Raw genomic sequence first — 44,514 nt, forward strand, 5'->3', positions numbered from 1 at the left:
GTATCCGATTGCCCCAACTGACAAGCCTTCGACCGTGGACTGCAGCCGAAGTTGCTGTCTCGTACGCTCGTTGATCGAGTGCAACAGATCGCGATTCTGTTGCTCGATTTCGACGTCGACGCGCGTTCGCAACAGATCGGCGGCGCGAGCTAGCTTGTCCGATAGATTGGCCTGACGCTCCTCCATGGTCGCACAGGTTCGTATCGCAGGCGCCATACGACGTGCCAGGAAGGACGACCATGTCGGATAGTCCGCGACGTCCTTGCCTTCAACAATCGACAGGCGCGATTGTACCAGCTCATTATATGCTCTGCTGGCACCGAAACGGGTCAGACTTCCGGCGACGTCCCGTTCGAAGGATACGGCTAACGCCGTCAGTTCCTCAAGTAGATGGTTGTTGACTTTTAGCCCTTCGGCACCCTGCATCTCCTCGAGCACTTCGACGAGACGGCGATCGATCCGATCGACCGAAGGCGCCAGCTCGAGCGCGGTCGACAGACCAAGCAGCGCCAGCGAGCGGTAGGTTTCGATTTCTAGAAGACGTTGCACCAGCGCGCCGAGATCGTGCGGCGTCAAGCCTAGATCGTAGACTAGAATTCTCGTGAAACCTTTGTCGTCAGCGCGAAAGTCCGAGGCCACAACGCCTGCTCCGCCTTTGACGCTCACCATCGCCAGGCTACTTTTGTCAAAAATCTGCTCGGCGCGCTCGGTCGGACAAGTCCCCCGCTCTGCCTCTAACTTGATCGCGGCGAGCAATTCTCCAGTCTGCGATAGTGCGCGGATTAGTGATTGAACGCTTCTACGGATGTCACCAAATTGACGAACGGCTGAACTGTTCGCGGTACTCCATATCCATGTGAAAGTCGCAAATTCCGAATGCTGCTCCCACCTTAGCACCACTGGCCCGAACCCGATCTGATGATGTTTCGCGGACGGCTCCGGCGGGGGTACCTTGTGCTCCCGACAGAAATCGACAAACCGGCGGCGATCACCTGCGGCATCGTCCCCCTTTGCTAGAAACACGAAGCGGACCATGCCGAGAGACGAAACGAGACCCGTAAACGGGCGCGCATGCACTTCGCCGAGCACAGCCTCCCGCTCAGGGTGCAGCTTGAACGACGCCAAATCCAATTGATTGACCATCGAGATCTCCAGAGTCCGTATCACCGCGGTCGGCACGACCGGCGCCAAAAACCGGGTGCGCCCGCGCGCAAGCGCCACCGGTGTTCGCCAGCAGTGAAGCCGTCACCACACGGTCGTTTTGGCAGATCGAGACTCAAATGCGCCTCCGTTGCGTAAGCCGCGGCATTTCGCATTTGTGCAGTGCAGGATTTGGGCCAGTGGAATACAGACGAACACGCGTGTGGCCTTTGCGGGCCAACGCAACGTCTGGCGACCGTGAATTACTGAGATCGCACGTTCAGCGTCGGGCAGCCACACGCGGGATGTTTTGGAGCTGTGTCACCCAAGCAATCGGTCGAAGAGCTGAACACGGTCACGACCATCTTGATGTCTTAAAGGTCACGCGGAATATGAGCGCCGTGCACCTACGCCGACCTAAGTATCTCTTCCATATGATGTTCGCAGAATTGCGTCAACCAGCGAGTTAGCGGCTTCGCCGACGACCATCGGCAAGCGCACTGCATCACCAGCAGAAACGCACAAATCCTGTGGTGTGCCAGCAGTCAACACCGGGATTACCAGGTGCCTCACTCACATCGCTCAACGCGCTGCGCTTCACGCGGATTTGTCGTATGGCGATACAGGACCGTAAACCTTGTCGACAAGCCTACCTCACCAGGAGGATAAAGTCAGCGAGATCTTGCTAAAGCCCGATTTCGGAGCGAGGCGATAGCTTCACTTGCCGAGAAACTCTGTGAACTTCAGCTCAAATCGACCCACTCCGGTAGGCTTTGTTGTGAACTTGACGGTCTTTTCCGCAAGACTCTCCAAGGTACCGGATGCGAACTTAAATGTCGTTTTACCGTACGCTTCGAGCCCCACGACTTTGCCGTCCTCCATGACAATGTCGCCGATGCCGTCCAGGAGCTGCTCAGCTGCAAAGCCGTCGGGCGAGCGATGAAGTCCGAAAGACGCCAAATAGGTTCCCTCCTCATTATCAGACTCAGCGACGGATATCATGGTCGCGATGGCGTCCTTGAATAGCCCATCCACACCGCGACACGTATACTGAAAGCTGACGATGTCGTGTTCATTGCGATCACCCACCGGCTCTCGAGCTGTGGCGACGATATTGCAGTCGTAGCGGCCGATTGTGTCCGCGAGCGCAGCTCCGCTCATCCCAATCAAGCCGAATGCGGAACATAGTATGGTGACAAGAAAGCGCTGTGTCATCTGGTTACCGCTTCTGGAACGAATTTTTACCGCTACGTACAACCTGACGCAACGTCCGATTCAAGCCCTCTTCGTGGAGGCTCATCCCCCTCGCATTCGCGCGTTGACGACCCGGCGGCTCGCATCTGGAGGTTATCGCGAACACGTCGATGGTCTCGACGCAAGATGGCTCGGACGCTAGATCCTCTTAGACCGGTCCTCGGACGGGGGTGCCAGAAGTCGCTTCAACCCCAGTTCGGCATACTGCTTGCTTCGTGAGGCACACAATCACCTGATCATAAGCAAGGAGGCGGCGTGAAACCGCGTATTCGGGCGGCTGCAGCAGCTGTCGCGCTGGCTCATAGTCTCGGACGCCTTGTCACCAGGGTGTACGAATACGAGACCAACGCCTACAGGATCAGCGTCTCCGTAAAGGACAATAGGGTTTGCGGTTATGACTACATCGGGCATTGTTATGTCAGTGGCGAGTTAGCGAACGTACACCACCACGGTGAGGGGTCGCATTTCACGCTCATGCCGAACGGCTCCGGCGCGTACAGCGGCTTTGATCACGACACGTCATCCTGCTTTTCGGTAAAAGTTATGCGTCGCGAAGCTCGCATATTCGACTACAAGGAAGATTCGTACTTCGCATACAGCGTTTGACGATGTGGGGCGGCACGCCTGATTTTTCTTGCGCCGGACATATGCCACATGGTCGTACGCTTGGTACTCAGTGCCAGATGGGTAGCCTACTGCGTGGCGCCTTCCTCGAAAAGGCGGCAGCTAACGAACGCGAACGCCACAACGGCATGGCTTGCAGCATATGCGCGCGCTGGCATGGCGAACGCCATCTCGAGGGCGTTGAGGAGCCCAGAAATCAGGGGCCCTGGTCACAGGGTAGCGCTCTTTGATGTGGCTGAAACGGACGGCTCCGGACCAACCACGTGCGAGGTCCTAAGAATGAGAGGAAAGCTAGCCGCCACTAAGGCATCGAAAGCAGAACACTCCTCGGACAAACGTTGTTCGAGATATTGTCGCTCACGCTCGCCTGGCCGATTTTCAAGTAGACGGCGATAGCGGTGAATGCGGTTACGATGACTGCGCATGGCGGCAAACTCCTCCTCGATCATCGTCGTCACACCTTTATCCTTGCGTACTTCGTTCGATGAAAAGAGAAAGGCTACTCGCGAGATACGTAGCGCCTGCGTTCGTTGCGCGTCGCTCGTCCGCTCGACGCAGGTAAGAACAGCTCAGCTGTACCTATCGTCACCCGCTGCCGAACAATCGCGGAACCAGCTTGAGCCGATAAAGCAGCAGACCTAAGCTTCACCGCTTTCGGCCCCAGGCGTGGAAAATGCGCGGCAACCCGACGGTTGTGTCGGGCCGAACGAGAAACGCTTCGAGTTCACTCTCGATGGCGCCGATCTCCTGGATGCTGGTGAGCCCCAGCTGCATCAGCGCATCGCGAATTGCCACGAAAGTCAGCAATGGGACTCGTTTGACGTCACCATTGCGCCCGCATGGCTGAGTCATTGAGGAGTGAACGTCAGAGAAGCCAGCCGCTTCCAAGAGACGGACGAGACTGCGGCCGATCAAGGGATCTCCGCCCCGCCTCCGCACCGCCGCAATGAAGAGTTCGCCCTTGCGCCGAAATGCAGCTGACGGTGGATCGCAGAACTCGCCGTCACAATCGATATCCTGTACGACGATCATGCCTCCAGGTCGGAGTGCCGCGTAAGCTTGTTTCAGCGCCTCTCCAGGATCGACGAGATGGGTGAGCACGAACCGCACGCTCACCAGGGACACGCCGCGTACTGGCCAATGACGTGCGACGTTTGAGCAGCAGAATTCGACATTGGGGATCCCGCGCCGCCTCGCCTCCCCCCGCGCCATGACGATTTTGTCCTCGTCGAAGTCCAAACCGATGACATGACCGGCTCGGCCAACCCTCTTTGCCAATTCGAAAGCTACATCGCCGCCGCCGCAGCCTGCATCGACGGCTATGCACCCCTCGAGCGGTTCAGATTGATCGAGCAGTAACCGTGTTGGCTCAGCCAGCACGCGGGCGATCACTGCAAGTCGCGCCCGCCCCGCTTCTCCACCCTTCAGCACGTAGGGGGCGAGATGTTCGGTCTTCATCTAGGTCCTATGCGGTTGAAATGGGTCTACTCTGATCGTGCGCGGATTCCCTCGGCCCTTCCCATTCGTCCGGAGGCCCGATCATTCTCTCGTCATAGCCGCCAGTCCCCGGAAGCACCTCGAGAGTGCGGGGAACTTCGCTTGCGGGAAATCGCCAAGCACGCCTCGGCGTTTTGACCTAGCCAAATTTGAACAGCACGCCGTAGCCACCTCGCGGATAGCTCCATTCAATATCGCCGTTCTCCTCGCAGATTATGCGGCAAGTTCCGCACTCGATGCAGCCATCGACGGTAATCTCAACTTGGCGCTGTTCGTTAAGGTCGTAGCAGCGTGCTGGGCAGGCCTTGAGCATTGACAAGAGCTGCGGCGATGGCTTGGTATGCGGCCGCACCTTGATGTGGGGTCGGCCGGTATCAACGAGATATCGGTTGTAGAATAGTTTGTCCTCGACACGCATGGATAGCTCGATCGACATCATTTGGTCTCCGTCGTTGGCATTGTCGTTTTCGTTCACCGCCACGCGCGCACGAGGTGAAAGGCGTCGCCGAACAGACCTCTCCGCGAACGCGCCTTGGTGAACGATTTGACTGCAAGTTTCTCTTTTTCGACCTTAGGCGTACCGTCGACACGCAGAAAGTTTTGCATAGCCTTGGAGACGAGCTGCGGATACGTCAGGAAGAAGTTTTGCGATCGGGTGTGCATCAACGCTGGCATATCCTTGTACTTTCTTAGATCCTTGATCACGAAGGATTCATCGAGCATCGTCTTGTATAGCCCTAGGTTCTGCGGGATCATCGGTTGATTCCGCGACTTGATCTGAAGGATGGCTTCCGCCGCAATCCGGCCGGAGGTCATCGCAAGATTAGATCCTTCGCGATGAATTGTGTTGTTAAGCTGCGCGGCGTCGCCGACCACGACCCACCCCTTGCCGTAGAGTTGCGGGATCGCCTTGAAGCCGCCCTCGGGGATCAGATGGGCGGAATATTCCTTCACCTCGGAACTTTCTATCAGCGGCGCGACTGAAGGATGCCGCTTAAAATGATCGAGCAGGCCATAGGGCGTCTCGCCGGTGCGCTGGAAGTCGGCGACCAGGCAGCCGATACCCAGCGAGATACACTCCTTGTTGGCATAGATGAATCCCATGCCGGTCATGCCACGAGAAATCGTGCCAACGGCTTCGATCACCGCGCCTTCGTCGCCCTTGAGATTGAAGCGCGCCTCAATTGTCTCTCGCGGCAGGAAGTGCATTTCTTTGACCGCGAGCGCGACCTTTTCGGGCTTCGGCCGCTCGCGCAGGCCCGCGCGTGTACCGAGCATGCCGTTGACGCCCTCCGCCAGCACGACGACGTCGGCATGGATCTCGCCGTCGCGACGATCGGTCCGCACGCCAATGACCTTGCCATGTGCATCTTGAGCAAGCTCCGTGACCGTCGTTTCGCATAGTACCGTGGCGCCCGCTTCGCGAACCTTTTGCGAGAACCATTTGTCGAACTGAGCGCGGATGATGGTGTAGCGATTCGGCTTCTCCTCGTTGAAGTCCTCGGAGCGGTAGTGCAAACCAGTGTGAGAGCGGTCGTCCATCATCCAGAAGCGCTGTTCGACCAAGTGTCGCTCAAGCGGAGCATCATCCCGGAAATCGGGGATCAGCTTTTCCAGCATGTCGGCATACAGAATCGCACCTTGCACGTTCTTCGAGCCAGAATACTCGCCGCGTTCGAGTTGCAGCACCTTCATGCCACGCTGCGCCATGGTAAGCGCTGCCGCATTGCCGGCCATGCCCGCGCCGACGACGATGGCATCGAATTTTTCTTCGATCATGATCGTGCTCCTTTAACCTGCAATCCGGCCGCGGGAATGCGGCGACAACCGTGCGCGGAAGGCGGCGGTGAGCGGCGGCAACAGATCGATGGCATCGGTAACTATCCCTATATGCGCAAAGTCGAAGATCGGAGCATTCTTGTCGGTGTTGATAGCGACGATAAGGTCGGAACCCTCGACGCCGACACGGTGCTGGATCGCGCCCGAAATGCCGGCCGCAACATAGAGTTTCGGCCGAATCGTCTTGCCGGTCTGGCCGATCTGGCGATCGGAGGTGACCCAGCCCTTCTGCACCAGCGGTCGCGAACTGCCGTATTCGGCCCCAAGTACTGTCGCGAGCTGGTGCACCAGTTGAAAATTCTCCGGTGATCCGAGCCCAAGGCCCCCCGCAACGACCACGTCGGCATAAGCGAGGTTCGATTTTGCTGAGTTGCGGTCCGGCAGGAAGGAGAGAACCTTTGTGACGATGTCGTGTTCGACGAGGCCGAGTGAATGGGTGATGATCCGGCCGACGGGGCGCGCGACGCGCTTTGGCATCGGCATTACACGGGGGCGGACCGTTGCCATCTGTGGGCGGTAGTTCAGCGTATAGATCGTGCAGAGCAAAGAGCCGCCGAAGGTCGGTCGCGTCGCAGCGAGCGATCCGTCGGCATCGACATCCAGCTCTGTGCAATCGGCGGTAAGTCCCGTAAGCAGCGTGGTTGCAACCGAGCCCGCGAGATCGCGGCCGAGCGTAGTGGCCCCTAAGAGCAGGATCTCCGGCTTGTAGGTGTTAACGACATCGGTCAGCGCCTTGGTGTAAGATTCGTTGCGGTAGTCGGCCAAAAGATTGTGTGCAACCATGTACACGAGGTTGGCGCCATAGCAGAAGGACTGAGCAGCCGCCTGCTGCGTCGCCTCGCCTTCCGGACCGATGATGACTGCGGCGAGATCGACCTTGAGCTTGTCGGCGAGCTTGCGGCCGGCCCCCATGAGCTCCCAGGACACGGGGTGCACAACTCCGCGTTCCTGCTCGACGAAGACCCAGACGTGCTTGTAGGCCTTAAAGCGCTCAGGCAACTCCTTCTTGGTCGCGGCGCGGCCAGAGGCGGCGGCCGGAGCGCGAGTTTTTGGCGTAGTGCTCATGGTATTGATTTCCTTGCTTTGCTAGCCGTGCGCCAGCGTCGCGAGATCGGCTTCCAGGTTCTGCTCGCGCTCGAAGGTCGCCGCTCTAATCGCTTCGGCCGGTGCTCGCCGAACTTCGATTAGTCCTACCTTGTTGCGCTGGGCCGGCCCAACGAGGCGTTTGGCGCAGGCTGCGAGCCGCGGAGGCCGCATTCCAGAGGCACAAATAGGTCTAGGCGGTTGGTCGTTCTCCTTCGAGGGATTATGGCGTTGCTCACAGGGTGCACTTGAATCTGCGCGGAAACGGGAACTTGCTCGATGCAGTCGACGATGTGCATGCGCTTCTCCAAGGCTTGGCTGCGAAATGGAGACAGCAAGTGTCGTACCAACTGTGCTCGCGATCGAATTTTAGCGTCAGTACAGAGGCTTACGGCAACTGCGGCATGACCTTCGTCTGACTGCGACAGCGCAGTCGACATGGCTGCCGCGACACGCGTCGGAATTCGAACAGAGGTGCTAGGTCCACCCTTTTGGTCGTCCCACAGGCCGACATCTGTCACGGGAAGGAATGTTAGCCCGACGTCGTAAATCGCATCTTCATGACCACAAAGCTCTCCGAGTAAATCCCGAATCTACGCTTCGTGGCTGGACGAGGACGAACAGGACCGAACCTTTAAAGCCGGGTAAAGTGAAGTGCTGTCACTTCAAGTCAAGTTGCACGAACGTTGGCGCCTTCTTCGACTGTGGTGCGACGGCGTCCTTCAGGACCTTGAATACGCGTTGATCGATAGGAGAGGAAGCAACGAAGTCCGCATATGCTCGTTCCAGCACCGACCTACACCGTTCCGCGACCGCTACATCGGTTGCAGCGCTCAAGTCTTCGCCGGCGAGATACTGTCCCATGCGCCGCAGGATGTGAAGCCTGGCCACGTTGAGGATTTTGGAATCGTACTTGACGCCGAGCAGGTCGAAGAACTCCTCGGCCGCGGCTGCCTTCTTTAATTGCGAAAGGATTCCGTCGGTCATTCGTCGTCTCCATCTGCCATGGTGCAATGTTGGGCACGGCCGGCCTGCTTCTCGTCCCGGTGAGGTTCGCATGCCGCCTTAACGACCCGTTCGATGCAGAGATGGCGGCTGTTCGGGACATGCTGGCCTCACATTCCGTCAAGCCGGGAGTGTTCACGGACCTCGCGCCAGATCGCCATCACAGTCTCGCGCGCGACCCCGCCCTTGTGCTCGACGGCATGCTTGCGAACGCGGGCAAGGATCGCCCGGCTCTCCTCGGCGCTGACCGAAAGCTGCAATTCCGACAGCAGCGCGGTGATAGCGGCGAGCCCTGAATGCTTACCAATCACAAAGCGATTAGAGCGCCCAAGCAGCCGCGGGTCGAGCGCTTGATAGCTGCGCTGGTCCTTCAAGAGGCCATCGACATGAATACCGGATTCGTGGGTAAAGACGTGCTCGCCGACGATCGCCTTGTTGAGCGGAACGACGCGGACGGCGGCGGCCGCGACAACAGCCGCGACATTTTTGAGTTCTGGTAACACGACGCCCGTGTCGCACCCATAGAGCTGCTTGAGCGCGACAGCGATCTCCTCTAGCGGCGCGTTGCCTGCGCGCTCGCCGAGGCCAATCACGGTGACAGAGGCGTGCGTTGCGCCGGCCTTGATTGCAGCGAGCGTGTTAGCGGTCGCGAGGCCCAGATCGTCGTGACCGTGGAATTCGATCTCGAGGTCGGTGGTGGCACGCAGCGCCGCCACCAACGCAAAGGCTGCATCGGGATCCAGCACGCTGAGCGTATCGGCGACGCGAAAGCGCCGGGCGCCGGCGCCTTTTGCGGTGGTGATCAGCTCAACCAGGAAGTTGACGTCGGCGCGCGAGGAGTCTTCCCCTCCAACCGTGACATCGAGCCCCCTATCTCGAGCATAGCCGACGACCCGCTTCACCTGCTCGAGCGCGGCGACCCGGCCGCCGCCGAGCTTGGCAGCTATCTGCACGTCGGAGCATGGGATCGAAACATTGACCATTGAGACGCCGGATTCGATTGCCGCATCGACATCGGAAGATTTCATCCGGCACCAGCCAATGATCGTGGCTGCCAGGCCGGCTTCGACAATAGCGCGGATCGCGCTAACTTCTTCATGGCCCATCGCCGGCGTACCGGCTTCGATCTCCGTGATCCCGGCCTTTGAGAGCGCGGACGCAATTGATACCTTTTCCGCTGTTGTAAAGGCCACGCCGGGAGCTTGCTCGCCGTCGCGTAACGTGGTGTCGTTCAGGACTATCTGCCTCATATGCGACTTGCCAGACAGATCTGTTCCACCGAAGGTCATGCGCGCGTTCCGCCTTTCCAGCTAAATCTGAGCAACAGTTATGCCAGCGCGATAAATGACGCAGACTGCTTAGATTAAGGCGCTTCTGCGCCGCGACTGAAATTGTCGCAAATACGACGATGCCGCAGATCTGACGTGTCAGGTGTCGACTAACCTACGGCGGATGTGGACGATGATGTCGATCCGGGAAATCTCGTGGTCCGGCACGGTCTCTGGCATCTGCGGGAGCACGAGCTTTTCGGGGATATCCATCAAAATGTCTTCGCCGACGAGATAGAAATGCGGATGTGTCCTGGTATCCGTGTCAAAGAATGTCCTTGAGCTGTCGGGCTTGATCCGGCGCAACAAGCCAACTTGCGTGAACCGGTTGAGCGTGTTGTATACGGTCGCAATCGAGAGTTTAATGTTGGCTGCGATCGCCTCGTTGAAGAGTATCTCGGCGGTGACGTGCCGGTCGCTCCTTGCGAAGAGTAACTGAGCCAACAGCACGCGCCGGCGCGTCGCGCACAGGCCTGCGTCACGCAAGCGTCGCATGCACACTGTAGCGGAATTTTCGGCAAAGCCGTCGCACGAGGCTTCGGAGAGCGCTGCTTCTGGGGCATCTGTGAGACAGTTGGCGGAGCGCGCGAGCATTGTCGATTACTCACGCCTGCGGATTATAAACGGCTTCGACATGACCGCCGCCCCCGCGCAAATGGTCGCGGCGGCGGCTCGCCATTCGGCTCTCGCCGCTCTCCTCACCGAAACAGAGGTAGAAGTCGTTGCATTGCGTACACACAGGCGTCGTGCACATCAAGAATCCTTCGTTTTCGCACAACGTGCGATAGAAGAAGCGCTTCCAGCGCATATTCTTGGTGTTCCGAATCGCCAGCGGCGCGAAATGGCGCGTCAGCAAGCGCGTCAACTCAGTCCGTTCACGTAATCCGAGGTCCTCCCATAAATGGTTCGGCTCCATCACACGCCGCGCGATCATGGCCGCCAACCAGCGACTGATCTTACCCTCGGTCGATCGCTGTCCGAGCAGGAGATCGCGGACCAAGATCTCCTCATCACAGGTCGAACCGGACTTTTCCATCGAGATGATGGCCCGCGCGGGCACGGATGGGAAACATTGCATCAGGAGTTCATTGAGCTCCTCCGCGGTCAGGCCCGTACGCTCGGAAAGCGGGCCGCCATCCATCACGGCGGCACAAAGAACTGAGGCGAGCACATGCCGGTCAAAATTGTCGTTATCCTTTATGTCGGCGTCTGCTGGATCGCAGCCAGTTAGGAGGCGGTAGAATTCAATTCCGGCATGCCGCCTGTCAGCAGGGGTCTTCCCCGACAGAGATGACATCGCATCGATTGGATCGGCTCGCGCTGCAATCACGGACAACTCCATCGGTTGGATCTTGTCAATTCTGATGCCGGCCCTTTGAAGGCCGGTACGACGGGCTATGCCGACAGCGCGGCGAGCTCGGAAGCAGTCTTGCCGACCTGACTTTCGTCGATCGGCTTCATGATGCCGTGCTCCATCAGCATGTCCTCAAGCTCGTCCATGCTGATTGGGGTTGGCATAATGCCATTGCCACGGTTGTTGTGGACCTTGGTCGCGAGATTGCGATAGTGGTCCGCCTGTTTGGACTCCGGCGCATATTCCAGCACCGTCATGCGGCGTAGCTCGGCGTGCTGGACGACATTGTCACGAGGCACAAAGTGGATCAGCTGGGTGCCGAGCTTCTTGGCGAGTGCTTCCGCCAGCTCTAGCTCCTTATCGGTCTGCCGCTCGTTGCAGATCAAGCCGCCGAGCCGCACGCCGCCTGAATTGGCATACTTCAGAATGCCCTTGGAGATGTTGTTGGCGGCGTACATCGCCATCATCTCGCCGGACATGACGATGTAGATCTCCTGCGCTTTGTTCTCGCGTATCGGCATCGCAAAGCCGCCGCAGACGACGTCGCCGAGCACATCGTATGACACGTAATCGATGTCCTCGTAGGCGCCGTTCTCTTCGAGGAAGTTGATCGAGGTAATGACGCCACGGCCGGCGCACCCGACACCCGGCTCCGGACCACCGGATTCGACGCAGCGAATATCCTTGTAGCCGACCTTCAAGACATCCTCGATCTCGAGGTCCTCGACGCTGCCGGCGCTCGCCGCGAGACTCAAGATCGTATCCTGTGCCTTGGCGTGCAGGATCAGACGGGTTGAGTCCGCCTTCGGGTCGCAGCCAACGATCAGGATCTTGTGACCCATCTCGGCCAGTGCCGCGAGCGTATTTTGCGACGTCGTCGACTTGCCGATACCACCCTTGCCGTAAAACGCAATTTGTCTCAGTGAAGACATGTTGCTCTCCATCAACCGATTGCCAATTTGTCGCGCGGGACCTACGCGAGTTTGTTTCTTTCTCAGAAACGTGGGCACACGGGCGTCGGGAAGGAGAACATCGCTCGCCATAAGCGCCGGCGTGGCCTCAGCCCTCACTCGCAGTTGCTGCATTTAAGTAGCAACTGGCGTGCCATTCGCCCCGCGTGCGTTAAGCGTTTGCCGATGCTTGGAAATAATCGACAGACCTCCGACCGGCACGGTGCTTTTGTTGTTCTGTCAGAAACAGGACAAGGATCCCAGCGGGCCGATGCTTATGGCGTACAAGCTATGCCCGACACCCGCGGGAAATCAGGTTCTTTGGGCCAGACTGGGATGCCCCGAATGATAGCGTCGCCATTGGCTTACCGCGGCCGGCGTCAGAAGCATCGGATCAAGGCGCCGTGCACGCCCGCTGTTCGAGCGAAAGCAGAGCAGCTCGGACGAGCCAGGCCTGACCTGCGCCCGAACTTCTCGCGTCGAGAGCGGACGGCTAGGTCCGCGATTGAAAGCGTTCGCTTCTCTCACTGATCGGTAAGTTACGCTCCGAGATCCGCACGACCTACCGATTCCGCTGAATGATTCACGCCTACAAAGCGACGAAAATCACAGATCCCCGGCATAGGCTTCAAAGCTGTGTGTATGGACAGCTGCCGCACAACCGCACAATACCGCAAGTACTTGGCAACTGCTGCTGATCAGTATCAGAAGTACACTCCATTCACGTAATTCTGTCCACCTCTATCGCAAGACAACCGGGTGGGATGAGTGCAGATTCGTTCATTCAGCGCCTGAACTTCTTCCGCGCGAGTGCAACGAGACATCCTTATCCGCGCCATCGCCGATGCTATGCATCGGCGTCCCTGTGGCCCGAGACGGCCGATGGCACCTTCTCCCGCAAGCGGAACGCAAGGAGCCGCTAACTCCGCGTGAGCACGATGACGAGCCGGTCGACGCGGCGGCCGTTCTTGAGGTGCGACTCGACGATCTCGTCAATATCTTCAGGAGTCTTCGGACGATACCAGATGCCGTCAGGATAGACGACCATCAGAGGACCGGAGCTGCAAAAGCCGAGACAGTCAGCTGCGGTGAAGCCGATATCGGTCAGCCCTCTCGCCTCGATCGCTTTGCTGAGTCGTTCCCACAACGGTCGAGCGCCCGCCGTCCCGCAGCTGCCGTGCGGATGGTCAGGTGGGCGCTGAGTGTGGCAGGCAAAAACGTGATGCCGGTAGAGCTGCGGGACTTCGAACTCGTTCATGCTGTCGCTCATGTTTATGTTACCGCAATGCGTTGATCGTCAAGAGTGGTGAGCTCACCCGCGCTGGAACTCTCGGCAGCGATGTCCCAATCTCGGGAAATCGTGCTTTGATACAAAGCTGCAGGATGATCGGCCATTCGAAATATGGCTTGATGCCACCTCCAGAACTGAAGTGCTTAATGCCTTGTTCGGTTAGATCGCTCATTGTGTCTTTCTTATAATTGGCTCATTTCGGCGCGGCGATTTGGAGCACGAGTGTGTCGATCAATGTTCAGGCTAACGCGGCATAGATCATCCGATACTGTTGGATGCGGCTCTTGCCTGCACAAGCTTTAGACGATCGGTGCCCACAGTCGTGTCCGGCGCCGCGCAGATTGGTCACGATCACATGCGACCCTCGGAAGCACTTCGCAGATCAAGGCCTCAATTGCCGGTCCGGCCATCACCATATCGCTCACTCCGCTGTTCACGAACACTTTCATGCAAGCACTAAACCAACTGTGGTGAGGGGCCATTGGAGGGGTTTCTCGACGCGCGATGCCAATCTGATGTCTGCCCTTGGACAATGCTGCGAAGGAACTGTCGCGGAGACAACAAGAGCATGTCGATTGCCGACATCATCTTCCGTTACGGCGTCGACCAATCCCTGGCCGCAGCCATCGTGGGCAACGAAGGCGATCGATTCTCCAGCCTGGATCTCAAAGATCACGTCATAGCGGCCACACCGCCGGCACGCGGACAGCGTTGATTACTTGATCTACGCGTCTTCGAGTACCACGGTCACGACGATCGTAAATGGCGGCCTTTCACCGGCCGCATCGCCATTTGCACGTCTTTTCTGCTGCATCTCCGCTGTTCAGTAGATCGCCGCGCCCGCGCCTATATTGATTGAGGCATCTTTCATGGTCTCGACAATGAATTCGATCTGGCTATCAGTGAGATGCGTGTGAAATGGCAGTGTCACAGCGCGATCGGCACTCTTTTCCGTCACCGGCAGATCGCCGCGGCGATAGCCGAGATCGAAATAGTGCCGTTGCAGGTGCAGGGGACAGCTGTAGGCCGCAGCTTCGACCTGCTCCACGCATAGATCCTCGACGATAGCGTCGCGGCTGGAGCGCGTGAAACGCGTCCCGAGATGGACAACGTAGAGAAACCAGTTCACTTCGGTCACATCGGGCTCGACATAGGGCGGCTTGATGCCTTCAAACGACTGCATGTGTGTCGTGTAAAGCTGTTCGATCAAGCGGCGCCGCTCCAGGATCTCATCGATACGACTTAGCTGCGTAAGCCCCACCGCAGCGGAGAGATCGCTCATCCCGGCCTGATATGGTGCAGCCGAGCCGACGGTAACGGACGCACGCTCATCCATCCGATGCGAACGGTGACGACGTAGCGCCACTGCAAGGTCGATATCATTGGTCACCACCATGCCGCCCTCGCCGCAGGTCAGAAGCGAGGGCTGGGCGAAGTCAAACACGGCGACATCGCCAAAGGTGCCGACCAGTTGGCCTTTATAACGAGAGCCGATGGCCTCAGTGGACTCTTCTAGCAGCAGCAGATTGTGCCTTCTCGCGATAGCGCGCAGCTCCGACCAGGCTGCAGGATGGCCATTAATGTTGCCGGCGAGAATGGCGCGGGTTTTTGGCGTGATGCGCTCCTCGACTTTGTTCGGTGCGAGCGTCCCGGACCAATAGTCGATGTCGGCAAATACCGGCCGCGCACCCGCCAGGCTGATGGCGTGGGCAGCTTCACGATAGGAATAGGACGAGGCGATCACTTCGTCGCCAGCGGCAATGCCGCAGGCCTTCAGAGAAAGTAGAAGGCCGATGGTGCCGCTTGCTACCGCAACAGCATAATTCCGCCCGAGATAGGCGGCAAATGCCGCCTCGAATTGTTCGGTGAGCGGGCCGTTAGAGAGCCGCGGCGAGCGCAACACGCGATCTACTGCCGCGATTTCGGCCGGGGTAATGTCAGGGTCCGACAATGGAATCAAGGATACCAATCTTGTTGGCCCCAGCTCTTCGTCGGCCTTTGCAACCCAGCCATTGGCTAGGGTTGGTCGGGTCACGGCTCGACCGTCCGCTTGGCCAGCACAATGCCGGTCGCTCGTGTCGGATCGTCCGTGATCCGCGCACAACGATCAGCGCTATCGAGCAAATGCAGGTCGAATAGCCCGGCACTGCGAAAGGGTTTTTCGGTGAAGTCGGAGGAGTCGCAGCGGACCCAATCGAGATGCGGGTACCTCTTTCGCAACGTCGCAGAGGCTCGAGCAGCATCATCGAATGACGCGAGCGTCTGCTCGATGTCCGCAATTTCGTCTGCTCCCAACGCCATCGAACGGGTCCTTATTGCCAAAACACGCGTTCCGGATCGGCGTTCAAGAGATCGGTAAGCGATGCCAGGCGCTGGTGCGTCGAGTGCAGTTTCCAGACGCAATGCTTGTGATCCTTTCGGAACAGCTGCCAGCTGGCGCTTGCCCCGTCGTGGTGCAGCATGGCCACGTCAATTATGCCGCCCTGAATGTCGATGTTGCGTGAGCAGCATGGACTTTCAATCAAGTAGCCGCCGGCAACGCCGATGATGTTCGCCGAGACATAACGATAGCGTTCTCTCGACTTAAGCGCGCGCTCGATTCGCCTGCGATCGATGTCGTTAGGGTGCGTGGGTCGCTCTGGATTTATGCCTAAGGCGGCGTGCATCGCGTCGATTTCCTAGATCAGCCCGATTTCTTTTTCGAGGCAGCCGACCACCAACCGCTCACCGAACTCAACGAGATAGATCGGCAGGTTTGCTTCCGTGTGCCGCCCGACTTGGACAATCTCGCCGATGTCACCGAGGCTGACCAGGACTCCTTGCGCTGGAGCATTGGGGAAGGACCCATCATTGATCAGGTCGAACATCGCCTTGACGCGTTGGCCGCGCTGATATTTTGCCGGGCTGGCTTCAATCATCGTGATTTTGCCTCCCGCAACGGCGGGTCCTCGACTTCGTCGCGTGGGATGACAGGATCGAGCTCCTTGCGCTTCATGCCGACCCGGTTTCCACTTTCGATGAATTCGACGCCGTAAATGTAAAACCGTTGCAGGAAAGTGCCGATCGATACGACGTAGCCGACCTCGTCCTTTTTGGCCAGGATGTCGCCGATCTCTTTGCCGGCATAGGTGCCGTCATTGCGGATGGTGCGGTTGGCCCGCACCTTCTCTCCAAAGTCGAAGAAAGGTGGCGCAGTCAGCTCGATGATGTCATCGTCAGAAACAATATTGTTCATGCCGGAGTTCCCTTGTTCTTGTCCCGGCTACAGGGCAAGTCGCGAGCGCGCGACCTCGCGCACCAGGCTATATGGATCATCGACAAGGCCTATGAGTTCGGAAGGCAGAATCCGGCTTGCTACTTCATGCCGGATACGCCAATCCGGGTCGTGGCGCAGAAGCGACAATAACTGCGCCGACAGGCGTTGAGCGACCTCCAACCGCACCAATGCGTCACGGTCATCGACCATGCTGAGCAACCATTCCTCTGGGAGGCGTCGCGCCACGGCACGACGGACCTCTGCTTCATCGTCGTGGGTCATTCCGCGGAGTAGCAAGGGCGTGATCCGCCGCGCAACGACAAGGCGCACGTAGTAATATTCATCCGAGGCCATCGGCAGCAGTTCGTCACCTTCAAGCAGTGTCGCGACCCACATCCTAACTTCGTGATGAGGGTCGTTGCGCACTTGCAGAGCGAAGCGCTTGGGCAGACGACGGACGGCGCTCCAACGCACGGTTTCATCGTGATCGTGGAGCAACGGCGGCAGCAGAAAGACGCTGGCGTATCTCGCCGCGATCGCGCGTACCTCAAAATGCGGGTGAGCGAGGTAGGCGTCGGCGAGACTCGGATTCCGATCGAAGAAACGGTCGATACGTCGGGCATAGCGGTCGTTGACGCAAGCATGCTTGAGTTGACAGCAGCCAGTGCGATTCAGAGCGATATGCCCGCAGCCGGCGCAATCGATCTGATCGCCCTGCCAATTTCTTGCCACGTCGATGTCGTCACTCATCTTCCTGCCCCATACGTTCGAGCACACGCTGGAGAACCTTGGCGCCGATCTTGTCGGTGGGATCGAGCTCCAGAAGCTTTTGAACGGCTATCCGCCCTTCCTCGGTTTGACCGAGGCGCATCTGCAAATAAGCGTATCCTTTCAGCGAAAATAGAAAGAAGCGCGGAAGAATATCGTCATATCGACCGAACTGCGCATCATGGGCGTGGACAAGGCGCCAGTCGGACGAGAGATTGTTCATCTCGGCCGCCTTGATTATGCACCGCTTGGCGACCTGGAGCGCCTCGGCGAGCTGCGCCTTGTAGAAATGGAAGCGAAAGAGCCCGATCAACACTGCCGCGTGGCCCGGGGCGAGCGCCTCGGCCTCTCGCAGATGGCCTTCGGCGACTTCATCAACGTGATAGGAGAGGCTCGCTTGCCATAGGTGGTGCTCGGCCTCGCTGGGCAGCCCATGTCCAAGCAAGGTGCTGGTGAGGAGCGCCTCGTTGATCTCGGATTGTGGGCTGAACAGAGCATCTGGCATCGCGGGTCGCCTATTGCAATCAATGGTGCGGGCGGGAGACCTGCTTACGATCTTCCAACACGAGACCTATACGCTTCGGCATATCGACGAAATCGATGGTCACACCGTCGTTCGGCAGCGGACCCTCCGTGCGCTCGACCGGGCCATCCGGGACCCGCGGCTTTTCGGGCGGGCTGACACCGCAGGCAATCCCGGAACATCCGCTCGGGCTAATCGCAAGGCAAAGGTCGCAGCCGGCGGACCCGCCGGCTTGGAGCATCATTCGGATGGCTCGCCGCACCACTCGTATATTCCCAAAGTTCATGTCCTGTCTTTCGCTCAAGCGCGCGCCTGGTAGCGCGCAAGTGAGGTGTCGACGACGCAGGTGTCGTCGACGGGGCAGACCGCCACGCATTGCGGTTCGTCAAAATGGCCGATGCATTCGGTACATTTTTTGGGATCAATCATGAATGTTCCATTCTTCTCCGCGATCGCGACGTTCGGACATTCCGGCTCGCACGCCGAACAGCTCGTGCACTGAGAGGCGATGATCTTGAACGGCATTGCTTCTGCCCTCTCTCATGCCGCGGAAATCAATGCGCCCTGGCGGATCGCAGCATCGCCGCGTTCCACATGTTTGATGGCACCACTGTTAACCCTGCCGAGATAGGCCTTGAACCAGGACAGCGTCGACCTATCGATAAGCTCATGCGCGTATTGATCGACTGGCTCAACGCCGGCCTTGATCAGGCCGGCTCTGGGACAGCCGCCAATCTTGGCGATGAACACCGCGTGGCAATCATTAATGGCGCGTATGATGGTCTCGAGCTTTCCATCCTCGGCATAGCCACCCTGACAATACAGATCAACGCGGCGATGGCCTATGAATTTGGTGCCGCCGCTAGAGAGCTCGTAGATCTGAAATTCCTTAGCGTGACCAAAGTGCTCGTTTATCAGGCCCGAGCCTTTGCTTGCGACCGCCACCAACATCTTAATGTCGCCGAATCGATCTTGGATCTGCGCAACGTCCGCGCGCATGACTTCTGCTCTGGCTGCGCGAACTTTCTCAACTTTGTCTTGATAAGCGTTGCGACTCTCGACATCGTATTTGACATTCATAGCCATGATCTTTTCGGTGGTGAACTCGGTACTGCGGTCTTCGCCGAGAAGCCCGACAGCATCAGCACGGCACTGTCGGCAGTGGCGCATCATGCGCATCTCACCCTCGCAGCTATCTTGCAGCGCCTTCAATTCGAGCGCCGTCGGGCTGCGCTGGCCGTTTAGACCGAACACGGTTCCGTGCTTGGGAGAAGAGATCAACGGCATGATGTTGTGCAGGAAGGCACCGCGCGACTTCACGGCCTTATTGACCTCGACGAGGTGTTGATCGTTGATCCCAGGGATCATGACCGAGTTGATCTTGCAGAGGATGCCGCGCCCAGTGAGCATCTCCAGGCCCTGGAGCTGGCGATCGGTGAGGATCTCTGCCGCTTCGACGCCGGTGTAGCGTTTGTGCTTGTAGAAGATCCAGGAATAGATCTTTGCGCCGATCTCGGGGGCAATCATATTGATTGTGATCGTGACGTGGTCGACATTGAGTCCGGCGATGGTGTCGATGTGATCGGGTACCGCAAGTCCATTGGTTGACAGGCACAGCTTGAGATCCGGTGCGGCCTTGTGGACAAGCTCGAGCGTCTTGAAAGTTTTTTCCGGGTTAGCGAGTGGGTCGCCGGGACCGGCGATCCCGAGCACGGTCATCTGTGGAATGGTAGAGGCGACAGTCATTACCTTCCTGGCGGCCTGCTCGGGCGTGAGCCTCTCGCTGACCACACCCGGACGCGATTCATTGGCACAATCATATTTGCGGTTGCAGTAGTTGCACTGGATGTTACAGGCTGGCGCGACCGCAACATGCATGCGCGCGTAGTGATGATGCGCGTCCTCGCTGTAGCAGGGGTGCTTTCTCACCTTCTCCCATGTCTCGGCTGGCAAATCGCCGCGGCCTTTCGGCGAGCCGCATCTAGCTGTGCCGCTTCGGTTACCGGTGCCGCAGCCCTTGTGTTCGGCAAACGCCTGCGTGATCTTGCCGATCTCGATGGCACCGCGCGATGCTTCCCGTTGCGATGGGGCATCCATCTGTCAGTTTCTCCATTAAGGTGTGAAACGCTTCCCAGGTACGGGTCTCAGCAACCGGCGTGCCACGGCAGCGGCAGGCGTCTTTCATGTCTGCGTTCAATGAGTTAACGCATCGAGTGCCGTATTGCCGCCGCCCTGTGTTGGAAAGCTGACATGCGTTGTGATTGAAACGGCACGCAGCGGTGCGAGAAGCGATGTTGATTGAAATATCGCCGCTCATTGTACTTTTGTCGGAAGGATAGCTGGTCAGATGGCTTCGAGACGCCGTGAGGGGTACTTGCGCGACTTGCTGGCCACCTAACCATGCGAGAAGCGTCCGCTAGTCCGCCAAAATGATCTGAATGGCGCGTGCAAGCGGAATTGCGAGTGGCGTCAGGCCCTGGTCAACCAGAAAGCGGCGCTCATTCTTGGAAAGCACGTCAGGTTCGACGACCGCATAGTGGACCGCGGACGAGCGCTTTAACGCCTGACGCGCATAGGTGCGCAGGAGCTGGTCGTTGAAGCGGCAGCCCAAAAACAGGAAGCTGCGGCCAGTGCGGCGAGCCTTCACCTCGTCGGGAATCGGCGTCTGTATGTCGATTTCGGTAAGCACCTCAACATAGTCGGCGTCGGAGACCAGGAAATTCCTAGCCGGAGCGACGCCACCGTGCGGCTTATAGAGGATCGTTGTCCAATTTTTTGCCAGAGAGCAATCGACTTCGGTGCCTGCGGCGTCGTAGAAGCGGTACCAGCGATCTTCACTGAGGCCGGCGCGGGTGATTCCCTGGATCTCGCCCCAATTGCTACGGCCGGCCAACGCATTTCGCATCGCGCCATCGTACCAGCTGTCAACGATCAGCGGCAGCGGCAGCGCTGCAAGATGCCGCTGTAGCTGCGTTGGCCCGATCGGCGCACTAAAGGCGTCCGCCATCATCGCTGTCACGGTGGTGCGGTGCCTCGTGGTTTCGATATACTGTGCGGAGGCCGAGGCGTTCCCTCTCGCGCGCTTTGGCAACGCCACCTTTGTACCGAAGAATGCCGCCAGTTCCTCCAGATTCATCGGCGCACTCGCGTTCGACAACTCAGCTAAGCCGGGCCCAAGATAGGGAACGACATTGCCGCTGCGAAGCCCCTCGGCGACCTTGCCGAGCATGGCTTCGGCAACCGGCCGAATAGCGAATTCGATCCGCGAAGCCGGCGCGTTCACGTCTCTTCCCTGTCGCCGCCACGCTTCTTGGCGTTGATCGTCACCGGCAAGGTTGTGTCGTTCGTCATCGGCGGCAGATCGAGCACCCAGCCGTTGGCTATTCTGATCCATCCGCCCCACAGCGTCTCGTGCTCGAATTCAACGATCGGTTCTTCAAGATCCTTCTTGGGCACGTAAATCGACAGACCGGTTTCAGGTGAACGCCGAATAATAACTTTCATGGTATAGGCTCATTGCATCAAGAGGTCGATTTTGCCCGCTTTGGTCACGTAGGTGGCCGCCCCTCTTAGTTTCGCGATGATACTCCGCAGCACGAAAAGGACATGATCAATCTCCTCGCTAGTGGTCTCGCGGGACAGCGAGAAGCGGATCGCGCCGCGTAACGAGGCTAATGGTACATTCATCGCGCGAAGCACATGCGACGGCTCCATGGAGCCCGATGCACAGGCCGATCCGAGGGAGACAGCAACGCCAGCGCTATTCAGATGATGGATAATTGCTTCACCTTCGAGATGCTCGAATGCGATATTGGACGTGTTAGGTAGGCGGCTCTCGTTGTCGCCGAGCACAGCGCAATTGCCAAACTTCAGAACGCCATGCTCCAGCCGGTCGCGCAGCGCGGCTATTTTGCCCGCCTCGCGTTCGAGCTCCAAGGCAGCAAGTTCCGCAGCTTTACCCAGCCCAATGATCCCGGGCACGTTCTCGGTGCCGGAACGTCGGCGGCGCTCTTGCGGTCCTCCGAAGATCAGCCGCCTGAACTTGGTGTCCTTGCGCACATAGAGCGCGCCAACGCCCTTCGGACCATGCAGCTTGTGGCCGGAGAGCGACAGCATGTCGATCTCCGTGGTCTTTACGTCGATCGGAATTCGTCCCACGGCTTGTACCGCATCAGTGTGGAACAGTGCGCCGACCGAGCGCGCCATTTTGGCGAGGAGCTCGACCGGAAAGATCGTTCCGGTCTCATTATTGGCCCACATGACGGAGACAATCGCGGTGCGCGCGGATAACGCGCGGCGATAGGCACCAATGTCGAGCCGTCCGGAGCGGTCGACAGGAATTAGATGACATTTGTTGCCGCGACGACCGAGCTCGTCTGCGAGGGACAGCACGGCCGGATGCTCTACACTCGTCGTGACGAGTTCGTCGCGTCGCTCCTGCACGGCAAGCGCCGAGAGGATCGCTGTATTATCTGATTCGGTACCGCCCGAGGTGAAGACGACTTCATGATCAAGGGCAGCACCGATCAGCGCCTGCACGCACCTGCGCGCCTCTCTGATGCTTTCCGCGACTTCTCTGCCTACCGCATGCGTGGACGAGGCATTGCCGAATCGCTCCGAGAAAAACGGCAGCATCGCCGCGACGACGGACGGATCCGTGCGAGTCGTCGCGTTGTTATCGAGGTAGATCGGCTGCACCGTACGCCTTCTTTAGTGTCGGGCTTTGGCGGGGCCCGCGACCGGGATCAGGCGGACGAACTCGCCCAGCCGTTCGATGAGGCGCGTCTGGATGCCTTCTAGCGTCGCACTCGCGAGCTTGCAGTAGACGCAGGCGCCGGTGAGCTGAACCATGATTTTGTTACCATCGATCCCAACAAGCTCGCAATCTCCGCCATCACGCTTCAAATTTGGTCGGATTTCGTCGAGCACAACGCGAACGATTTGCTCCCGTTCGGAAGGTTCATCGGCTGCCGATTGTCTCGTTCGTTCGGTCTCGACAAGCATCTTCTGATATCTCTGTCGTTTCTTGGTTTACCGGCCCTAGCTGAATGACTTGCCACAGGAGCAGCTCGAATTTGCGTTGGGATTCTCAAAGGTGAAGCCGGACCCTTCCAGCGCCGTCACAAAGTCAATCGTAGTTCCGGCAAGATGCTCGTGACTATTGTTGTCGACAAACACCTTAATGCCGCCTCGCTCGATCACGGTCTCATCGGGCTTCGGCTCTTCGGCAAGTCCCATCGTGTATTTGAACCCGGCGCAGCCGCCCTCTTCGACCATGATCCGCACGCCCCTCGTCCCCTGCGCTCCCGCAGAGATCGCGCTCTTCATGGCATTCTCCGCGCTCTTCGTCAGATTAATCATCGCTATCACTCACCATCAGCACCGGTTCGGGATACTTTTGGCAAGTCCCATGCCAACGATCACACTCCTGACAATGCTCGGCTTTTGCTATTGTCGTCTGTTTGCGTTGCAAGGCATGTCGGGCTTGCGACACGAGGCTTTGCGACCTGGGAGGACCCGAGCGAGACACCGTCGTGGCCGGCGCCTCATCTCTGCCTAAGCCGCACAAACGAAGCGGAGCCTTTGACTTTCGCCGCATACGTGGGCAGACGGCAAAAAATTTGCATAGGGGGGCAAAGTTGAGTTCACACGGTGCGACATCCGCGCCAGCACATCAGACGAGGAGGACTTCATGACATTGATCGACAACACCGTTCTTGGCCGGCTTGATAAGGAAGGCCGTTTGCTTAATGCGGTGCTGAAGGGTGACACCAAGACGCCCGGCCGATTCGGCTTCCGCGGCGATATCGCGCTAAGGTTCCAGGCTCAGGTCGCCGACGAAAAGCGTCCACCCGAGTATTCGATCGAGCAGGTACTAACGGTCGCGGACGAGGGAGAGACCACGATCCCGGTACTGGCCGGCTACCTTCATTCCCTTGCCTATCTTGCCGATGTCGCAAAGGTGCTGGATGGCGCATTAAGCCCGAAGGGCAGCTACTTCATGTTTTGCAACAACATTGATCTATTGGCGAAATACCGCACCAAGATCGGCGACATCACATTTTGCGTTCTGCCATGTGACGAGTCGACGGTGTGGAAGGAGATGATGGATCTCGCCGGCGTCGATAAAAACGACATCAAGAAACTCGATACTGCCGGCAAGCTCGACTATCTGCTCGATGCCGCCAAGACCGTCGACGCCTCTTATGCCGAACTCTCCTACGAGGAAGTCCTCGCCAAAATGAAGCCAGTGAAGAACCGCAACGAAAATCGCCCTGTCTGACGTTATCGCGCCAGATCTCTAAGCCGTTGGCGTGACGGGCGCGCAAGGCGCCCCGGGTAGCAGATGGCGTAATTTCGGTTCATCACTGAAGACGGCTGGCTGGAGAGCGGGCTGACTACTACGATGCCCATTACCGTCAAGGTTTTGGCGCGCCAATGAATCCCCGCCGCGAAGAAGCAGGAGCGAAGACAGGTGAAGCTCCAGCGCGCCTGCCGTTGGAGGGAGTAGATTCCAGTTGGTGGCCTCGGCAGACGCGCCCGACTTCGTGCTGTGATCCAAGGCAGATTCCCAGATGGCGGATCTGCGCGAACGTGCTTCGCTTCAAGTAAATTATCTCGGGGTCTGGTTGTAGCACCCCGCGCGGGGGAGTCAGGCGCACGGTCTGGCGCAGCTTAGGGATTACAGAGACATATGTGGGTTGCCGAACAGGAGACAGAATTGAGATGACCACGCTGGTCAAGAAAACCAACGACGGCCGCAAGCTCGAAGTCGTCGGGCTCGCAATCATGCTTGGGGGCAAGCTCGAAGCCAACGAACTCATCCAGGTCGCGAACCATCCTTACCGTCAAGCGATCCTGGCCGTAGTGCCCGAAGCTACCCATATGGCTGGTCGCGTCCCGCTGACACGCGAGGAAGCGGAGATCGTTCTTGCAGCTTTCAAAAAGGCCGAGACCGATATGCTCGCCAATCCGGCAGCCATCCACGAGCGGTTTCGGATTGCCGCGATGATGAAGGCATGTGAACAGGGGATCGAGTAGCCGGGGTGAGGGGCCATAACTTGCTTGTCGTACCCCCGAGGTTGGCATCAAGTATTCCACGCGCCGAGCTCTCCTCCGCATGCCAAATCGCTCGGGCACAGCCGCGATGACTTCGGAGAAATGACAGGACTAACTACGTCGTCGACTCGCTGATCCTAACGTCCGCGCCAGGAGGAACAATGCTACTCGCACTCTTGTTGCATGCTCCGGCGCTAACAGCTGCAGAAACCTGACCTTTTCCGCTTGCTGCTCGCAATGGCTCCGCTCAAGCAGCCGGAGCGTGGGTCTGGCAGTTGGTCGGACACACCCGGGCGCAGGCGCCGCAACCGATGCACGCACCGTCATCGCTTAGCACCATGACCTTTTTCTCGATCTCGTCATCGTCGTCTTCGAGGTCGATTATCTCGCCGTCCTCGTTGAGGCCCTTCAGCATCATGACTTCGCGGCCGCACACCTTGTAGCAGCGGCCACAGCCGATGCACTTCTTGGGATCGATGCATACCAAAAATTCCGGCCGCCAGTCGCGACCATCTCGTGTTGCAAATGACATGGTCAGGATCCGTATGTTTTTTCCTTCGCCTTGAGATCCTCGCGCTTACGCTCGAGCTCGTCGAAGGCATCGTGGACCTTTTGGGCAACACTCGGGATCGAGGTCCAGTTGACCGGCAGCTCCTCCGCCAGATCGTGGAGATCCATCTTTGCCCGGGTCGCCTTGGCCGAGAGCTTTTTGATCTCGGCCTTAAGTTCTTCAAGATCGTTCATTCGTTACCTCAGTAATTCGCAACTTCCGGGAACCTGCGGACCATCTCAACTGCGCTGTCGACGTATCTGTCACCTTCCGCGACGAGCTTTGAGAGACTATCAAAACCGAAGCGATGAACGTCGCGCAGCTGTTTATTTACGACAATGAGCCGGCCACCGATCAGCACGATGCGGCCAAAGCCTTCATGGTGCATTTTCAGCATCGGCGAGATCATCACGCCGGTCGCCCTCTCGATGGACACTGCAACGGCGTTGAAGAACAATTCCAACCGCCAGATCGTGTCCGGATCGGGATCGCCAACGATCGGCAAGGCACGGCGCTTTTCCCTATCGAGAACATAAGGCTCGAGCAGCTCGAGATCTTTCTTACCCTCCCAAGCGCCGTGGCCGTCCTCGGCGCGCCAAATCTTGACGAGCTCTCTCACAAAGGGCGCCTCCCCCGCGGGATCAGGCTCGCTCAATTCAGCCGCCTCTGTCATAGTCGCTTCTCTCAATCCTCGAAATCAAACGATCGTTCGCGGGCCTTGGCGAGTACCTTGCGTAGCCAGGGTGGCGGCGAGCCTTTCAAAACACCTTCGAGCTTGATACAGAGATCGTCGATCGCTTCAGGCTCGCTTACCTTCATCGGATGGATGTTGTTTGCGACGACGCGCGCAGCGCCGGAGCCGCCGATCGCAGCAACGTAGAGAATGGCGCAGTCTTTGATGGCTTCAATCTTCGGCGCGAGCTTGTCCTCATTACCGTCCTCACTAAGGTCGCCATCGAACTGAATAGCTTCGATCAGGCAATGCCCTTCCGGCTTAACATCATAGATGGCAATGCTTTTGGCCCAACCAAAATGTGCATCGACGCGCTTCAGATCCTGGGTGGCGAATGCGACTTTCATCTGAGTAATTCCTCTATTCGCGTCAGTTCAGCTGCGACGGAGCGACATGCAGACCCGCATCGGCGCTCCGCCAGGTTTCCGGCGTCGGCTGGCGATTGTCCTCGCGGTCAGTAATGATCAGATTGGCGAGGTCAAAGATCAGCTCGCGCGTGCCACGATAGCCAACCGTCCTCTGGTGGCCTGCGCCGAGGCGATCGAACATCGGAAAGCCGGCACGGAAGAACGGAATGTTCAGCCGTGCTGCTGCTTGGCGGCCGTGCGAATGAGAGATCAGGAGATCGCAGTCATACGCCTTGGCACGCTGCTCCAGATCTTCGAGGTCCCCGATGAGGACCTCTTGAGCCTTGACGCGTTCGAGCACCGGAGATGCCGTCGTCGTAACCGCCGCGGTCACCTGCGCGCCCATCTCATAGAGCATACTGGAGATATCGAACAAGAGGTCCGGTTCGGCCCCTATGGCGAGCTTTCGACCGCCAATATGGAAATGCGCATCCAGCATGGCGTCCGCGAGCTGGCCACGCTGGCGGCGATATTTTGCGGGCACCGGTTTGTCACTGATCTTGCTCAGGAAAGTGATGAATTCATCATTGGGGACGAGGCCACAGAGCCGCTCGAACAGCCGGAACGGCACGCCCGTCCTCGCCTGCATCGCCTCGGCCGCGCGCCTCATCTGCGCTCCAATCCCGATCGTCCAGCCCGCCTGCCCCATGGTGGCGATCTCGTCGACCCCGATCCCGCCGATCGTGGTTGGTGTGAACTCATCGGGAATGTGACCATCGAGCGAACCCGCAATGTCCGGCAGGAAGGACGCCTTTAGCCCAAAGTCCTCAAAGATTGTTCGCAGTTCGTCAAGATCGCCGGGGGTAAGATGGCAGCCAGGCAAGACATTGATGCGCGAGCAGTCACGCGGCGCAACCGCATCGGCAGGCTTGACAAGCACGTCGATCATTCGCGCCACGGTCTTTTCCCAGCCATCCTGAAATGCGTCCTTGAAATCCGGTGTCGAAACGTACACGAGCGGAAATTTTTCGAGCTGCGGATGCTTCCGTCGAACAAGACGAATGAACGCCTCGACGTCGTCGCCCTTGGTCTCGGTAACACCGGTCGAATTGATGCCAATAATTTCGGGCTTGGTGCGGTTGTAGATGTTTAGAATCGCCTGCTCGACATTCTCATAGCCGCCGAGCACGGTGGAAACCTCGCTCATCGCCGTGGTCTGCAGGGGCACCGCCTCCTTGAAATGGCGGACAAATAGGGTCAAGCCGAAGGACGTGCAGCCCTGAGAACCGTGCAAGAGCGGCATTGCGCCCCGAACGCCCAGGAAGGCGAAAGAGCCGCCGATCGGCTGGCTCATCTTGAGCGGATTGATCGAGCAGGCCTTATTGGAATTGGTAACGATAGCCATGGCCAGGAACCTGCTTCGCCATCCTACTCCGCCGCCTGCTGCATGGACGCAGGCTGGGCCGCGGTAATATCCTCGATGGCTTGCTTGCTGGCGCCACAGATGCCGGAAGCCTCGGTGTGCTGCGCGACGTCGTCGATCGCAGTCAAGCCGTGAAAGACAACGCCATCCCTGATGACGCCGACATCGACGGTTTCGCGACGGAAGGCTCTCTTAGCGCGACCGGCCTTTTCGGCGCGGCCCCGATTCGGAGTAACATCGGCGGCCGCCACATCCACCTGCAAAAGCGCCTTACTTTGCCAATTAATGTCGGGATCATCCCACGGCGCAGGCTTTCGGAGCTGATCCCATATCGGGTTGTAAAGCGCCTTGTCGATCTCTTCCATCAATTTCACGATTCCGAGATACCCCATATAGGCGTGGTAGCGCTCCTGATTGATGTCGAGCCATGGCGTTGCAGCCTTCAGGGCGACAAACTGCGACTTGCCACCGGAGAGCATGATGTCCGCTTTTGCTTCCTTGAGCATCTTGTACATTTCACGCGGCCTCAGATCCTCGATCATGTGGGCATCATGGCCCATCAATCTATGGATGCGCTCCTTGTCTTCCGTAGTCGATTTTTTCACTGAAATGCCAACGATCTCGAGCCCCGCCTCCTGCAAAGCTGAGACGACCGACCACGATTTCACGCCGCCAGTGAACAGCAGCACCTTCTTGCCGGTAAGGCGTGGCTTGAAGCGCTCGATTGCAGCCGTGGCCCTTGCTTCCTCGCGTGCGATTACGGCATCGGTTCGTTCCATCAACTCGGTCGGCGCGCCGCGCTCGATCAGCAGGCGCGCGATCTGGCGCAAAGATTCGCTGGAGTCCTGGATGCCGTAGAATGATCCTTCAAAGAAGGGGATGCCGTAACGATCCCTCATCTTGCTCGCGACATTGATCAAGGATTTCGAGCACACCATCATCGCGGCGCGGGCCCGATGTGAGCAGGCAACCTCGCGATATTTGCCATCGCCGGAGATGCAGGACAGGATGCGAATACCGAGTTCGTCGAGCAGCGGCTTGATCTGCCAGAGTTCGCCGGATAGGTTGAATTCGCCGATGAGATTGATGTCGTAGGGCGTGGTGTAGTCGGGCTCCTGCGTGCCGATCACGTATTCCAACAGAGCTTCGCCAGCGAGCTTGGCGCCAAGATTCTTCGAACCAACAAACCCCGGCGAATTCACGGGAATGACGGGCTTGCTGAATTTCGTCGCAGCGAACTTGCAGACCGCATTGATATCGTCACCGATCATCGCCGGCACGCAAGTCTGGTAGACAAAGATCGCCGAGGGATCATACTTCTCAATGATTTCCTTTATGGCTTTGTATAACCGCTTCTCGCCACCAAACACGACATCAATCTCATGCATGTCGGTCGTGAAGCTCCTGCGCCAGAGATCACAGCCTGAGGAGGCAGAGCCGCGATTGTCCCAGGAATTTCCTTCGCACGCGATCGGGCCATGAACGAGATGAGCGACGTCTGTAAATGGCTGCAGCGCAATCTTGGCGCCATCAAAAGCGCAACCTCCGGCGGCCCCGCCCGGCTGCAGCTGCTTGGTGCAGCCTTTCTTGCGGGCGGCCTCCGATTTGTTGGCGTTTTTGACGCAGTCCGCCTCGTCGAAGACGTTCTGGATGGTGGCCGACAGCGAAGTCACGGTTTTCTCCTTGCGCGGACGTTTTCTAGTGAGCACGGACGATGGCCCGACTGGTGTTTACATTCCCACCTCACGGCCGCGACAAGCGGCCATGAGGCGGTCACTCGCCCGCATCAGCGGATAATGTCGAAGCTGTAGTCGGTTTTACCTACCGCGTTGGTATTCCTGTCCATCTCCTCAAAGATCCGATCAAGTATCTTCACGAGCACATTCAATCCCCCTTGATAACCCCACACGGGATAGCGATGATGATGGTGCCGATCGAACACGGGGAAGCCGATACGGATCAGGGGTGTTCCAGTATCGCGCTCCAGGTACTTGCCGTAGGTGTTGCCGATCAGAAAATCGACAGGCTCGGTGAACAGCAGTGAACGCATGTGCCAGAGGTCCTTACCAGGATAGGCATGGCAGTCTTTGCCGAATTGCGAACTGGCGAATAGCGCCCCCATCTTGCCTTCCCAGGCCTTGTTGCCGTTGGTTGACAGGACGTGGGTTGGTTCGGCACCGAGCTCGAGCAGGAAGGCAGCCAGGCCATAGCAAAGGTCCGGATCGCCATAAATTGCGAACTTCTTACCGTGGATGTGTGCGCTGGAGTCTGCCATGGCGTCGACCAGACGACCGCGCTCCCGTTCTAGGACCTCTGGGATTTCCTTGCCGGTAATACGCGACAGCGTCATCAGGAAGTCGTCGGTCGCGCTGACGCCGACCGGATGATTAAACGCAGCGACCTGTTGGCCATGCCCCTCGATGAACGGTAGCGTTTTCTCAGTACAATATTGCTGCATGGAGATGGTCGCCCTAGCGTGGATGGCGTCTGCGGCGTCTCTTAGAGTCGTGCCACCGCCATACATGCGGAACTCACCATCAGTGGGCGTGTCGAACACATCACTATTGTCCGCCAGGATCGTGTACCCAATCCCCATCAATTCGAAGATCCGCTTTATCTCGCGGATGTTGCCCACGGTGTAACCGTCGAAGCCGCCGATGAAGTTGATCTTATCGTTCGGCTTGCGCTCAAGCTTGGGCTCAGATCCGGATTTGCCGTCCCAGAAATGTTCAATGATGCCTTTCAGGGCGTTATCATAACCGGTGACATGGCTACCGACGAAGGCGGGCGTATGAGCAAAGGGAACGTCAAACTCAGCCGGCACCGACCCTTTTTCTTTCGACGTCTTGATGAACGCGTTGAGATCGTCGCCAATCACTTCCGCCATGCAGGTGGTCGAAACCGCGATCATCTTCGGTTTGTACATATTGTAGGTATTGGCTAGCCCATCGATCATGTTATTGAGGCCACCGAATACGGCCGCGTCTTCCGTCATGGACGAGGAAACACAGGAGGTCGGCTCCTTGAAGTGCCGCGACAAATGGCTTCGATAGTAGGCGACGCAGCCCTGTGAGCCGTGCACGAAAGGCATCGTGCTCTCGAAGCCGACTGAGGCAAACACCGCACCTAGCGGCTGGCAGGCCTTGGCCGGATTGATGGTCAGCTCCTCACGCGCGAAGTTCTTCTCGCGATATTCGGGGGTTTTTGCCCATTCGCGGATACGTGCGACCTCTGCGGGATCATGCGCATTCTCAAAGAGCGCTCTTTTGTTGGCCAGCATCTGCTGGTATTCCGGACCTCGGAACAGCTCGAAATGATCGAGCACGTTTTCGGCATTCTGGGGCATCATGGCGTCCTTGTTGGATTCGTGTGCGATCAGTGACCCGGCTCGCTTATTCCGCTGCCATAAGGCTCGGACGCGGAGCGTTCTTCCACGGCGCCTTGGTCTTCTTCCAGATCGGGGAATTGATCGCCATGTCCATGTCGCGGGCGAAGATCGCGAACCCATCGTAGCCGTGATAAGGACCCGAATAGTCCCACGAGTGCATTTGCCGGAACGGTACGCCCATCTTCTGAAACACGTACTTCTCCTTGATGCCGGAACCAACGAGGTCGGGCTGAATCGTTTCGACGAAGCGCTCGAACTCGTAGCCAGTGACGTCGTCATATATCAATGTGCCGTCTTTGACGTAATGCTGGGCGGTGCGCTGATAATCGTCGTTGTGACCGAATTCGTAGCCGGTCCCGATAACTTCCATACCGAGGTCTTCATAGGCACCAATCACGTGCCGAGGGCGTAAGCCACCAACGAAGAGCATCACGGATTTTCCTGTTAGGCGCGGCCGATATTTGGCGACGACCGCATCCATCAGCGGCTGGTATTTCGCGATGACACTTTCAGCCCCCTCCTTGATCTTGTCGTCGAAGAAGCTCGCGACCTTGCGCAGCGACTCCGCGATCTTGGACGGGCCGAAGAAGTTGTATTCGCACCACGGAATGCCGTACTTCTCCTCCATGTGGCGAGAGATGTAGTTCATCGAGCGATAGCAGTGCAGGATATTCAGCTTCGCCTTTGGCGTCGCCTCAAGCTCGGCAAGGCTTCCGTCGCCTGACCACTGCGCAATCACGCGGAGTCCCATCTCCTCCAAGAGGATGCGAGAGGACCAGGCGTCGCCGCCGATGTTGTAGTCGCCGATGATGGCAACGTCATAGGGAGTTGACTCGAATCGCCGCTCTGTCTCCGGGTTGATTTTGTCGAAAATCCAGTCGCGTACCGCGTCGTTTGCGATGTGGTGCCCAAGCGACTGAGACACGCCGCGGAAACCTTCGCAGCGCACCGGCACGATGGTTTTTCCGTCATACTCTTTCGACTTTACCCTCGACACCGCCTCGATGTCATCGCCTATCAGACCGATCGGGCATTCCGACTGGATGGTGATTCCGCGGTTGAGCGGAAATAGATCCTGGATCTCGTCGATGACTTTGACGAGTTTCTTGTCGCCGCCGAAGACAATGTCCTTTTCCTGGAAGTCGGAGGTGAACTGCATAGTGCCGAAGGTATCGATACCGGTGGTGCCGACATAATAATTGCGCCGCGATCCCCAGGAATATTGACCGCAACCGACCGGACCATGGCTGATGTGGATCATGTCTTTGATCGGACCCCACACCACGCCCTTGGAGCCGGCATAGGCACAGCCTCGAATGGTCATCACGCCTGGGATCGATTTGAGATTCGATTTGACACCGCAGTCGGACTTACCAGCCTCATGCACATTAAGGTGCTTGGCACGCCGTTTGGCGGTCTTCTCGGGGTAGATTTTCAAGACTTCGCTAATCAGATCCTTGTTGCGGGCCTTGATCTCTGCAACGCTCTGGGTGGATGCCAGGCTCATACGAATATCCTTCCAATTGTCCTGTGCGCGGGCCGACGCATTCTTGACGCACGCCGAATGTGAGGTCTGCGTTACGCCGACACAGCGGCGAGCTCGGAAGCAGTCTTGCCGACCTGACTTTCGTCGATCGGCTTCATGATGCCGTGCTCCATCAGCATGTCCTCAAGCTCGTCCATGCTGATTGGGGTTGGGATAATGCCGTTGCCACGGTTGTTGTGGACCTTGGTCGCGAGATTGCGATAGTGGTCCGCCTGTTTGGACTCCGGCGCATATTCCAGCACCGTCATGCGGCGTAGCTCGGCGTGCTGGACGACATTGTCACGAGGTACAAAGTGGATCAGCTGGGTGCCGAGCTTCTTGGCGAGTGCTTCCGCCAGCTCCAGCTCCTTGTCGGTCTGCCGCTCGTTGCAGATCAAGCCGCCGAGCCGCACGCCGCCTGAATTGGCATACTTCAGAATGCCCTTGGAGATGTTGTTGGCGGCGTACATCGCCATCATCTCGCCGGACATGACGATGTAGATCTCCTGCGCTTTGTTCTCGCGTATCGGCATCGCAAAGCCGCCGCAGACGACGTCGCCGAGCACGTCGTATGACACGTAATCGATGTCCTCGTAGGCGCCGTTCTCTTCGAGGAAGTTGATCGAGGTGATGACGCCACGGCCGGCGCACCCGACACCCGGCTCCGGACCACCGGATTCGACGCAGCGAATATCCTTGTAGCCGACCTTCAAGACATCCTCGATCTCGAGGTCCTCGACGCTGCCGGCGCTCGCCGCGAGACTCAAGATCGTATCCTGTGCTTTTGCGTGCAGGATCAGACGGGTGGAGTCCGCCTTCGGGTCGCAGCCAACGATCAGGATCTTGTGACCCATCTCGGCCAGTGCCGCGAGTGTATTCTGCGACGTCGTCGACTTGCCGATACCACCCTTGCCGTAAAACGCGATTTGTCTCAGTGAAGACATGTTGCTCTCCGTCAACCGATTAATGATCTGCGGACTGCGCTCTCTCTGATCCCATCGCCTGGCGCGCCGCATTGGCAGCTCGGTGAAAGGCGATAGCCGAGCCCTTGCGTAACGACGTTTGCAACCAGCGTGCCAGCGCTGGCTCGAGGCGAAAAACGGCGCCGGTAGAGATAGATAATGGTGTTGCGGATGGGCATTGTTGCAAGTCCGACATCGGCAACGTTTGACAGAGCGGTCACACGCGCCTGTCAGAAACAAAGCAATCCTTGCTTTGTCCGGCTAACGATTTGGGTAGTTTTCCTTTTGGGCACGTCAAGGTACGGAGCTTGCTCGATGTGTATCATCAATACACCGAGGGTAACATGCACTTTGCGACCGAGGTTGATGCGAGCCGAGACCGTCCGATCGTCTTCCTGATCGAGCGTGAACAGGTAGTGCGTTCCGCGCTCGACTACATTCTGCGCGAACGCTATCAGACACATGCTTTTTCCTCTGTGAAAGCGGCGATGACCTGTCCCATAACAACTCCCGACGCGATCTTGCTGGGTATTGCTATCCTGCGGGAGCGAGGCGATGCGGTCCTGGCAGAACTTGGCAACGTCTTTGCGAGTGCTAAGATCCTGCTCATACCGGAACGGAATTCCGATCCTGTGGTACGGGCCGGGCTTGAACGGGGCGCACACGGCGTCATCCGCAAGCCAATCTCCTACGATTCGGTCTGCAGTGCCGTCAGCATAGCTCTCGGTGCTTCGGTCGTTCCTGACAAGCCATCCCGTCTCATTCGTATCGCGTTCGATAGGAGCTTCTAATCCACCCTTCGATTGGCCAAATTGCTTCGACCTGCGACCTCTTGAGTTGGTCGTGGATGGCCTCCGTTCGGCAGGAACAATCGCGCACGGCAGTCCTGGATACGGACAGCGAGCTGAAATTCGCCCTTGGGATAATCGACGCGCCACGGGTGGGCTCGGTCATGGGCAGCCAGCGACAATGGACCTCAAGCCGCCAGCCAGCGCCCATGCACCGACAATCCTTCGACTGAGCCCGTCGGCGGCGACATTTTCTTCGACATCTTCAGGCGGGGACGCATGTGTCATCGACTGGACAGACGACCGCGCATTGCGGCGTATCGCAATGTCCCTCGCACTCTGTGCACTTTTTCGGATCGATCACATATATATCGCGCTTTAGGCTGATCGCGCCGTTCGGACACTCGAACTCACATGCGCCGCAAACCGAGCATTGCGAGGCGACGATCTTGTAAGCCATGGATTGCGACTCCTAGGAGCTAAATGATGCCGTTGGATGTCCCCTTTCAAGCCGCGTGCCACATTCCAGACACTTGGAATCCCGACAACACATATGGCTGCCACGGTCGCAGTAGTCTTGCGCCCGCATCCGATCTGCGCGATGCCGCGACGAATTTGCGTGGCCTCTCGAACCCGGGCGGGTCTTCGGGTACGCCTGACCTGGCGTGGACCCAGGCAAGCGCGACGACCTTAGCCACCATTTCGGACTCCGGACCACTGGGAGTTATGTAGACAGCCATACCCACGCTGTCGACTTACCGACAACGGTTTCGCCGCTTTCGCAGTTTCTAGCTGATATCTCCAATTAATCTCACGCGACTTATCGACGTCATCCGCGTCGCAATATCACACGTGCTGCCCGCCGTTGATTGGCACTTCAGCACCAGTGACGTAGCTCGCCGCGCTCGAGCAGAGGAAGAAAATAACCTTCGCAACCTCGTCCGGCGTGCCGACACGGTGCAGCGGTATAATCGGCGCCAACTTCGCTTCAGTTTCCGGCGACAGAATATCGGTCTTGATCTCGCCCGGCGCAATCGCATTGACCCGAATTCCAAATGGAGCGTAGTCATGCGCCATTTCGCGCGTGAGGCAGGCGAGCGCTGCCTTCGAGGTCGCATAGGCAGTACCGGCGAACGGATGCACGCGACTGCCGACAATTGACGTGACGTTAACGATCGATCCGGATGCCACTTTCAATTCTTCGAACAGGCCTTGAGCAAGTAGAATAGGCGCGACCAGGTTGACGTGAAACACGCTCATCCAGGTTTCGATGGATGTTGTTAGGGAGTTCAATCGACTGCCGTCGGGCGCCTTTGGGGAGATGCCAGCATTATTGACCAGCGCGTGAACTGGCTCTCCGTTGAGCCGCTGCTTGATTTCGGTGATCGCGCCCGGCAACGCGCGATGATCGCTTAATTCTACCTGGACGTGGTTATTGATGCCCGACTCCCAGGGACATCGACTGCGATCAAAAGGTTGCCTGGAACAGGAGATGACTCGCCATCCAGCTTCCGAGAACAATTTACCCGTGGCATGACCAATGCCGCGCGAGCCGCCGGTTAGTACAAGCGTCTTCCCCTCGCCACCTCGTGCGCGCGACCTGTCGTCGTGAAACGGACAGAGCGCGAGATCCGGCACAGGGGTTGGATTAACAACACCGTCTCCATTTAATCCATGAAGGGGCAAGCGAGCTCCTTGAGACTTGGTGAGATACGCAACGCCGGCACCGCTGCAAGAAACTTTGCAACAATTAGGCCAGTGCAGGTAGATGCACGATAAGATTCTGATGTCGACTTTACGACATCATCACCGGATTGAATCAAGAGCTTATCGTCCTTCAATCCGCATCCTGCGCTGAAGAGGCGCGTGGCAGCGGACCTCACGAGTTCTTTCTGAAGGTCTTTACATATTCGCTGTGCTGCTTGAGGCGCCCGTCAAGGCGCACCAACCGCCCTATGACAACGATATTCTGTGCAGGGGCTTCCACGCATCGCAGCTTGCGAAGCCGACCGAGGCGCCCGGCGCACTTTCGCCATCTGTAAAATGCGCCGGGTCCCGCCTCTGCACCATCAGTACATCCGTGATGATGCTGCTCTGACTGACGCGAGTAGCGTGGCGAAACTGAGGCCATTGAGAGCGGCGCTACAGCGCCAAGAGATAATTTACGCAAGCGGTTCGAACGAGCTTGAATCGCACGTCGCGTGCGCTTGTATGATCTGTGATTCCGCATTTGCACGCCAATGCGACTGGCTAGTTATACCGACGCGAGAGAGCGGCCAGGAGCGCCGCCATCCTCTGCCACGCCCTAGATACTCAGCCCCCGTAAACCAGCTCCATTCGATGTCGCGTATGCGCATCCTGATGGGCTATCATACGCAAGCGAAGTCACTGAACGATCCAGCGTTGCGAGCAGAACTCCCGTGGCCTCTTTAGCAGCGGTAACTCTCCAACTCAGCGCCCACTGTGAGCGTCTGAAGGTCGAATTGGCTGACGTCATCTTTCGCATGAGAAAGCCGAACTTTCGGTGTGGCTTCGTGCGCTCGCGCAGCGTGCGTAAGCCGTAAAAGCTATTCTTTTCAGCTGCTTCACGATACGGTCGACGGTTAGCGCGGCGTGGCGCCACCATGCAGGAGCCGATTTCCCTGTCGACACACTCACGCGGCTTCCTGGGCCAAGTCGTCGTTAGCCGTTTCATCGCTATCTCCAAGATGCGTCATCAGCGGCCGTTGTCAGCGAGTGCCCCTCCGCGCAAGCGCCTCCCCTCGGAGGTGTCATCGCGTTGTGCGAAGTGTCGTAGAGGCTGCCACGCGCATTTTCGTACCGAACAACACGCGCCGAGCCGCTGGTTGATTGTCGTCGCGAAGCAACGGCATGGCGGCGGTTAAGAAAATTGGCAAGTGCGCTTGCTCTACGATCGCGAGGGCGATTGACATGGTTCGGCGTGCCCGAGGACCATCGCTCATGAACGCGTAAGCGCGGGACCTGCTGCTTCCACGCGCCCACTGCGGATTTCGGCGTACGCATCCGATCGACTATGAGCGAGCTGTCGAGCGAGCCTTCCGTTACCCATCCTTCGGCTTATCAGCCGTTGGTAGCCGGTCGCCGGAATCCGGAGAATGCACATTGGGGGTCACATCAAGCACGCACGGTAGGTAGCGGTCACGACGCCGAATACGAAATTCTAGAGCGGCATAGGCGCATCCGAAGCTGGCAAAGAAGATGGAAAGCAAAATGAGAAAGAGTGGAGCGCTTTCCTCTCTCCACAGGCACTGTGAGAACGCCATATATTGCGGCCACCTTTGGTCGGGTCGGAAGGACCTACGATATAGTCTACAATCTGACGTTACGTGCGATTCAAGCGCCTTCGGCCGCTGCGTGCAGAATTCTGCAAGAGCTTAGCTTTGGCTCACTCACTGGGGCCGCCTAAGGAAGCGTTGCCAGAAACGCACTGTCGATGTCTGGTGGACACGCCTCACTTTCTTCCTGACCAAATAAGCCAGTAGTCTCAGCTATCCATTCTGCTCCTGAATCGGCTTCACACGTTCTAACTCAGCTCCGAGCGCGCGGTACTGTCGCGGTGTCGACTGGATCTTGTTGCTCAACATACTGACTAGGCCGGGAGCGATTGGCGCATTCACGGCCTCGCCGGAGGTCAGTCTTACTCGCACTGTCCCGGCCGCGACTTCCACTTCGTAAGCTATTGCATTTCCTATCGTCGGAAACCCCCAAGTGACCGGAGCAAGTTCGAGCAAGCAGGCGGACTTTCTTGTCATCGTCCGTCATACTCGGCCCAAGCATCAGATGTTTCATAGACCCGGACGCACGACATCTGCTTGAATTTGCGATGCAATTTTTCCCAGATCCAAACGGCAATGTTTTCTGCCGTAGGATTCTCCAATCCCTCGACTTCATTCAGGCATCGATGATCGAGTTTATTGATGATTTCGACAAAGGATGCCTCCAGGTCAAAAAAGTCCACGACGAACCCGGTAACCGGATTTACTGGTCCATCGAGCTGCAGCTCGATCCGATAGGAATGCCCGTGCATGCGGCTGCACCTGTGTGTGGCCGGCACGTTAGGCAGACGATGAGCCGCCTCAAACCTGAACGCTTGTGATATTTTCATCGGACGCTCAGGTGCTTTCAGGCTAGGGGGCTCAGCCGCGGTCGAACGGCATAACAAAGACCTTGAGCAAGTTCCGCGGTCTGCTTCGACTTCAATCGACCTTGGCCGCCTTGGCATAGGTTTCCCGCGAAACCATAGGAATTGCGCCTCCACGGGTCGGATCCGCGAAGGCGCCACCCGCCGAAGCGTAGTCCTTACCAGTGCGACGCTCGAGTACGATGCCCATCGCCTCGATGTTCGGAATATCCGTCTCCCGCAACTCTGGCATCATGGGCTTGCGGGCCAGCGCCGCCTCCACGTAAGGTGCGAGTTCCTCTTCTTTACGTCGGACGCGCTCGTCTTCTCGTTCTTTCAGTGCGGGCATGACCTCTTTGGCAAACAGTTCGAGCGCCTCGCAGATATGTTCGTGCTTGTTCAGTCCGCATTGCTGGATGAAGATCATCTGGTCAATACCGACATCTGCATAGCCCATGAGGTGGTCACGAACGCTCTGAGGCCGACCGATGGCTCCCGAGCCTGGTGTCTCCTTCACGTCGTCCTTGATGGCTTGGAAGCGCCGCCACAGATTCGTACGTCCAGGACGATGGACGCCATATATCGCGTAATGTGCGATCGAATATCCGAAAAACTTGAAGCCGTCGATTCCGCGACGCATTGCTTCTTCGGCGCTCTCATGAACCATCATACCGTTGAGCACAGCAATATTGGCGTTCACCGAATGACCAATGGGCACGCATTCGTCAGACTTGATGACCTCATAGTATTCGTCGCGCCAACTTTTCGCTTGAGATGCTTCGACAAACCCAAAGACCATCGCCCCTACCCCGTGACGCGCGGCGCGCAAAATGCTGTCGCGCCTCGAGCACGCCATCCAGAGCGGTGGATGCGGTTTCTGAACCGGCTTCGGCACGATGTTGCGGGGCGGCATTTTGAAGAATCGCCCCCCGTATCCCGGATATGGCCGCATGGCCATCATATTGGCGGTTTGTTCGACCCCTTCCCGCCACATGGCGGTCTTCTGCTCGGGCTCTATCCCAAACCCCTGCATCTCAATGAGAGACGCTGATTCTCCAGTTCCCCACTCGACACGTCCTCCCGAGATCAGATCAAGCGTCGCGAGGCGCTCGGCCACCCGCGCCGGATGATTGTAGTGCGGCGAGGCAAGACAAACGCCGTGGCCAATACGGATATTCTTTGTGCGTTGTGAAACCGCACCCAAAAACACTTCGGGTGCGGACGAGTGGGAGTATTCCTCCAGGAAGTGATGCTCGACCTGCCACATGTAATCAAACCCGAGCTGATCGGCGAGCTCGATCTGCTCCAGCGCGTTGCCGAACAATTTTTGCTCGCCACCACTGTCCCAGGGTTGCGGCAATTGGTGCTCATAGAACACTCCAAACTTCATCTGCTCTCCTCTTTCGCGGGCACGGCTCGCATCATCGCACCATTGATCCCCGGGGGCCCTGCAATCCGCATTTTCGCTTCGTCTCGAGTGCTTGGAACCACCTCACTTCGCGGTTCGATCTGCTAGGAATTTTCGCGGTCCCAACCAACGAGTGCGCACCCGCTCAGAGACCACGTCTTTCGCGAGGCGAGCTATATTGCCGCTACTCCAGAAAGCCGAACTCGGGTAAAGGACGGCGCCCAAGAACGGAGCCGATAGAGATTCTGCTCTAATAGTGCGTCCGCGACACTGATTCGGACCGACGGGCAGCATCTGAACTCCTCGCGCGACTACAACATGGTCATTGTCGTGATGACATTGTTGCTGTCTGACGAGCAATCGTCGTGCCACAAGCTGGCCTGCAGGCCACGATCGAAGAAGAGAAATTGCAACGGCATGCGCCCCGCCGGGGGAACACTTCAACCCTAGTGTCTTGTTTCAGACATGGACATTTTAACGCAAGCCACAGCCAAACACGACAAATCCAAGTACCGCATTCCGACAATTTTGAGCGTACACCCTTGGGCCGACGCAGAAACGGCACGTTCATCATTCACGGCTGACATTGCACACTGTGCCATCTAGATGTCGGACGGCAGGAAACGCGGCTTAAAAGAACATGTGGGATGCAGCGGCTCAATAGCTTTAAGCCAGCATCGCATCCAAGTGGTCTTTAGCACGACACAGCGCGGGGCTAGCGCGACAAAGAGTAGGACCATAATGAGACTTCTTCTGATGTCCGCTTCTGTTCTGGCCATGTGTTTCCAGCTCTCGGAAGCATATGCTGAACAATTTTTGGTCTCGCAATCCGGAGACATGGCCTATCGCTCAGTTCAGGAAGCCGTGGACGCGTTGCCCGCACAAGGCGGTGACATTTTGATCGCGCCGGGAATCTATCGCGAGAAGGTCAAGGTCGGCAAATCCGGCGTTCACATCAGAGGCACCGGCAAGAAGCCAGGGGACACGGTGCTCGTTTACGGCGACGGCGCGATCAAGGTGGGCGGAACCGTTCATTCCGCCACTTTTGACGCATCCGGTGATGACTTCCGGCTCGACAATCTGACTATTCAGAACGACTATTCCTTGAACCCGGCCAATCCTGCTTCGCAGGCGGTGGCACTGTCCATTACAGGAGATAAGGACGTTATCACCCGAGTCCGGCTACTCGGCGCACAGGATACGCTATTTGCCAACAAGGGGCCGAACGGCCGAACAACCCGGCAATACTTTTCGGACTGCTATATCGAGGGACATGTCGACTATATATTTGGCAATGCCAAAGCCTATTTCCATCGTTGTGAACTGCACGGCATCGCCAATCAGGCTGTGGTCTATACCGCGCAAAGCAAGGACTCGCCGGACGAGGATAGCGCCTACGTCTTCGACCATTGCATCCTCACCGCTGATCCCGCCGCACGTGGCATCGCGCTCGGACGTCCTTGGCGCTCTTACGCTACGGTAATCTTCTTATCCACGCAGATGAACGCACCGATTATCACAGAAGGCTGGAGCGAGTGGGATCGCGGCAAGACCGATAGACTGAAGACGGCCTACTATGCCGAATACCGATCTACCGGTATCGGTGCGAATCCCAAAGGACGAGAATCTTACTCCCATCAGCTCTCAGACAGCGAATCCAAGCAATGGTCGCTCAAAGCGTTCTTTGGTGATGATAGGACCTGGCTGCCGAACCTATCGTCAAGATAGTAACGATGGGACGCTTTTGCACGCAGTCTACGCCGCGCCGATTCTTTGACGCAGCCATGAGTACTATCGGGGCGCAAGGCTGTTCCTGGTTTTGCTTGGTGGTTGGCTGAATGCGTTTGCGCAGCCTTCCCATGCAGTAGACGATGGCGGATTCGTCGCACCCCGCAATGGCGGCCACACCCCGGAGACCGCCGCATCTACATTTTCAACCTGCCAGACCGCGCTATCGGCAAATCGTACATCGTCCAGCGCAATCTCAAGAGAATGGCCTCGGTCGAGCCCGTGCATCACAAGCGTACCGTCACCGCCGCGCACGTGGCGCAACGCGATCTGGCGGTAGACCGGAATTTCGCTGCCGTTCGCCCGGACATCATAGCGCGTATCGAAATAGATAGGCCATCGATTGCCCCGCAGGCACACGTTCTCATAGGTCACCCTCTCCACCAGGCCGCCTCGGCTGACATCGCTCTTAATGCGCAAGCCAGACGTCGTGCCGTCCAGAGTGAGGCCGTGCACCAGTATGTCGCTGACACCTGAGCTCACTTCACTCCCGATCGACATGCCGTGTCCCCAGCCGAAATAATTGTCGACAATGGAAATATGGCGAGCGGGACCGTTGTGGCCGGCTTTGATAGCCACGTTGTCGTCTCCAGTGCGGATCTGGCAGTGAGTGATGGTCACGTCCTGGCTGGCGCCAGGATCGATCCCGTCTGTATTACGGGCATCGGCCGGTGTATCGATTGTGACGCCCCAAAACGTCGCACCATCGACCCGGTTCATTGCCACGTGAAAATTAGCAGAATTGCGCAGCGTGATGCCGTGAAAGCTTATGTCCTGAGCATGGTCGATCTGAATTAGGCGTGGGACGTTCTGGTTGCCGCCCTCAGCTTGCGCGCGCCGGGCAAGTTGCCACCAAGTCTCGCTTGTGCCGGCCATGAGCGCGCCGCCCTGGCCGTCGATGATGCCATCGCCATAGATGCCGCCCCCGTGTGTTTTGGAGAAGCTGATGAACGGCCGGCAACCGTCGCCTTTCCCTTCGATGCGACCGCAATTTCCGAAACCTTTGTCATACGCCTTCGGTTGAGCAATAGCGACTAGCGCGGCATCGCGCTCGATCCACAGGATCACTCCAGATTTCATCTCGAGGGGTCCCGACAGGAAGGTCCCGCCTGCCAAGTAAACCGCCGAGCCAGACGGACATCGAGCAATGGCATCTTGGAGCATGGCCGTATCGTTGTCACTCGACGGTACTAGGCGAGCGCAGACATGATTAGGTGCAACAGGCTCGGCGACAATGCGGCGATCTTTGGCCTGTGCGGCGGGGCCCATGGTGGCAAGCATGAGCAGCATGGCCCAATAGTGCAAACGGACGAACATCAACGATCCCTCAATTTGCGGCGCAATCGACTGATCTGCTTCAAAAGCCGAACGCCACGCCGGCTCTAGCTATCAGTCATGAACGGTTTAGGTATGTTACAGCCGTGTCCAAAGGCCAGACGCGATCGACCGGTGCCGTCGTGCTTATTCGACAGTTACCGACTTGGCGAGATTGCGCGGCTGGTCGACGTCAGTGCCCATCACAACTGCCGTGTGGTAGGCCAAAAGTTGCACGGGAACGACATACACCATTGGCGTGAAGGCAGGCGCCATGTCGGGCATGACGATGGTGACGAGCGAATCCACCGTCGCCTCGGCTGCGCCCTTGGCATCCGTCATCAGGATGATGTTGCCGCCGCGGGCAGCGACCTCCTGCATGTTGGAAACGGTCTTCTCGAACACGCGATCGTGGGGCGCAATCACCACGACCGGCACGGTTTCGTCGATCAGCGCGATCGGCCCGTGCTTGAGCTCGCCGGCGGCGTAGCCCTCAGCGTGGATGTAGGAGATCTCCTTCAGCTTCAGGGCACCTTCGAGCGCGAGCGGGAAGCTGGTGCCGCGGCCGAGATAGAGCACGTCGCGCGACTTGGCGATCCGGTGCGCGAGCTTCTCGATCTGCAGCTCGGTGGTGAGCGCGTCCGCCATCAGGCGCGGAACCTCGACCAGGCCGTGCACGAGCCCGGTCTCTTCCTCCTCGGACAATTCGCCGCGCGCCTTGCCGGCCGCGACCGCGAGCGAGGCGAGCACCATGAGCTGGCAGGTGAAGGCTTTTGTGGACGCGACGCCGATCTCGGGACCGGCGAGCGTCTGGAGCACCGTCTCACTCTCGCGCGCGATCGTCGAGGTCGGCACGTTGACGACGGCGAGCGTGTGCGCGCCTTCGGCCTTGGCGTAGCGCAGCGCAGCGAGCGTATCGGCCGTCTCGCCCGATTGAGAAATGAAGATCGCCAGATCGCCCTTGCGCAAGGGCGCCTCGCGGTAGCGGAACTCGGAGGCGACGTCGACCTCGACCGGCAGGCGCGCCATGCGCTCAAACCAGTATTTTGCGACGTAGCCGGCGTAGCTCGCTGTGCCGCAGGCTGTGATGGTGACACGTTGGATGTCGCGGAAGTCGAACGGCAGCTTCACCGGCAGCGACACGCGCTCGGATGCCATGTCGATATAGCGGGCCAG

The 44,514-nt window shown here is 58.1% G+C and carries 49 protein-coding genes; 6 read left to right on the forward strand and 43 right to left on the reverse strand.

Going from position 1 to position 44,514, the window contains the following annotated elements; translation table 11 throughout:
• A partial coding sequence (locus tag SO156_RS37050; protein WP_498538227.1) for a DUF3422 family protein occupies window positions 1–1,143 on the reverse strand: 1,143 nt, incomplete at its 3' end.
• A 714-nt stretch (window positions 1,144–1,857) separates the two neighbouring features.
• Window positions 1,858–2,355 carry a hypothetical protein gene (locus SO156_RS37055; protein ID WP_498538228.1) on the reverse strand — a complete coding sequence of 166 codons (498 nt, stop codon included), beginning with the start codon at window positions 2,353–2,355 and terminating at the stop codon, window positions 1,858–1,860.
• A 294-nt stretch (window positions 2,356–2,649) separates the two neighbouring features.
• Here SO156_RS37055 and SO156_RS37060 point away from each other — a divergent pair, with 294 nt between their 5' ends.
• Window positions 2,650–3,000: a hypothetical protein gene (locus SO156_RS37060; RefSeq protein WP_498538229.1), complete on the forward strand. Its 351-nt coding sequence runs from the start codon at window positions 2,650–2,652 to the stop codon at window positions 2,998–3,000.
• Window positions 3,001–3,227: 227 nt separating this feature from the next.
• Here SO156_RS37060 and SO156_RS37065 read toward each other — a convergent pair whose 3' ends face one another.
• From SO156_RS37065 to SO156_RS37120, 12 genes are all read right to left on the reverse strand, one after another.
• On the reverse strand, window positions 3,228–3,476 hold the full coding sequence (locus SO156_RS37065) for a hypothetical protein (protein WP_498538230.1): 249 nt from the start codon (window positions 3,474–3,476) through the stop codon (window positions 3,228–3,230).
• Window positions 3,477–3,663: 187 nt separating this feature from the next.
• Window positions 3,664–4,476 carry a class I SAM-dependent methyltransferase gene (locus SO156_RS37070; protein ID WP_498538231.1) on the reverse strand — a complete coding sequence of 271 codons (813 nt, stop codon included), beginning with the start codon at window positions 4,474–4,476 and terminating at the stop codon, window positions 3,664–3,666.
• Window positions 4,477–4,654: 178 nt separating this feature from the next.
• On the reverse strand, window positions 4,655–4,951 hold the full coding sequence (locus SO156_RS37075) for a ferredoxin family protein (protein ID WP_498538270.1): 297 nt from the start codon (window positions 4,949–4,951) through the stop codon (window positions 4,655–4,657).
• A 35-nt stretch (window positions 4,952–4,986) separates the two neighbouring features.
• On the reverse strand, window positions 4,987–6,294 hold the full coding sequence (locus tag SO156_RS37080) for an FAD-dependent monooxygenase (protein WP_498538232.1): 1,308 nt from the start codon (window positions 6,292–6,294) through the stop codon (window positions 4,987–4,989).
• A gap of 12 nt (window positions 6,295–6,306) precedes the next feature.
• Entirely contained in the window at window positions 6,307–7,419 is a 1,113-nt protein-coding gene (locus SO156_RS37085; RefSeq protein ID WP_498538233.1) for an electron transfer flavoprotein subunit alpha/FixB family protein, read from the reverse strand.
• A gap of 21 nt (window positions 7,420–7,440) precedes the next feature.
• On the reverse strand, window positions 7,441–7,611 hold the full coding sequence (locus SO156_RS37090; protein ID WP_498538234.1) for a hypothetical protein: 171 nt from the start codon (window positions 7,609–7,611) through the stop codon (window positions 7,441–7,443).
• A gap of 486 nt (window positions 7,612–8,097) precedes the next feature.
• Window positions 8,098–8,424, reverse strand: a complete 327-nt coding sequence (gene nifW, locus SO156_RS37095) for a nitrogenase stabilizing/protective protein NifW (RefSeq protein WP_498538235.1) — start codon at window positions 8,422–8,424, stop codon at window positions 8,098–8,100.
• A 128-nt stretch (window positions 8,425–8,552) separates the two neighbouring features.
• Complete coding sequence (gene nifV, locus SO156_RS37100) at window positions 8,553–9,692, reverse strand: homocitrate synthase (RefSeq protein WP_498538236.1); 1,140 nt, start codon at window positions 9,690–9,692, stop codon at window positions 8,553–8,555.
• 177 nt (window positions 9,693–9,869) lie between these two features.
• Window positions 9,870–10,364, reverse strand: coding sequence for a Fur family transcriptional regulator (locus SO156_RS37105; protein ID WP_498538237.1), 495 nt, complete (start codon window positions 10,362–10,364; stop codon window positions 9,870–9,872).
• 10 nt (window positions 10,365–10,374) lie between these two features.
• Window positions 10,375–11,112, reverse strand: coding sequence for a nitrogen fixation protein NifQ (locus SO156_RS37110; protein ID WP_498538238.1), 738 nt, complete (start codon window positions 11,110–11,112; stop codon window positions 10,375–10,377).
• 53 nt (window positions 11,113–11,165) lie between these two features.
• Window positions 11,166–12,056 (reverse strand): nitrogenase iron protein, encoded by an 891-nt coding sequence (nifH, locus tag SO156_RS37115; protein ID WP_498538239.1) that lies wholly within the window; start codon window positions 12,054–12,056, stop codon window positions 11,166–11,168.
• 937 nt (window positions 12,057–12,993) lie between these two features.
• A complete protein-coding gene (locus SO156_RS37120) occupies window positions 12,994–13,344 on the reverse strand; it encodes a (2Fe-2S) ferredoxin domain-containing protein (protein ID WP_498538240.1) in 351 nt (116 codons plus the stop codon).
• 589 nt (window positions 13,345–13,933) lie between these two features.
• On the opposite strand from SO156_RS37120, the gene SO156_RS37125 reads away from it, so the two are divergent.
• A complete protein-coding gene (locus SO156_RS37125) occupies window positions 13,934–14,080 on the forward strand; it encodes a hypothetical protein (protein WP_498538241.1) in 147 nt (48 codons plus the stop codon).
• Window positions 14,081–14,188: 108 nt separating this feature from the next.
• On the opposite strand, the gene SO156_RS37130 is transcribed toward SO156_RS37125, so the two are convergent.
• The 14 genes from SO156_RS37130 to SO156_RS37195 all read right to left on the reverse strand — a co-directional run bounded on the left by SO156_RS37130 (window position 14,189) and on the right by SO156_RS37195 (window position 23,273).
• The gene (locus tag SO156_RS37130; protein ID WP_498538271.1) at window positions 14,189–15,349 is read right to left on the reverse strand and encodes a DegT/DnrJ/EryC1/StrS family aminotransferase; all 1,161 of its coding nucleotides are present in this window, start codon (window positions 15,347–15,349) and stop codon (window positions 14,189–14,191) included.
• Window positions 15,350–15,396: 47 nt separating this feature from the next.
• A complete protein-coding gene (locus SO156_RS37135; protein WP_498538242.1) occupies window positions 15,397–15,666 on the reverse strand; it encodes a DUF6129 family protein in 270 nt (89 codons plus the stop codon).
• 11 nt (window positions 15,667–15,677) lie between these two features.
• Window positions 15,678–16,031, reverse strand: coding sequence for a DUF3024 domain-containing protein (locus tag SO156_RS37140; protein ID WP_498538243.1), 354 nt, complete (start codon window positions 16,029–16,031; stop codon window positions 15,678–15,680).
• A 12-nt stretch (window positions 16,032–16,043) separates the two neighbouring features.
• Window positions 16,044–16,283: a nitrogen fixation protein NifZ gene (locus tag SO156_RS37145; protein ID WP_498538244.1), complete on the reverse strand. Its 240-nt coding sequence runs from the start codon at window positions 16,281–16,283 to the stop codon at window positions 16,044–16,046.
• On the reverse strand, window positions 16,280–16,600 hold the full coding sequence (locus SO156_RS37150; protein ID WP_498538245.1) for a nitrogen fixation protein NifZ: 321 nt from the start codon (window positions 16,598–16,600) through the stop codon (window positions 16,280–16,282). The genes SO156_RS37145 and SO156_RS37150 overlap by 4 nt, the downstream gene beginning before the upstream one ends.
• 27 nt (window positions 16,601–16,627) lie before the next feature.
• A complete protein-coding gene (locus tag SO156_RS37155; RefSeq protein ID WP_498538246.1) occupies window positions 16,628–17,371 on the reverse strand; it encodes a 4Fe4S-binding leucine-rich repeat protein in 744 nt (247 codons plus the stop codon).
• Entirely contained in the window at window positions 17,364–17,894 is a 531-nt protein-coding gene (locus tag SO156_RS37160; RefSeq protein ID WP_498538247.1) for a hypothetical protein, read from the reverse strand. Before SO156_RS37160 ends, SO156_RS37155 begins: the two co-directional genes overlap by 8 nt.
• A gap of 318 nt (window positions 17,895–18,212) precedes the next feature.
• On the reverse strand, window positions 18,213–18,437 hold the full coding sequence (locus SO156_RS37165; RefSeq protein ID WP_498538248.1) for a 4Fe-4S binding protein: 225 nt from the start codon (window positions 18,435–18,437) through the stop codon (window positions 18,213–18,215).
• Between the two features lie 15 nt (window positions 18,438–18,452).
• Complete coding sequence (gene nifB, locus SO156_RS37170) at window positions 18,453–20,009, reverse strand: nitrogenase cofactor biosynthesis protein NifB (protein WP_498538249.1); 1,557 nt, start codon at window positions 20,007–20,009, stop codon at window positions 18,453–18,455.
• 319 nt (window positions 20,010–20,328) lie between these two features.
• Window positions 20,329–21,195 carry an SIR2 family NAD-dependent protein deacylase gene (locus tag SO156_RS37175; RefSeq protein ID WP_498538272.1) on the reverse strand — a complete coding sequence of 289 codons (867 nt, stop codon included), beginning with the start codon at window positions 21,193–21,195 and terminating at the stop codon, window positions 20,329–20,331.
• Window positions 21,192–21,416 (reverse strand): putative nitrogen fixation protein NifT, encoded by a 225-nt coding sequence (gene nifT / locus SO156_RS37180; RefSeq protein WP_449383991.1) that lies wholly within the window; start codon window positions 21,414–21,416, stop codon window positions 21,192–21,194. The genes SO156_RS37175 and nifT overlap by 4 nt, the downstream gene beginning before the upstream one ends.
• A gap of 9 nt (window positions 21,417–21,425) precedes the next feature.
• Entirely contained in the window at window positions 21,426–22,610 is a 1,185-nt protein-coding gene (nifS, locus tag SO156_RS37185) for a cysteine desulfurase NifS (RefSeq protein ID WP_498538250.1), read from the reverse strand.
• A 12-nt stretch (window positions 22,611–22,622) separates the two neighbouring features.
• Window positions 22,623–22,916 (reverse strand): NifU family protein, encoded by a 294-nt coding sequence (locus SO156_RS37190; protein ID WP_498538251.1) that lies wholly within the window; start codon window positions 22,914–22,916, stop codon window positions 22,623–22,625.
• Between the two features lie 36 nt (window positions 22,917–22,952).
• Window positions 22,953–23,273 carry a HesB/IscA family protein gene (locus tag SO156_RS37195; RefSeq protein ID WP_498538252.1) on the reverse strand — a complete coding sequence of 107 codons (321 nt, stop codon included), beginning with the start codon at window positions 23,271–23,273 and terminating at the stop codon, window positions 22,953–22,955.
• Between the two features lie 331 nt (window positions 23,274–23,604).
• On the opposite strand from SO156_RS37195, the gene SO156_RS37200 reads away from it, so the two are divergent.
• Complete coding sequence (locus SO156_RS37200; RefSeq protein ID WP_498538253.1) at window positions 23,605–24,195, forward strand: hypothetical protein; 591 nt, start codon at window positions 23,605–23,607, stop codon at window positions 24,193–24,195.
• Between the two features lie 443 nt (window positions 24,196–24,638).
• Window positions 24,639–24,953 carry a hypothetical protein gene (locus SO156_RS37205; protein ID WP_498538254.1) on the forward strand — a complete coding sequence of 105 codons (315 nt, stop codon included), beginning with the start codon at window positions 24,639–24,641 and terminating at the stop codon, window positions 24,951–24,953.
• Window positions 24,954–25,218: 265 nt separating this feature from the next.
• On the opposite strand, the gene fdxB is transcribed toward SO156_RS37205, so the two are convergent.
• From fdxB to nifH (SO156_RS37250), 9 genes are all read right to left on the reverse strand, one after another.
• The gene (fdxB, locus tag SO156_RS37210; RefSeq protein WP_498538255.1) at window positions 25,219–25,503 is read right to left on the reverse strand and encodes a ferredoxin III, nif-specific; all 285 of its coding nucleotides are present in this window, start codon (window positions 25,501–25,503) and stop codon (window positions 25,219–25,221) included.
• A 2-nt stretch (window positions 25,504–25,505) separates the two neighbouring features.
• The gene (locus SO156_RS37215) at window positions 25,506–25,715 is read right to left on the reverse strand and encodes a CCE_0567 family metalloprotein (protein WP_498538256.1); all 210 of its coding nucleotides are present in this window, start codon (window positions 25,713–25,715) and stop codon (window positions 25,506–25,508) included.
• An 8-nt stretch (window positions 25,716–25,723) separates the two neighbouring features.
• On the reverse strand, window positions 25,724–26,194 hold the full coding sequence (locus SO156_RS37220; RefSeq protein ID WP_498538257.1) for a NifX-associated nitrogen fixation protein: 471 nt from the start codon (window positions 26,192–26,194) through the stop codon (window positions 25,724–25,726).
• An 11-nt stretch (window positions 26,195–26,205) separates the two neighbouring features.
• The gene (gene nifX, locus SO156_RS37225; RefSeq protein ID WP_498538258.1) at window positions 26,206–26,601 is read right to left on the reverse strand and encodes a nitrogen fixation protein NifX; all 396 of its coding nucleotides are present in this window, start codon (window positions 26,599–26,601) and stop codon (window positions 26,206–26,208) included.
• Window positions 26,602–26,623: 22 nt separating this feature from the next.
• Window positions 26,624–28,006, reverse strand: coding sequence for a nitrogenase iron-molybdenum cofactor biosynthesis protein NifN (nifN, locus tag SO156_RS37230; protein ID WP_498538259.1), 1,383 nt, complete (start codon window positions 28,004–28,006; stop codon window positions 26,624–26,626).
• Window positions 28,007–28,029: 23 nt separating this feature from the next.
• Window positions 28,030–29,697, reverse strand: coding sequence for a nitrogenase iron-molybdenum cofactor biosynthesis protein NifE (nifE, locus tag SO156_RS37235; protein WP_498538260.1), 1,668 nt, complete (start codon window positions 29,695–29,697; stop codon window positions 28,030–28,032).
• 113 nt (window positions 29,698–29,810) lie between these two features.
• Window positions 29,811–31,370 (reverse strand): nitrogenase molybdenum-iron protein subunit beta, encoded by a 1,560-nt coding sequence (nifK, locus tag SO156_RS37240; RefSeq protein WP_498538273.1) that lies wholly within the window; start codon window positions 31,368–31,370, stop codon window positions 29,811–29,813.
• A gap of 46 nt (window positions 31,371–31,416) precedes the next feature.
• A complete protein-coding gene (nifD, locus tag SO156_RS37245; protein WP_498538261.1) occupies window positions 31,417–32,919 on the reverse strand; it encodes a nitrogenase molybdenum-iron protein alpha chain in 1,503 nt (500 codons plus the stop codon).
• Between the two features lie 71 nt (window positions 32,920–32,990).
• Window positions 32,991–33,881: a nitrogenase iron protein gene (nifH, locus tag SO156_RS37250; protein WP_498538262.1), complete on the reverse strand. Its 891-nt coding sequence runs from the start codon at window positions 33,879–33,881 to the stop codon at window positions 32,991–32,993.
• A 362-nt stretch (window positions 33,882–34,243) separates the two neighbouring features.
• Between nifH (SO156_RS37250) and SO156_RS37255 the strand changes: the two genes are divergently transcribed.
• On the forward strand, window positions 34,244–34,690 hold the full coding sequence (locus SO156_RS37255) for a response regulator (RefSeq protein WP_498538263.1): 447 nt from the start codon (window positions 34,244–34,246) through the stop codon (window positions 34,688–34,690).
• Window positions 34,691–34,952: 262 nt separating this feature from the next.
• On the opposite strand, the gene SO156_RS37260 is transcribed toward SO156_RS37255, so the two are convergent.
• The 4 genes from SO156_RS37260 to SO156_RS37275 all read right to left on the reverse strand — a co-directional run bounded on the left by SO156_RS37260 (window position 34,953) and on the right by SO156_RS37275 (window position 40,218).
• Complete coding sequence (locus SO156_RS37260) at window positions 34,953–35,147, reverse strand: 4Fe-4S binding protein (protein ID WP_498538264.1); 195 nt, start codon at window positions 35,145–35,147, stop codon at window positions 34,953–34,955.
• 386 nt (window positions 35,148–35,533) lie between these two features.
• Window positions 35,534–36,325 (reverse strand): SDR family NAD(P)-dependent oxidoreductase, encoded by a 792-nt coding sequence (locus SO156_RS37265; protein WP_498538274.1) that lies wholly within the window; start codon window positions 36,323–36,325, stop codon window positions 35,534–35,536.
• A 2,131-nt stretch (window positions 36,326–38,456) separates the two neighbouring features.
• Window positions 38,457–38,813: a 6-carboxytetrahydropterin synthase QueD gene (gene queD / locus SO156_RS37270; RefSeq protein WP_498538265.1), complete on the reverse strand. Its 357-nt coding sequence runs from the start codon at window positions 38,811–38,813 to the stop codon at window positions 38,457–38,459.
• A gap of 91 nt (window positions 38,814–38,904) precedes the next feature.
• On the reverse strand, window positions 38,905–40,218 hold the full coding sequence (locus SO156_RS37275; RefSeq protein WP_498538266.1) for an LLM class flavin-dependent oxidoreductase: 1,314 nt from the start codon (window positions 40,216–40,218) through the stop codon (window positions 38,905–38,907).
• Between the two features lie 759 nt (window positions 40,219–40,977).
• Between SO156_RS37275 and SO156_RS37280 the strand changes: the two genes are divergently transcribed.
• Complete coding sequence (locus SO156_RS37280; RefSeq protein ID WP_498538267.1) at window positions 40,978–41,964, forward strand: pectinesterase family protein; 987 nt, start codon at window positions 40,978–40,980, stop codon at window positions 41,962–41,964.
• A gap of 63 nt (window positions 41,965–42,027) precedes the next feature.
• On the opposite strand, the gene SO156_RS37285 is transcribed toward SO156_RS37280, so the two are convergent.
• Window positions 42,028–43,341 carry a glycoside hydrolase family 28 protein gene (locus SO156_RS37285; RefSeq protein ID WP_498538268.1) on the reverse strand — a complete coding sequence of 438 codons (1,314 nt, stop codon included), beginning with the start codon at window positions 43,339–43,341 and terminating at the stop codon, window positions 42,028–42,030.
• Window positions 43,342–43,485: 144 nt separating this feature from the next.
• On the reverse strand, window positions 43,486–44,514 hold a 1,029-nt coding region (gene glmS, locus SO156_RS37290), incomplete at its 5' end, for a glutamine--fructose-6-phosphate transaminase (isomerizing) (RefSeq protein ID WP_498538269.1).

The sequence above is a fragment of the Bradyrhizobium sp. UFLA05-125 genome (assembly GCF_059803515.1).

Bases quoted from the DNA above. Each gene is read 5' to 3' on its own strand.
- SO156_RS37055 (WP_498538228.1), bottom strand. From the start codon at position 2,355: ATGACACAGCGCTTTCTTGTCACCATACTATGTTCCGCATTCGGCTTG.
- SO156_RS37070 (WP_498538231.1), bottom strand. From the start codon at position 4,476: ATGAAGACCGAACATCTCGCCCCCTACGTGCTGAAGGGTGGAGAAGCG.
- SO156_RS37075 (WP_498538270.1), bottom strand. From the start codon at position 4,951: ATGTCGATCGAGCTATCCATGCGTGTCGAGGACAAACTATTCTACAAC.
- SO156_RS37080 (WP_498538232.1), bottom strand. From the start codon at position 6,294: ATGATCGAAGAAAAATTCGATGCCATCGTCGTCGGCGCGGGCATGGCC.
- SO156_RS37085 (WP_498538233.1), bottom strand. From the start codon at position 7,419: ATGAGCACTACGCCAAAAACTCGCGCTCCGGCCGCCGCCTCTGGCCGC.
- SO156_RS37090 (WP_498538234.1), bottom strand. From the start codon at position 7,611: ATGCGGCCTCCGCGGCTCGCAGCCTGCGCCAAACGCCTCGTTGGGCCG.
- nifW (WP_498538235.1), bottom strand. From the start codon at position 8,424: ATGACCGACGGAATCCTTTCGCAATTAAAGAAGGCAGCCGCGGCCGAG.
- nifV (WP_498538236.1), bottom strand. From the start codon at position 9,692: ATGAGGCAGATAGTCCTGAACGACACCACGTTACGCGACGGCGAGCAA.
- SO156_RS37105 (WP_498538237.1), bottom strand. From the start codon at position 10,364: ATGCTCGCGCGCTCCGCCAACTGTCTCACAGATGCCCCAGAAGCAGCG.
- SO156_RS37110 (WP_498538238.1), bottom strand. From the start codon at position 11,112: ATGGAGTTGTCCGTGATTGCAGCGCGAGCCGATCCAATCGATGCGATG.
- nifH (WP_498538239.1), bottom strand. From the start codon at position 12,056: ATGTCTTCACTGAGACAAATTGCGTTTTACGGCAAGGGTGGTATCGGC.
- SO156_RS37120 (WP_498538240.1), bottom strand. From the start codon at position 13,344: ATGAGCGACAGCATGAACGAGTTCGAAGTCCCGCAGCTCTACCGGCAT.
- SO156_RS37125 (WP_498538241.1), top strand. From the start codon at position 13,934: ATGTCGATTGCCGACATCATCTTCCGTTACGGCGTCGACCAATCCCTG.
- SO156_RS37135 (WP_498538242.1), bottom strand. From the start codon at position 15,666: ATGGCGTTGGGAGCAGACGAAATTGCGGACATCGAGCAGACGCTCGCG.
- SO156_RS37140 (WP_498538243.1), bottom strand. From the start codon at position 16,031: ATGCACGCCGCCTTAGGCATAAATCCAGAGCGACCCACGCACCCTAAC.
- SO156_RS37145 (WP_498538244.1), bottom strand. From the start codon at position 16,283: ATGATTGAAGCCAGCCCGGCAAAATATCAGCGCGGCCAACGCGTCAAG.
- SO156_RS37150 (WP_498538245.1), bottom strand. From the start codon at position 16,600: ATGAACAATATTGTTTCTGACGATGACATCATCGAGCTGACTGCGCCA.
- SO156_RS37155 (WP_498538246.1), bottom strand. From the start codon at position 17,371: ATGAGTGACGACATCGACGTGGCAAGAAATTGGCAGGGCGATCAGATC.
- SO156_RS37160 (WP_498538247.1), bottom strand. From the start codon at position 17,894: ATGCCAGATGCTCTGTTCAGCCCACAATCCGAGATCAACGAGGCGCTC.
- SO156_RS37165 (WP_498538248.1), bottom strand. From the start codon at position 18,437: ATGCCGTTCAAGATCATCGCCTCTCAGTGCACGAGCTGTTCGGCGTGC.
- nifB (WP_498538249.1), bottom strand. From the start codon at position 20,009: ATGGATGCCCCATCGCAACGGGAAGCATCGCGCGGTGCCATCGAGATC.
- nifT (WP_449383991.1), bottom strand. From the start codon at position 21,416: ATGAAAGTTATTATTCGGCGTTCACCTGAAACCGGTCTGTCGATTTAC.
- SO156_RS37190 (WP_498538251.1), bottom strand. From the start codon at position 22,916: ATGCTTGTCGAGACCGAACGAACGAGACAATCGGCAGCCGATGAACCT.
- SO156_RS37195 (WP_498538252.1), bottom strand. From the start codon at position 23,273: ATGATTAATCTGACGAAGAGCGCGGAGAATGCCATGAAGAGCGCGATC.
- SO156_RS37200 (WP_498538253.1), top strand. From the start codon at position 23,605: ATGACATTGATCGACAACACCGTTCTTGGCCGGCTTGATAAGGAAGGC.
- SO156_RS37205 (WP_498538254.1), top strand. From the start codon at position 24,639: ATGACCACGCTGGTCAAGAAAACCAACGACGGCCGCAAGCTCGAAGTC.
- fdxB (WP_498538255.1), bottom strand. From the start codon at position 25,503: ATGTCATTTGCAACACGAGATGGTCGCGACTGGCGGCCGGAATTTTTG.
- SO156_RS37215 (WP_498538256.1), bottom strand. From the start codon at position 25,715: ATGAACGATCTTGAAGAACTTAAGGCCGAGATCAAAAAGCTCTCGGCC.
- SO156_RS37220 (WP_498538257.1), bottom strand. From the start codon at position 26,194: ATGACAGAGGCGGCTGAATTGAGCGAGCCTGATCCCGCGGGGGAGGCG.
- nifX (WP_498538258.1), bottom strand. From the start codon at position 26,601: ATGAAAGTCGCATTCGCCACCCAGGATCTGAAGCGCGTCGATGCACAT.
- nifN (WP_498538259.1), bottom strand. From the start codon at position 28,006: ATGGCTATCGTTACCAATTCCAATAAGGCCTGCTCGATCAATCCGCTC.
- nifK (WP_498538273.1), bottom strand. From the start codon at position 31,370: ATGCCCCAGAATGCCGAAAACGTGCTCGATCATTTCGAGCTGTTCCGA.
- nifD (WP_498538261.1), bottom strand. From the start codon at position 32,919: ATGAGCCTGGCATCCACCCAGAGCGTTGCAGAGATCAAGGCCCGCAAC.
- nifH (WP_498538262.1), bottom strand. From the start codon at position 33,881: ATGTCTTCACTGAGACAAATCGCGTTTTACGGCAAGGGTGGTATCGGC.
- SO156_RS37255 (WP_498538263.1), top strand. From the start codon at position 34,244: ATGCACTTTGCGACCGAGGTTGATGCGAGCCGAGACCGTCCGATCGTC.
- SO156_RS37260 (WP_498538264.1), bottom strand. From the start codon at position 35,147: ATGGCTTACAAGATCGTCGCCTCGCAATGCTCGGTTTGCGGCGCATGT.
- queD (WP_498538265.1), bottom strand. From the start codon at position 38,813: ATGAAAATATCACAAGCGTTCAGGTTTGAGGCGGCTCATCGTCTGCCT.
- SO156_RS37275 (WP_498538266.1), bottom strand. From the start codon at position 40,218: ATGAAGTTTGGAGTGTTCTATGAGCACCAATTGCCGCAACCCTGGGAC.
- SO156_RS37280 (WP_498538267.1), top strand. From the start codon at position 40,978: ATGAGACTTCTTCTGATGTCCGCTTCTGTTCTGGCCATGTGTTTCCAG.
- SO156_RS37285 (WP_498538268.1), bottom strand. From the start codon at position 43,341: ATGTTCGTCCGTTTGCACTATTGGGCCATGCTGCTCATGCTTGCCACC.